Source organism: Mesorhizobium sp. P2_H9 (genome assembly GCF_056403215.1).
Map to the genome: position 1 here is coordinate 1 of NZ_JBFUFX010000021.1, position 54,463 is coordinate 54,463.

General features: G+C 63.3%; 60 protein-coding genes, 1 tRNA gene and 1 pseudogene (1 of these 62 cut by a window edge). 29 read left to right on the top strand and 33 right to left on the bottom strand.

Annotated elements, in window-relative coordinates; genetic code table 11:
• The first annotated feature begins 196 nt into the window (after positions 1 to 196).
• The 4 genes from AC1DXN_RS29055 (at position 197) to dnaQ (ending at position 3,016) form a co-directional block, all read left to right on the top strand.
• Positions 197 to 790, top strand: a complete 594-nt coding sequence (locus tag AC1DXN_RS29055) for a Maf-like protein (protein WP_477270157.1) — start codon at positions 197 to 199, stop codon at positions 788 to 790.
• The gene (locus AC1DXN_RS29060) at positions 783 to 1,625 is read left to right on the top strand and encodes a shikimate dehydrogenase (RefSeq protein ID WP_477421771.1); all 843 of its coding nucleotides are present in this window, start codon (positions 783 to 785) and stop codon (positions 1,623 to 1,625) included. Before AC1DXN_RS29055 ends, AC1DXN_RS29060 begins: the two co-directional genes overlap by 8 nt.
• Positions 1,622 to 2,227, top strand: coding sequence for a dephospho-CoA kinase (gene coaE / locus AC1DXN_RS29065; RefSeq protein WP_477270153.1), 606 nt, complete (start codon positions 1,622 to 1,624; stop codon positions 2,225 to 2,227). Before AC1DXN_RS29060 ends, coaE begins: the two co-directional genes overlap by 4 nt.
• A gap of 75 nt (positions 2,228 to 2,302) precedes the next feature.
• Positions 2,303 to 3,016, top strand: coding sequence for a DNA polymerase III subunit epsilon (dnaQ, locus tag AC1DXN_RS29070; protein WP_477270151.1), 714 nt, complete (start codon positions 2,303 to 2,305; stop codon positions 3,014 to 3,016).
• A 91-nt stretch (positions 3,017 to 3,107) separates the two neighbouring features.
• Here dnaQ and AC1DXN_RS29075 read toward each other — a convergent pair.
• The 3 genes and pseudogenes from AC1DXN_RS29075 to AC1DXN_RS29085 form a co-directional block, all read right to left on the bottom strand.
• Positions 3,108 to 3,394 (bottom strand): annotated as a pseudogene (locus AC1DXN_RS29075) (GIY-YIG nuclease family protein).
• A 242-nt stretch (positions 3,395 to 3,636) separates the two neighbouring features.
• Positions 3,637 to 4,137: a protein-export chaperone SecB gene (gene secB / locus AC1DXN_RS29080; protein WP_477240168.1), complete on the bottom strand. Its 501-nt coding sequence runs from the start codon at positions 4,135 to 4,137 to the stop codon at positions 3,637 to 3,639.
• Positions 4,138 to 4,261: 124 nt separating this feature from the next.
• On the bottom strand, positions 4,262 to 4,762 hold the full coding sequence (locus tag AC1DXN_RS29085; RefSeq protein ID WP_477270149.1) for an FxsA family protein: 501 nt from the start codon (positions 4,760 to 4,762) through the stop codon (positions 4,262 to 4,264).
• A gap of 199 nt (positions 4,763 to 4,961) precedes the next feature.
• On the opposite strand from AC1DXN_RS29085, the gene AC1DXN_RS29090 reads away from it, so the two are divergent.
• From AC1DXN_RS29090 to AC1DXN_RS29105, 4 genes are read left to right on the top strand one after another with little or no spacing between them, the layout of a single operon-like run.
• The gene (locus AC1DXN_RS29090) at positions 4,962 to 5,669 is read left to right on the top strand and encodes a Tim44/TimA family putative adaptor protein (RefSeq protein ID WP_477240172.1); all 708 of its coding nucleotides are present in this window, start codon (positions 4,962 to 4,964) and stop codon (positions 5,667 to 5,669) included.
• 24 nt (positions 5,670 to 5,693) lie between these two features.
• Complete coding sequence (mltA, locus tag AC1DXN_RS29095) at positions 5,694 to 6,788, top strand: murein transglycosylase A (protein ID WP_477270148.1); 1,095 nt, start codon at positions 5,694 to 5,696, stop codon at positions 6,786 to 6,788.
• Positions 6,785 to 7,309, top strand: a complete 525-nt coding sequence (locus tag AC1DXN_RS29100) for a Smr/MutS family protein (RefSeq protein ID WP_477270146.1) — start codon at positions 6,785 to 6,787, stop codon at positions 7,307 to 7,309. The genes mltA and AC1DXN_RS29100 overlap by 4 nt, the downstream gene beginning before the upstream one ends.
• 13 nt (positions 7,310 to 7,322) lie before the next feature.
• On the top strand, positions 7,323 to 7,691 hold the full coding sequence (locus AC1DXN_RS29105; RefSeq protein WP_477240178.1) for a helix-turn-helix domain-containing protein: 369 nt from the start codon (positions 7,323 to 7,325) through the stop codon (positions 7,689 to 7,691).
• Positions 7,692 to 7,763: 72 nt separating this feature from the next.
• Here the strand turns inward: AC1DXN_RS29105 and AC1DXN_RS29110 are convergent, their stop codons facing one another.
• The 4 genes from AC1DXN_RS29110 to AC1DXN_RS29125 all read right to left on the bottom strand — a co-directional run bounded on the left by AC1DXN_RS29110 (position 7,764) and on the right by AC1DXN_RS29125 (position 10,871).
• Positions 7,764 to 7,985, bottom strand: coding sequence for a hypothetical protein (locus tag AC1DXN_RS29110; RefSeq protein ID WP_477240180.1), 222 nt, complete (start codon positions 7,983 to 7,985; stop codon positions 7,764 to 7,766).
• 137 nt (positions 7,986 to 8,122) lie between these two features.
• On the bottom strand, positions 8,123 to 8,740 hold the full coding sequence (locus AC1DXN_RS29115) for a transglutaminase-like cysteine peptidase (protein ID WP_477270144.1): 618 nt from the start codon (positions 8,738 to 8,740) through the stop codon (positions 8,123 to 8,125).
• Between the two features lie 249 nt (positions 8,741 to 8,989).
• Positions 8,990 to 10,267, bottom strand: coding sequence for a polyhydroxyalkanoate depolymerase (locus AC1DXN_RS29120; RefSeq protein WP_477240184.1), 1,278 nt, complete (start codon positions 10,265 to 10,267; stop codon positions 8,990 to 8,992).
• A 244-nt stretch (positions 10,268 to 10,511) separates the two neighbouring features.
• Complete coding sequence (locus AC1DXN_RS29125) at positions 10,512 to 10,871, bottom strand: septal ring lytic transglycosylase RlpA family protein (RefSeq protein ID WP_477270142.1); 360 nt, start codon at positions 10,869 to 10,871, stop codon at positions 10,512 to 10,514.
• Between the two features lie 309 nt (positions 10,872 to 11,180).
• Between AC1DXN_RS29125 and AC1DXN_RS29130 the strand changes: the two genes are divergently transcribed.
• From AC1DXN_RS29130 to AC1DXN_RS29180, 11 genes are all read left to right on the top strand, one after another.
• Positions 11,181 to 11,366 (top strand): hypothetical protein, encoded by a 186-nt coding sequence (locus tag AC1DXN_RS29130; RefSeq protein WP_477240188.1) that lies wholly within the window; start codon positions 11,181 to 11,183, stop codon positions 11,364 to 11,366.
• A 152-nt stretch (positions 11,367 to 11,518) separates the two neighbouring features.
• Positions 11,519 to 11,662, top strand: coding sequence for a hypothetical protein (locus AC1DXN_RS29135; RefSeq protein WP_477270141.1), 144 nt, complete (start codon positions 11,519 to 11,521; stop codon positions 11,660 to 11,662).
• Positions 11,663 to 11,809: 147 nt separating this feature from the next.
• Entirely contained in the window at positions 11,810 to 12,271 is a 462-nt protein-coding gene (locus AC1DXN_RS29140) for an RrF2 family transcriptional regulator (protein WP_477270139.1), read from the top strand.
• 25 nt (positions 12,272 to 12,296) lie between these two features.
• Positions 12,297 to 13,652 carry an FAD/NAD(P)-binding protein gene (locus AC1DXN_RS29145; RefSeq protein ID WP_477240192.1) on the top strand — a complete coding sequence of 452 codons (1,356 nt, stop codon included), beginning with the start codon at positions 12,297 to 12,299 and terminating at the stop codon, positions 13,650 to 13,652.
• A gap of 448 nt (positions 13,653 to 14,100) precedes the next feature.
• Positions 14,101 to 15,525, top strand: a complete 1,425-nt coding sequence (locus AC1DXN_RS29150; protein ID WP_477270137.1) for a pyridoxal-phosphate dependent enzyme — start codon at positions 14,101 to 14,103, stop codon at positions 15,523 to 15,525.
• The gene (locus tag AC1DXN_RS29155; protein WP_477270135.1) at positions 15,522 to 16,703 is read left to right on the top strand and encodes a trans-sulfuration enzyme family protein; all 1,182 of its coding nucleotides are present in this window, start codon (positions 15,522 to 15,524) and stop codon (positions 16,701 to 16,703) included. The genes AC1DXN_RS29150 and AC1DXN_RS29155 overlap by 4 nt, the downstream gene beginning before the upstream one ends.
• 197 nt (positions 16,704 to 16,900) lie before the next feature.
• Complete coding sequence (locus AC1DXN_RS29160) at positions 16,901 to 17,743, top strand: hypothetical protein (RefSeq protein ID WP_477270133.1); 843 nt, start codon at positions 16,901 to 16,903, stop codon at positions 17,741 to 17,743.
• A gap of 1 nt (position 17,744) precedes the next feature.
• Positions 17,745 to 19,157: a hypothetical protein gene (locus AC1DXN_RS29165; RefSeq protein WP_477270131.1), complete on the top strand. Its 1,413-nt coding sequence runs from the start codon at positions 17,745 to 17,747 to the stop codon at positions 19,155 to 19,157.
• Between the two features lie 126 nt (positions 19,158 to 19,283).
• Positions 19,284 to 20,525 carry a D-amino acid dehydrogenase gene (locus tag AC1DXN_RS29170; protein ID WP_477270129.1) on the top strand — a complete coding sequence of 414 codons (1,242 nt, stop codon included), beginning with the start codon at positions 19,284 to 19,286 and terminating at the stop codon, positions 20,523 to 20,525.
• A gap of 65 nt (positions 20,526 to 20,590) precedes the next feature.
• Complete coding sequence (locus tag AC1DXN_RS29175; RefSeq protein WP_477270127.1) at positions 20,591 to 21,337, top strand: maleate cis-trans isomerase family protein; 747 nt, start codon at positions 20,591 to 20,593, stop codon at positions 21,335 to 21,337.
• Positions 21,338 to 21,444: 107 nt separating this feature from the next.
• Entirely contained in the window at positions 21,445 to 21,618 is a 174-nt protein-coding gene (locus AC1DXN_RS29180) for a hypothetical protein (RefSeq protein ID WP_477270125.1), read from the top strand.
• Between the two features lie 22 nt (positions 21,619 to 21,640).
• On the opposite strand, the gene AC1DXN_RS29185 is transcribed toward AC1DXN_RS29180, so the two are convergent.
• Positions 21,641 to 21,949, bottom strand: coding sequence for a UBP-type zinc finger domain-containing protein (locus AC1DXN_RS29185; protein ID WP_477270123.1), 309 nt, complete (start codon positions 21,947 to 21,949; stop codon positions 21,641 to 21,643).
• Complete coding sequence (locus AC1DXN_RS29190; RefSeq protein ID WP_477270121.1) at positions 21,949 to 23,637, bottom strand: FAD-dependent oxidoreductase; 1,689 nt, start codon at positions 23,635 to 23,637, stop codon at positions 21,949 to 21,951. The genes AC1DXN_RS29185 and AC1DXN_RS29190 overlap by 1 nt, the downstream gene beginning before the upstream one ends.
• A gap of 261 nt (positions 23,638 to 23,898) precedes the next feature.
• Here AC1DXN_RS29190 and AC1DXN_RS29195 point away from each other — a divergent pair, with 261 nt between their 5' ends.
• Positions 23,899 to 24,837 carry an ATP-grasp domain-containing protein gene (locus AC1DXN_RS29195; protein WP_477270119.1) on the top strand — a complete coding sequence of 313 codons (939 nt, stop codon included), beginning with the start codon at positions 23,899 to 23,901 and terminating at the stop codon, positions 24,835 to 24,837.
• A 73-nt stretch (positions 24,838 to 24,910) separates the two neighbouring features.
• On the opposite strand, the gene AC1DXN_RS29200 is transcribed toward AC1DXN_RS29195, so the two are convergent.
• The 11 genes from AC1DXN_RS29200 to AC1DXN_RS29250 all read right to left on the bottom strand — a co-directional run bounded on the left by AC1DXN_RS29200 (position 24,911) and on the right by AC1DXN_RS29250 (position 37,838).
• Positions 24,911 to 28,060: an amino acid permease gene (locus tag AC1DXN_RS29200; RefSeq protein WP_477270117.1), complete on the bottom strand. Its 3,150-nt coding sequence runs from the start codon at positions 28,058 to 28,060 to the stop codon at positions 24,911 to 24,913.
• Positions 28,061 to 28,403: 343 nt separating this feature from the next.
• Positions 28,404 to 29,006, bottom strand: a complete 603-nt coding sequence (locus AC1DXN_RS29205; protein ID WP_477270115.1) for a class I SAM-dependent methyltransferase — start codon at positions 29,004 to 29,006, stop codon at positions 28,404 to 28,406.
• 171 nt (positions 29,007 to 29,177) lie between these two features.
• A tRNA-Leu gene (locus tag AC1DXN_RS29210) sits at positions 29,178 to 29,262 on the bottom strand.
• A 74-nt stretch (positions 29,263 to 29,336) separates the two neighbouring features.
• Entirely contained in the window at positions 29,337 to 29,957 is a 621-nt protein-coding gene (locus AC1DXN_RS29215; RefSeq protein ID WP_477240216.1) for a 2,3-bisphosphoglycerate-dependent phosphoglycerate mutase, read from the bottom strand.
• A 27-nt stretch (positions 29,958 to 29,984) separates the two neighbouring features.
• Positions 29,985 to 30,806 (bottom strand): 4-hydroxy-tetrahydrodipicolinate reductase, encoded by an 822-nt coding sequence (gene dapB / locus AC1DXN_RS29220; RefSeq protein ID WP_477270113.1) that lies wholly within the window; start codon positions 30,804 to 30,806, stop codon positions 29,985 to 29,987.
• Positions 30,803 to 32,662 (bottom strand): ABC transporter ATP-binding protein, encoded by a 1,860-nt coding sequence (locus AC1DXN_RS29225; RefSeq protein WP_477270111.1) that lies wholly within the window; start codon positions 32,660 to 32,662, stop codon positions 30,803 to 30,805. Before AC1DXN_RS29225 ends, dapB begins: the two co-directional genes overlap by 4 nt.
• A 166-nt stretch (positions 32,663 to 32,828) precedes the next feature.
• Complete coding sequence (locus tag AC1DXN_RS29230; protein ID WP_477270109.1) at positions 32,829 to 33,854, bottom strand: glucokinase; 1,026 nt, start codon at positions 33,852 to 33,854, stop codon at positions 32,829 to 32,831.
• A gap of 103 nt (positions 33,855 to 33,957) precedes the next feature.
• Positions 33,958 to 35,040 carry a penicillin-insensitive murein endopeptidase gene (gene mepA / locus AC1DXN_RS29235; RefSeq protein ID WP_477270107.1) on the bottom strand — a complete coding sequence of 361 codons (1,083 nt, stop codon included), beginning with the start codon at positions 35,038 to 35,040 and terminating at the stop codon, positions 33,958 to 33,960.
• Positions 35,041 to 35,105: 65 nt separating this feature from the next.
• Entirely contained in the window at positions 35,106 to 36,008 is a 903-nt protein-coding gene (locus tag AC1DXN_RS29240; protein WP_477240226.1) for an SDR family oxidoreductase, read from the bottom strand.
• The gene (queG, locus tag AC1DXN_RS29245; protein ID WP_477270105.1) at positions 36,005 to 37,165 is read right to left on the bottom strand and encodes a tRNA epoxyqueuosine(34) reductase QueG; all 1,161 of its coding nucleotides are present in this window, start codon (positions 37,163 to 37,165) and stop codon (positions 36,005 to 36,007) included. The genes AC1DXN_RS29240 and queG overlap by 4 nt, the downstream gene beginning before the upstream one ends.
• Positions 37,146 to 37,838 (bottom strand): glutathione S-transferase family protein, encoded by a 693-nt coding sequence (locus AC1DXN_RS29250; RefSeq protein ID WP_477240230.1) that lies wholly within the window; start codon positions 37,836 to 37,838, stop codon positions 37,146 to 37,148. Before AC1DXN_RS29250 ends, queG begins: the two co-directional genes overlap by 20 nt.
• Positions 37,839 to 38,011: 173 nt before the next feature.
• Between AC1DXN_RS29250 and AC1DXN_RS29255 the strand changes: the two genes are divergently transcribed.
• Positions 38,012 to 38,818 carry an undecaprenyl-diphosphate phosphatase gene (locus AC1DXN_RS29255; protein WP_477270103.1) on the top strand — a complete coding sequence of 269 codons (807 nt, stop codon included), beginning with the start codon at positions 38,012 to 38,014 and terminating at the stop codon, positions 38,816 to 38,818.
• A gap of 260 nt (positions 38,819 to 39,078) precedes the next feature.
• On the opposite strand, the gene AC1DXN_RS29260 is transcribed toward AC1DXN_RS29255, so the two are convergent.
• Together AC1DXN_RS29260 and rsmI are read right to left on the bottom strand one after the other, a co-directional pair.
• Positions 39,079 to 39,456 carry a YraN family protein gene (locus tag AC1DXN_RS29260; protein ID WP_477270101.1) on the bottom strand — a complete coding sequence of 126 codons (378 nt, stop codon included), beginning with the start codon at positions 39,454 to 39,456 and terminating at the stop codon, positions 39,079 to 39,081.
• Entirely contained in the window at positions 39,449 to 40,363 is a 915-nt protein-coding gene (rsmI, locus tag AC1DXN_RS29265) for a 16S rRNA (cytidine(1402)-2'-O)-methyltransferase (RefSeq protein ID WP_477270099.1), read from the bottom strand. Before rsmI ends, AC1DXN_RS29260 begins: the two co-directional genes overlap by 8 nt.
• Positions 40,364 to 40,526: 163 nt before the next feature.
• Here rsmI and AC1DXN_RS29270 point away from each other — a divergent pair, with 163 nt between their 5' ends.
• Both AC1DXN_RS29270 and AC1DXN_RS29275 read left to right on the top strand, forming a co-directional pair.
• Positions 40,527 to 40,712, top strand: a complete 186-nt coding sequence (locus tag AC1DXN_RS29270; RefSeq protein ID WP_477240238.1) for a hypothetical protein — start codon at positions 40,527 to 40,529, stop codon at positions 40,710 to 40,712.
• Between the two features lie 7 nt (positions 40,713 to 40,719).
• Positions 40,720 to 40,905 carry a hypothetical protein gene (locus AC1DXN_RS29275; RefSeq protein ID WP_477240240.1) on the top strand — a complete coding sequence of 62 codons (186 nt, stop codon included), beginning with the start codon at positions 40,720 to 40,722 and terminating at the stop codon, positions 40,903 to 40,905.
• A gap of 35 nt (positions 40,906 to 40,940) precedes the next feature.
• Here AC1DXN_RS29275 and AC1DXN_RS29280 read toward each other — a convergent pair whose 3' ends face one another.
• Genes AC1DXN_RS29280 through rph form a run of 5 tightly spaced genes read right to left on the bottom strand, consistent with a single transcriptional unit; the run spans position 40,941 to position 44,233 of the window.
• Complete coding sequence (locus AC1DXN_RS29280) at positions 40,941 to 41,264, bottom strand: low molecular weight protein tyrosine phosphatase family protein (RefSeq protein WP_477240242.1); 324 nt, start codon at positions 41,262 to 41,264, stop codon at positions 40,941 to 40,943.
• Positions 41,265 to 41,269: 5 nt separating this feature from the next.
• On the bottom strand, positions 41,270 to 42,433 hold the full coding sequence (gene hemW, locus AC1DXN_RS29285; RefSeq protein WP_477270097.1) for a radical SAM family heme chaperone HemW: 1,164 nt from the start codon (positions 42,431 to 42,433) through the stop codon (positions 41,270 to 41,272).
• A gap of 11 nt (positions 42,434 to 42,444) precedes the next feature.
• Complete coding sequence (gene rdgB / locus AC1DXN_RS29290; RefSeq protein WP_477240246.1) at positions 42,445 to 43,092, bottom strand: RdgB/HAM1 family non-canonical purine NTP pyrophosphatase; 648 nt, start codon at positions 43,090 to 43,092, stop codon at positions 42,445 to 42,447.
• Positions 43,092 to 43,502: a VOC family protein gene (locus AC1DXN_RS29295; RefSeq protein WP_477240248.1), complete on the bottom strand. Its 411-nt coding sequence runs from the start codon at positions 43,500 to 43,502 to the stop codon at positions 43,092 to 43,094. The genes rdgB and AC1DXN_RS29295 overlap by 1 nt, the downstream gene beginning before the upstream one ends.
• 14 nt (positions 43,503 to 43,516) lie before the next feature.
• On the bottom strand, positions 43,517 to 44,233 hold the full coding sequence (rph, locus tag AC1DXN_RS29300) for a ribonuclease PH (RefSeq protein ID WP_477240250.1): 717 nt from the start codon (positions 44,231 to 44,233) through the stop codon (positions 43,517 to 43,519).
• Between the two features lie 254 nt (positions 44,234 to 44,487).
• Here rph and hrcA point away from each other — a divergent pair, with 254 nt between their 5' ends.
• The 6 genes from hrcA (at position 44,488) to AC1DXN_RS29330 (ending at position 49,862) form a co-directional block, all read left to right on the top strand.
• On the top strand, positions 44,488 to 45,573 hold the full coding sequence (gene hrcA / locus AC1DXN_RS29305; protein ID WP_477270095.1) for a heat-inducible transcriptional repressor HrcA: 1,086 nt from the start codon (positions 44,488 to 44,490) through the stop codon (positions 45,571 to 45,573).
• Positions 45,574 to 45,653: 80 nt separating this feature from the next.
• Positions 45,654 to 45,851 carry a hypothetical protein gene (locus AC1DXN_RS29310; RefSeq protein ID WP_477270093.1) on the top strand — a complete coding sequence of 66 codons (198 nt, stop codon included), beginning with the start codon at positions 45,654 to 45,656 and terminating at the stop codon, positions 45,849 to 45,851.
• 89 nt (positions 45,852 to 45,940) lie between these two features.
• A complete protein-coding gene (locus AC1DXN_RS29315; RefSeq protein ID WP_477270091.1) occupies positions 45,941 to 47,287 on the top strand; it encodes a PQQ-dependent sugar dehydrogenase in 1,347 nt (448 codons plus the stop codon).
• 69 nt (positions 47,288 to 47,356) lie between these two features.
• Complete coding sequence (locus AC1DXN_RS29320; protein WP_477270089.1) at positions 47,357 to 47,974, top strand: LysE family translocator; 618 nt, start codon at positions 47,357 to 47,359, stop codon at positions 47,972 to 47,974.
• 171 nt (positions 47,975 to 48,145) lie between these two features.
• Complete coding sequence (cysK, locus tag AC1DXN_RS29325; RefSeq protein WP_477270087.1) at positions 48,146 to 49,126, top strand: cysteine synthase A; 981 nt, start codon at positions 48,146 to 48,148, stop codon at positions 49,124 to 49,126.
• Positions 49,127 to 49,241: 115 nt separating this feature from the next.
• Positions 49,242 to 49,862 (top strand): glutathione S-transferase family protein, encoded by a 621-nt coding sequence (locus tag AC1DXN_RS29330; protein ID WP_477270085.1) that lies wholly within the window; start codon positions 49,242 to 49,244, stop codon positions 49,860 to 49,862.
• Positions 49,863 to 49,898: 36 nt separating this feature from the next.
• Here the strand turns inward: AC1DXN_RS29330 and AC1DXN_RS29335 are convergent, their stop codons facing one another.
• The 6 genes from AC1DXN_RS29335 to AC1DXN_RS29360 form a co-directional block, all read right to left on the bottom strand.
• Positions 49,899 to 51,146 (bottom strand): RNA polymerase sigma factor, encoded by a 1,248-nt coding sequence (locus AC1DXN_RS29335; RefSeq protein ID WP_477270083.1) that lies wholly within the window; start codon positions 51,144 to 51,146, stop codon positions 49,899 to 49,901.
• Positions 51,143 to 51,517 (bottom strand): YciI family protein, encoded by a 375-nt coding sequence (locus tag AC1DXN_RS29340; protein ID WP_477270081.1) that lies wholly within the window; start codon positions 51,515 to 51,517, stop codon positions 51,143 to 51,145. The genes AC1DXN_RS29335 and AC1DXN_RS29340 overlap by 4 nt, the downstream gene beginning before the upstream one ends.
• 138 nt (positions 51,518 to 51,655) lie before the next feature.
• A complete protein-coding gene (locus tag AC1DXN_RS29345; RefSeq protein ID WP_477270079.1) occupies positions 51,656 to 53,371 on the bottom strand; it encodes a DUF4166 domain-containing protein in 1,716 nt (571 codons plus the stop codon).
• Positions 53,372 to 53,395: 24 nt separating this feature from the next.
• The gene (locus AC1DXN_RS29350; protein WP_477270077.1) at positions 53,396 to 53,827 is read right to left on the bottom strand and encodes a thiol-disulfide oxidoreductase DCC family protein; all 432 of its coding nucleotides are present in this window, start codon (positions 53,825 to 53,827) and stop codon (positions 53,396 to 53,398) included.
• A gap of 179 nt (positions 53,828 to 54,006) precedes the next feature.
• Positions 54,007 to 54,153, bottom strand: coding sequence for a hypothetical protein (locus AC1DXN_RS29355; RefSeq protein WP_477240272.1), 147 nt, complete (start codon positions 54,151 to 54,153; stop codon positions 54,007 to 54,009).
• A gap of 189 nt (positions 54,154 to 54,342) precedes the next feature.
• Positions 54,343 to 54,463, bottom strand: the 3' portion of a protein-coding gene (locus AC1DXN_RS29360; RefSeq protein ID WP_477270076.1) for a hypothetical protein. Its footprint extends 56 nt past the window's final position; the window shows 121 of its 177 coding nt (coding positions 57–177); its start codon lies beyond the right edge, outside the window; the stop codon is at positions 54,343 to 54,345.

Sequence of the window (54,463 nt, forward strand, 5' to 3'; positions counted from 1 at the left end):
CTGCTATTCAACGGCGTAGATGCCGAACTCCGACATTCGCGGTTAGCCAAAAAGCCACCACGCCTTCGTCATCCTAGGGCGGAGCAGGGAGCGTAGCGACGCGGCGCAGACCCTAGGATCCATGCCGTTACAGTGGCCGACGAATGCAACGGTTTTCTACTTGGGCACTAGACAGGTAATCAGGCGCGATAAAACAATGACCGAAACAATCATCCTTGCGTCCGGCAGCCCCTTCCGCAAGGCGATGCTCATCAATGCCGGCGTCGCTATTGAGGCGGTTCCCGCGGATGTCGATGAACGCGTGCTCGAAGCGCCTTTGCAAGGCGTCTCGCCCGAAGACGTTGCCGCGATCCTGGCCGAAGCCAAGGCCACCGAGGTCAGCGAGCGCAAGCCCGGCGCCCTGGTGCTTGGCTGCGACCAGACGCTGTCGCTCGGCGACGAAGTGTTCCACAAGCCGGCCGACATGGAAGGCGCGCGCCGCCATCTGCTGGCTTTGTCGGGCAAGACCCATCAGCTCAACAGTGCCGCCGTTCTGGTTCGAAACGGTGCGGTTTTGTGGCGGCATGTCGGCATCGCCAGCCTGACCATGCGCAAGCTCGATCCGGCCTTCATCGGCCGCCATCTCGCCCGCGTCGGCGTCAAGGCCTTGTCCAGCGTCGGCGCCTATCAGATCGAAGGCGAGGGCATCCAGCTATTCGCTCAGATCGAGGGCGACTATTTTACCATTGTCGGCCTGCCGCTTTTGCCGGTGCTGGCCGAACTTCGAACACTTGGAGCAATCGATGGCTGAGGCAGCGAAAAAAGCCTTTGTCACCGGCCATCCGATCGCCCATTCGCGGTCGCCGAGAATTCACGGCCATTGGCTGGAACAATACGGCATCGACGGCAGCTACCAGGCCATCGACGTCGCGCCGCAGGATTTTGCCGTATTCCTCGCTGGGTTGCGCAAGAACGGCTACCGCGGCGGCAACGTCACCATTCCGCACAAGGAGGCCGCTTTCGCCCTGGTCGAGCGCCGCGACGCGGCCGCCGAACAGATCGGCGCCGTCAACACGCTGTGGTTCGAAGACGGCAATCTGTGGGGCGGCAATACCGACGCCCATGGCTTTGCCGCCAATCTGGACGACCATGCGCCGGGCTGGGCGACCAACGGCCCGGCCGTGGTGCTGGGCGCCGGCGGCGCGTCGCGCGCCGTCATCCATGCGCTGATCGAGCGGGGCGTCGGTGACATCCGCATCGTAAACCGCACACTCGCGCGGGCGCAGGAATTGCGCGATCGTTTCGGCGCCGGCGTTACCGCCCATGGTCTCGGCGCAACCAATGAACTGCTTGCCGGCGCCGGCCTGCTGGTCAACACCACCGCACTCGGCATGCATGGCAATGAAGGTCTGTCCGCCGACCCGGCGAGATTGCCCGATCATGCCATCGTCACCGACATCGTCTATGTGCCGCTGGAGACGCCGTTGCTGGCCGCCGCGCGCGCCAGGAGGCTGAAGACGGTCGACGGGCTCGGCATGCTGTTGCATCAGGCGGTGCCCGGCTTCGAGCGCTGGTTTGGCACGCGGCCGGAGGTCACCGCCGAACTGCGGCAGATGATCGTCAGCGATATCGGCGCCAAGGCATGATCGTGCTCGGCCTCACCGGATCGATCGGCATGGGCAAGTCGACCACGGCAAAAATGTTTGCCGAGGCCGGCGTGCCTGTCCATGATTCGGATGAGACCGTGCATCGCCTTTATTCGGGCAAGGCCGTTCCGCTGGTCGAAGCCGCCTTTCCCGGCGTGGCCAGATCCGGTGCGATCGATCGCACGGCGTTGGCCGGACGCGTGCTTGGCGACGCCGCCGCGCTGAGAAAGCTGGAGACAATCGTCCACCCGCTCGTCCGCGCCGAGGCCGATGAATTTCTGGCAAAAAACCGTGCCGCCGGCACACCGCTTGTGGTGCTCGACATTCCGCTGCTGTTCGAAACCGGCGGCCGCGACCGCGTCGACAAGGTCGTGGTCGTCACCGCGCCGGCCGACATCCAGCGCGCCCGCGTGCTGGCGCGGCCGGGCATGAGCGAAGAGAAATTTGCGGCGATCCTGGCCAAACAGGTTCCCGACGCCGAGAAGCGCAAGCTTGCCGATTTTGTCATCGATACCGGGGAGGGGTTTGAGGCTGCGCGGGCGGCGGTCAACACGATCATTGCCGAACTGGCCGGGGATAAGTCCGGCTTGGCTGGCTCCTGACGCCAAGCCGTCAGCATTGCCCATTGCCATTTTGTTCCGGTGTATGATTCTGCTCGCCAGGAGCAGACTGATTCGATGCGCGAGATCATCTTCGATACCGAAACCACCGGCCTCGATTCCCGCGAGGACCGCGTCATCGAACTTGGCGGCGTCGAACTGGTCAACCGCTTTCCGACCGGACGCACCTTCCACAAATTCATCAATCCGCAAGGCCGCGCGGTTCATGCCGAAGCGCAGGCGGTGCACGGCATCAGTGCGGAGGACCTGAAGGACAAGCCGACCTTTGCCGAGATTGCCGAGGAGTGGCTGGCCTTCACCGACGGCGCCAAGCTGGTCGCCCACAACGCCACTTTCGACATCGGCTTCCTCAATGTCGAATTCGGCCGGCTGGGTCACCCGGTCATCGACAATGGGCTGGTCGTCGACACGCTGGCCCTGGCGCGCCGCAAGCATCCGATGGGCCCCAATTCGCTGGACGCGCTGTGCCGGCGCTACGGCATCGACAACGCCCATCGCACCAAGCACGGCGCCTTGCTCGATTCGGAATTGCTGGCCGAGGTCTATATCGAGCTCATCGGCGGCAAGCAGGCGGCGCTCATCCTCGACAGCGTGGCATCGCCCTCCGCCGGCAGGTCGGATGTCGACTATATCGACATCTCGATCGGTGCCCGGCCGGTGCAGCTCGCCCCGCGCCTGACCGACGCCGAACGCGCCGCGCATGCCGGCATGGTCGGGACGCTCGGCGAAAAGGCGCTGTGGCTGAAGGTTGCCGCGTCTTCGTCATCCTAGGGCGGAGCAAGGAGCGAAGCGACGCGGCGCAGACCCTAGGATCCATGCCGCGACCGTGGTGCCGTGCCCGGCGGTCCAAGAAACCGAGCGCCTACCACCCGGTTCCACGAAAGAGCTCGAACCACTCGGGATTGGCCGTCTCGATCAGATCGATCTTCCATTGGCGCGGCCAGCGCTTCAGCGATTTTCGCGCTGGATGGTGTCGGTAATGTCGAAATACTCCTCGTACCAGACCAGCCGTTGCACACCGTATCGGCTGGTGAAACCTGCGCCCTGACGGGCCTTGTGCTCCGGCATGCGGCGGCCAAGATCGTTGGTGACGCCGATATAGATCGTGCCGCGCTTCTGGCTTGCGGTCATATAGACGTATCCGGTCATGGTTTCAGGGTAGCGAGCGTCAGCGCGTGTACAAGCGCGATTCTGATCCGCTGCATCCTACGATCAATTTCACGGCATGGATCCTAGGGTCTGCGCTGCGTCGCTTCGCTCCTTGCTTCGCCCTAGGATGACGAAGGGAGAGGAGGGCATCGGCAACCTAGAAGGATTCGCTGTCCCGCCAGCGCCACAAACAAAAAACCCGGCGCGAGGCCGGGCTTTTCAAATCACCGTGCAGGGCAGCCTCAGCTGACCTTGACCTTCGACGCCGCCTGGTCTTCGGCCAGCTTCTGCTGGAACATCTGCGCGAAATCGATCGGGTCGAGCATCAAGGGCGGGAAGCCGCCATTGCGGGTCGCTTCGGCAATGATCTGCCTGGCAAACGGGAACAAAAGCCGCGGGCATTCGATGAACAGGATCGGCAGCATGTGCTCCTGCGGGAAACCGGCGATGGCGAACACGCCACCATAGACCAGCTCGACATTGAACAGCACTTCCTGGTCGAAGGAAGCCTTGGCGTTCAGCGTCAAATTGACGTCGAACTGCTTGTCCGAAAGCGGGTTGGCGTTGACATTGACGTTGATGGCGATGCCGGGAGCCTTGTCGCGGCCGCGCAGCGAATTGGGCGCGCCGGGGCTCTCGAAGGACAGGTCCTTCACATACTGGGCGAGCACGTTGAGCGAGGGCTGCGTTGTCTCGCCGTTGCCGTTGGCGGCGCCGACCGGCGCGTCATCTTTGCTGGCCATGAGCCGTTGTCCTTTTGCCTGGGCGACGAAGCGGCCCGAATTGAAATCGGGCGTTCGCTACCATGGTCGGCATGACAAGACAAGGTTTGCCGCCTTGCTTCCCGCGAAGCGACCGCGGGACAACCTACTCGTCCTTGAGGCGGCGCCAGGGCGAATTGTGATCGGGTCCGCGGCCATAGTCGTCGGCGCGCGAATAGTCGCCGTCTTCGAGATCGATGGTCTTGCCGCGCTGCCGGGTGCGGAAACCGCCAGTACTGAAATCGGTCGCCAGCACGACGCGGCTCTTCAACAGCCGCCAGGCGAGGTCGCGGACCGGCGGCAGGAACAGCAAGATGCCGAAGATGTCGGTGATGAAACCGGGGATGATCAGCAGGATCGCTGCCAGTACGATCATCACGCCGTGCGCCAGTTGCCGGCTTGGATCGCGCCCGGCATTCATCTCAGTGCGCACGCGGGTCATGACGCCAAAGCCCTGGTGCCGGAGCAGCAGGGCGCCGGCCACGCTCGAGGCCAGCACCAGGCCGACCGTCGCCAGCGCGCCGACCTGGCGGCCGACAACGACGAACCCGGCGATTTCCAGCAACGGAAGCGCCAGCAGGAACAGGGGAAGGAACGAAATACGCAAGTCTTGACCGATCGGTTCCATGTTTTGCCGGTCGGCGAGCAATCGCCGCTGGCACTGAGCCCGTTAGATAGGTATGCCTGCCTTTGATTTGAATGATGGCGCCTTGCGTTCTATATGCTTTGAATGTTGAACGCTATGCGACCGCGGCCTGTTGATTGGCCGGGGTTCCGGCCAGGACAGGGATTGATTGGCGGAAGATATGGGATTTTTCGACTTCGGCACAATTTTCTTTCTGATCGCGGCAGTGGTGATCTTTTTCCAGCTGCGCAATGTGCTCGGTCGCCGCACGGGCAGCGAACGCCCGCCCTTCGATCCCTATACGGCGGGCCGCGCCGCCGACAAGGATGCCCCCCAGAAACCCGAGAATGTGGTCTCGCTGCCGCGCAAGCGGGCGCCGGGTGAACCGGTTGGCGACACCTATGCCGCCATCGATGCCTTCGCCAAGCCCGACACCGACCTCAACAAGGGCCTGCGCACGATCAAGGACAACGACCCGACCTTTGAGCCCAAAACCTTCGTCGATGGCGCCAAGATGGCTTACGAGATGATCGTCATGGCTTATGCCGATGGCGACCGCAAGACGCTGAAGAACCTGTTGTCGCGCGAGGTCTTTGACGGCTTTGTCGCCGCCATCGGCGACCGCGAGGCGAAATCGGAAAAGATCCAGTCCTCCTTCGTCGGCATCGACAAGGCCGACATCGTCTCCGCCGAGATGAAGGGCGGCGAGGCCCATGTCACCTTGCGCATCATCAGCGAACTGATTTCAGCGACCCGCGACAAGGCCGGCGCGGTCATCGACGGCGATCCCGAGACGGTCGCCGAGGTCAAGGATGTCTGGACCTTTGCCCGCGACACGCGCTCGCGCGATCCGAACTGGAAGCTCGTCGCCACCGAAGAAGAAGACTGAATTCCAGCGGCGGCGGGCCAGGTCGTGTCGCTATCGCGGTCTTTCCAGGTAAAATCCTTCGATGATCTCCCCGGCTGGGGCGATGACGACCATCTCCAGGCCTTTGCCGCCTTTCGCCGTTCGGCCGTCCATGTCCTGACCAAGCCCTATCGCAGCGGCGCACTCGGCGTCGATTTCGCCGCCTTTGCCGCCGCCTATGATGAGGCGCGGACCATTTCGCTGCCGAATCGAAACGCGGCGCGCGATTTTTTCGAACGCCATTTCATTCCGGCCCGTATCGACGCCGAAAACGGTGGCCTCGTCACCGGTTTCTATGAGCCTCAGGTCGAGGCCTCGCCGGTGCGCACGGATCGGTTCACCGTGCCGCTGCTGTCGCGTCCGGCCGACCTCATCGACATTGACGACGCCAACCGTCCCCCAGGAATGGATCCCTATCTCGCCTTCGCGCGCGCCGACGGGCCAGCGGAGTATTACGACCGTGGCGCCATCGAGCGCGGGGCGCTTGCCGGCAAGGGTCTGGAAATCGCCTGGCTGGCCGACAAGGTCGATGCCTTCTTCATCCATGTTCAAGGCGCCGCGCGGCTCAACATGACCGACGGCCGGCTGCGCCGCATCACCTATGCCGCCAAATCCGGCCAGCGCTTTACCGGCCCAGGCAAGATCCTGAGCGAAACCGGCGAGATCCCGCTGGAAAAAGTGACGATGCAGTCGATCCGCGCCTGGTTCAAGGCGCACCCGGATCGTATCGACGAGATCCTCTGGCAGAACCGTTCTTTTATCTTCTTCCGCGAAGCTGATGTCGACGACGCAGCGCTCGGACCGATTGCCGCCGCCAAGGTGCAGCTAACGCCGGGCCGCTCGGTCGCAGTCGACCGGCTGCTGCACACGTTTGGCACGCCGTTCTACATCGACGCGCCGACGCTGACGGCTTTCGGGGCAAAGCCGTTCCGGCGCCTGATGATCGCGCAGGACACCGGCTCGGCCATCACCGGGCCCGCGCGCGGCGATCTCTTCGCCGGATCGGGCGATGCGGCCGGCGAGATCGCCGGCGTCGTCCGCAACGCCGCCGATTTCTATGCGCTGCTACCGCGTCCGCTTGTTTCGGGGGCGAATCCATGACGCGGAAGACAGACAGGCTGAGCGAGGACGACCGGGTGCTGTGGAACCTGGTGGCGCGCACCGCCAAGCCGCTCAGGGGCAGGACCGCCGTCGACATTCCGGATTTCGGCGTCGACGCGAAGCCTGCCGCGCCGCCGGCTCAAGCCGCCGCCAGCCCCGCTTTGGCGCCAAAGCCAAAGCCGCAGCACATCTCGCATGCGCTCGACGAGCCGACACTGGACAAGTTGAAGAAGGGCCGGCTGCCGATCGAAGGCCGCGTCGACCTGCATGGCATGACCCAGGACGAGGCCTATTCGCTGCTGTTTTCGTTCCTGCACCGGGCACATGCTGGCGGCATCCGCTATGTCCTGGTCATTACCGGCAAGGGCTCGTCGTCGGGCGGTGATGGGGTGCTGCGCCGCGCCGTGCCGGCCTGGTTGTCGACGCCGGCGTTCCGGCCGCTGGTCTCCAGCCACGACCATGCCGCCCGCAACCATGGCGGCTCGGGCGCGCTCTACATCCGTTTGCGGCGGCTGCGCTGATGAGGGCGTGGCCGTGACCCCGTTCGGCGAAAAGCTGCGGTCGCTGCGACAGGAACGCGGTGTCAGCCAGAAGGACATGGCTTCGGCCATCGGCGTCAGCGCCGCCTATCTGTCGGCGCTCGAGCATGGCCGCCGCGGCGCGCCGACCTGGACGCTGATCCAGAAGATCATCGGCTATTTCAATGTCATCTGGGACGATGCGGAGGAGCTGGCGCGGCTGGCCGAGGGCTCGCATCCGCGCGTCAGGATCGACACGTCGGGTCTCACCCCTGCCGCCACGGAACTCGCCAATCTTCTGGCCGAAAACATCGAAAAACTCGACGAAGTCGAGCTGCGCCGCATCACCGCGTCGATCCGCGCGGCACTCGGCCGGCGACCGTAACCATTTGAGCGACATGCATCGATCGCAAAACAGTGCCCGCCGGCAGTCAGCCAGCGGGCAGCTGTAGCGAGATCACTGTTTGCCGGCCGTGCTGCCGTTATTTCCGGGGTGCCCATGGTCGTGGCCACCGTGTTCACGGCCCGGGCAGTTCGAGTCGACACTGCAACAGCGGCCGGCCCACTGGTCGTTGGTTTTGGTCTTGACGCAGGTGATGGTCTGATCGGCGAAAGCGGATCCGGCCAGGGCCGATACCGCAATGGCGGCGAGAAAGGCATTACGCAAAAGTGCAGTCATCTGAATTCTCCATGGTTGGTTTCCGTCTACAGCCATGTGTCGTTGGCCGAGATGAATTGGTTCACGGAGAATGCAGAAAATTTTCGGATGGCGATGAGGCGCGCCTGAGCGGTCGAAACGGTGGAAGCCGCAGGTCGCTACTGAACCGCGCCGACCAGAACCTGCTGGCCACCGCGGATCGAAACCCAGCGGCCGGTGTTGTCGATCGCCTGCCGCTTTAGGAAGCGGTAGCCGGTCTGGTCCCACGAGCGGACCTTGTCGGTCAGATTGTCGAGGATGTAGTCGCCCTTGTCGGTGCGCACGGTCAGCACCGCATGGCCCTCGCCGTCGGGCTTGCGCACGACGGTGATCAGAAGGTCGGCCAGGGACACGCCCAGGCGGTTCAGGTCGCGGCGCTTTTCCAGGACATAGTCCTCGCAGTCGCCGACGCCCTTGTCGGGATAGGCCCAGACCTCGTCCTTGCCGTAAATGTCGTAGTCGCTCATCGGCTTGACGGCGGCGTTGACCTGCGCGGTGACGCTGATCAGCTTGCGCATGAATGCGTCGGTCATGGCGGCGGGAGCGAGATTGGTCGGCCGGATCGAGCATTCGCCCGGATGGGCCTTGCAGAAATCATAGTGTCCGATCGGCTGCGAGGTCGGCCCGCCGGTTGCCATTGGCGCTGCCGCCGATGCCGGGCCAGCCCAGCATCCCGAAATCGCCAGCCCTGCGACTGCACACAAGCGCAGCGTCCGTGCCATCGGTGAGGAAATCATTGTCCCCGTTCGCCCTTGTTGTTAACGAAAGGTTAAGGGGGATTTACACTCCGTGTCAATTATGACGACAGCCAGAATCTTGGCATGGTTACCCGCACCAGCCCCAACAGCGTCTATTGTGCAACAGATCGGTTTCGACAGCGGCCCAGAGCATGATCCCGAAAAGTGGGAACTGGTTTTCGGAAAGGTCATGCTCAAAACAAAGATAGCGCTTCTGCGCCGTGACCTTGGCGTGCTGTGGCTCCTGCTTCAGCCCTTGGCGGAACGGACCAGCCTGGGCTTTGCCGCGACGCGGTTCTGGCGGCCGTAGCTGGTGATGAAGTCGACGATGCGCGGCACGATTTCGGAACGGAATCGCGAGCCGTTGAAGACGCCGTAGTGGCCGACCGCCGGCTGCATGTAATGGGCGTGCCGCTCAGCCGGGATGTTGGGGCAGAGGTCGTGCGCGGCCTGGGTCTGGCCGAGGCCGGAAATGTCGTCGTTCTCGCCCTCGACGGTGAACAGCGCGACATTGCGGATCGCCGACGTATCGACGGCGACGCCGCGATGCATCATTTCGCCCTTCGGCAAAGCGTGGCGGACGAACACGGTATCGACCGTCTGCAGATAGAACTCCGCCGTCAGGTCCATCACCGCCAGATACTCGTCGTAGAAATCGCGGTGCTTCTCGGCATTGTCGCCATCATGCTTCACCAGGTGCACGAAGAAGTCCTTGTGGGCAGTGATGTGGCGGTCGAGGTTCATGCTCATGAAGCCCGAAAGCTGCAGGAAGCCGGGATAGACCTCGCGGCCGAAGCCGGGCACCGGCCACGGCGCATTCATGATGACATTGTCGGCGAACCAGTCGATGCCCTTTTCCTTGGCCAGAAGATTGACCGCCGTCGGATTGCGGCGTGTATCGATCGGCCCGCCCATCAGCGTCATGGTCGAGGGAACGAAGGGGTCGCCGCGGGTTTCCATCAGCGCCACCGCCGCCAGCACCGGCACCGAAGGCTGGCATACCGCCATGACATGGGTGTCAGGCCCCAGCGCGTGCAGCATGTCGATGATGTAGTCGATATAGTCGTCGAGATCGAAGCTGCCGTCGGCAAGCGGCACCATGCGGGCATCGACCCAGTCGGTGATGTGCACATCGGCATGGGGCAGCATCGCTTCGACCGTGCCGCGCAGCAGCGTCGCATAGTGGCCGGACATCGGCGCCACGATCAAGAGCTTCGGATCCGGTTTGCGCCCGGCAGGAACGGCGCGCTCGAAGCGCTGGAGATTGCAGAACGGCCGCGACCACACCGTCTTTTCGGTGACCTCGACATTTTTCCAGTCGACCACGGTCTTGGTCAGCTCGAAACGCGGCTTGCTGTAGCGGCGCGTGGTGCGCTCGAACAATTCGGCGGTCGCCGCCACCGAGCGGCCCCAGGATGTATGCGAAAACGGATTGAGCGGATTGCGGTAAAAAATCCGCACCGCATCCGCGTAGGCGCGGGCGGGCTGCAAGGCAGCGTGGTTGAGTTCGTAGAGCTGGTAGAACATAAAGAACCCCGCTGCTGCATGCGATCCAAAGGCACGACGAGCAGCGCCGATCCTTGAATGTCTCGCGGCGAGGTTAACAACTAATTGCTGCGATGCAATACGTCACCTGGCGTGAAATATGCTCATTTCGTCTAAGGTCTTGAGAATCCGTCTCGAACAGCGGAGCCGGCTCACTGTGCATTGCGAAAGGCGCTTGGCGGGCAGGTCGTGTCCGGCTGGGCTGGACACGACAAAGGTCAAAAGGTCAAATGCGGGCCACGCAGACGGCGGTATAGCCCGAGCTGATGAAGCCGAGTTGGCCGGCAGCGCCCTTCGACAGGTCGAGCATGCGTCCCTTGATGAACGGCCCGCGATCGTTGATGCGCACGACGACGCTGCGGCCGTTGTTCTTGTTGGTCACCCTGAGCTTCGTGCCGAAAGGCAACGTGCGATGCGCCGCGGTCATCGCCGACGGGTTCATGCGCTCGCCGTTGGCGGTCCGGGAGTGCAGTGCGTACCAGGAGGCACGGCCGCATTGCGCGGCGGCGGGGGAGACGGAAGCGCCGACCATCAGGCCAGCCGCTATCGTCACCGCGACAAGCGCGGTCGGGTTGTTCTTCTTCATTTGTGGGATTGGCTCCGTTCTTTGACAGACCCCAGCCGTTATGTGTCGAATAAGGCAGGAAATGCGGCAAACGTCTGGCAGTTCCGTGGCGGCAGCACACGTTTGGAGTCACGAGGAAACAGTTTGTCAGGAATTTTTAACCATAGACCGGCGTATTTCCGGTGATTATCATGGCAATATCGGGGATGTTTTCGGCAAGGTTCAACGTTACTATGCAAGTAACAGCAGGCGCGACCGGATCTCTTCCTTTCGCATTTTCATCGCGGCCATGATGCAGTTGACGATCGACTTGGGAAGGGAATGCCGACGATGAGACTGATCAGGAATCTGCTGGCGTTGCTTGTCCTGGCCATCGGCGCGCTGTGGTCGCTGCAGGGCCTCGGCATTGTCCGGGGAAGCTTCATGACCGACCAGACGCAATGGCTCTATATCGGCATCGTCACCATGCTGGTCGGCCTGGTCGGGTTGGGTTGGGCGAACCGCTCGCGCATTTGACGCTCTCGCCGGCCGGCCGCGAACGAGAATTCCCAACACGCTCCCCCGCCCGGCAAATCCATGCCCCAAACCGCCCTCGATTCGAAAACGCTTTCCGCGTCTTCGGGGCTAAGTATAGTAGTCTTATCGACATTGACGAGTTGGAGGCGACGATGAGCGACCACCGCATCACCATGATCGTTCGCGGCGTGCATCGGCCTTCAAATGTGCCGCTCTTTGTCGGCCTGCTGCCGCCCAAGCGCATTTCTGTGCTCTCAAAGGCACAAAGACCGACAAAAACGGCCTCAGCGGCTTGAAAATCGAGCAAAATCAACGTTTCCCGGCTTGTATATCATGTCACTAGAATTTATGTGTCGTGGCAGCTTGGACGCGGCGGGGAGGCACGTCAGGCGTTTCGCAACCGATGGTCAAAAGCCATCGCAGCACAGAGAAACGTTCGGTTTATGCTCACAAAAAAGGGTAAGTACGGCCTCAAGGCGCTCGTCCATCTGGCGCAGTTGCCGGTCGGACAGCTCGCCTTCGTTGGCGATATCGCCAGCGGCAACAACATCCCGAAGAAATTTCTCGACGCCATCCTCGGCGAATTGCGCAATGCGGGTTTCGTCCAGAGCCGCAAGGGCAAGGAAGGCGGCTATCGTCTTGCCCGCCCGGCCGATGAAATCAAGGTCGGCCATGTCGTGCGCGTGCTCGACGGGCCGCTGGCGCCGATCCCTTGCGCCAGCCGCACCCAGTATCAGCGCTGCGAAGACTGCAATGAGGCGACATGCCAAGTCAGACATCTGATGCTCGAGGTCCGGCAGGCGATCGCCGAGGTGCTCGATCAGCGCAGCCTCGCCGAGATGCGCGACATCGCCCTCGACGACCTTACGGTCGCGAAGGACATCGCGGTGAAGGTTCAGGCCTGACCCTTCGACCACTGCTGGTGCGCGCATGACCGGGCGCGGCAATTCGATCATCCCCAATTCGATCATCATTGTCGGCGGCGGCGCTAGCGGCGTCGTGCTGGCCGCGCATCTCTTAAAATCGCCCAATCCCGATCTGCGCGTCACGCTGATCGAAAAGCGTCCGCATTTTGGCCAGGGCATGGCCTATTCCACGCTGCTCTCCGCCCATGTGCTGAATGTCGCCGCCACCGGCATGAGCGCCTATGCCGACGATCCCGGCAATTTCTGGCGCTGGCTGCTCGAAAATGGCCTGGCAACCCAGGAGCAGGCGCCGGTCTATGCGCCGCGCAGCGTCTATGCCCGCTACCTCAAGGAATTGCTGGACGAGCTCGAGACGCGGGAAGAGCAGACGGGACGCTTGCGCCTGATCCGCGAGGAGAGCCTGTCGATTGCGCCGAGCGCATCCGGGGTCGAGGTGGCACTGGCCAATGGCACCAGCGTCGTCGCCCATCTTGCCGTGCTGGCCACCGGTCATGACGAGGAGCCAGGCGCCGGGCAAGGCCACGCCATCCGCATGGGATCGGAAGCCGACACCGCGCTCGATCCGCAAGCCCGAGTGCTGGTGCTGGGTACCGGCCTGAGCATGGTCGATGCCTTCCTGGCGCTCGAACAGCGCGGCCATCGCGGCGAGATCGTCGCTTTGTCCAGGCGCGGCCTGCTGCCTTCGCCGCACCGCAAGGGCAAACCGATCAAGCTCGATGTCGCCGACATTCCGCTCGGCACCCAGCTTTCTTACTTTGTCGGCTGGTTCCGCGACCTGATCCGCGAGAACCAGAAGGCCGGTATCGACTGGCGCGATGTCGTCGACGGCCTCAGGCCGTTCAACCAGAAAATCTGGCAGAACTGGCCGTCCTCGGCCAAGCGCCGCTTTGTCGAGCACACCAAGGCCTGGTGGGACATCCATCGGCATCGCATGGCGCCGGAGGTCTATGCCCGCGTCACCGAGGCCGTGCAAAAGGGCCGCATCCGTCCCGTCGCCGGGCGTATCGTCGGCATCACGGCGGGCGACGGCTATACGGTGGAAGTCCAGTCCCGCCACACGCAGCGTCTCGAAACCTTCGAAGCCGCCCGCCTCTATGATTGCACCGGCATCGCCAGGGACATCTCGACCACCTCGAACAGCGTGGTGCGCTCGCTGGTCGACCGTGGACTGGCCCGGCCCGACCCGCTGCGGCTCGGCCTCGACGTGTCAGCCAATTGCGAAATCATCGCCAGCGACGGGTCGGTATCGGCCAAGATCCTCGCCGTCGGACCGCTGACGCGCGGGACTTTCTTCGAGATCGACGCCATCCCGGACATTCGCGTTCAGTGTGCGAGGCTGAGCAAGCAGCTGCTGGGGTAGACGCCTGAGCAAGCTACCCATGCCTTCGTCATCCTAGGGCGAAGCAAGGAGCGAAGCGACGCGGCGCAGACCCTAGGATCCATTCCGTGACGGGCGGCAAGGAACACGGCGGTTGAGAATGAGGATCGTCTTGGCACTTCAAAACTCTGCACCGTCGCGGCGTTCAAGAGTCCCGGCATGGATCCTAGGGTCTCCGCAACGTCGCTTCGCTCCTGCTCCGCCCTAGGATGACGAACGCGAGGAGGCTTCGGCAAACCTCGAACGATTGCGCAACCGTGATTGCCGTCAACCCTCCGCAGCGGCCGCATGCTCGAAACCCGGAATTTCATTCCGCATCTGGCCGGTTGATTGGCATGATCTATCTTCTTTCCGACTGCAAAGGGCAGGAGAAGAGGATAGGCTACCGCTTGCCCCCGGCGGTTGCTCGCCTTGACCATGGAGCTTCGACATGAGCGAGCACAGAACCGCTTCACCTGACGGCGCGCTGTCGCGCCTGCGTCCGCCCTATGCGTCGGTTCTCGACCTGATCGGCCAGACGCCGATCGTCGAACTGACCAAATTCGACACCGGCAAGTGCCGGCTGTTCATCAAGCTCGAAAGCCAGAACCCGGGCGGCTCGATCAAGGACCGCATTGCGTTGTCCATGATCGCCGCCGCCGAGCGCGAGGGCAAGCTCAAGCGCGGCGGCACCATTGTCGAGGCGACCGCCGGCAACACCGGCCTCGGCCTCGCCCAGGTCGGCATCCCCAAGGGCTATCGCATCATCCTCGTCGTCCCCGACAAGATGTCGCGCGAAAAGATCCAGCATCTGCGCGCGCTCGGCGCCGAAGTGCGCATGACCCGCTCCGATGTCGGCAAGGGCCATGCCGAATATTATCAGGACATGGCCGAAAAGATCGCCGCCGAAGTGCCCGGCGCCTTCTATGCCAATCAGTTCGCCAATCCGGCCAATCCTGCGGCGCATGAAACCACCACCGGTCCGGAGATTTTTTCCCAGCTCGAAGGCAATGTCGATGCCGTGGTCGTCGGCGTCGGCTCCGGCGGCACGCTCACCGGGCTTGGCCGCTACTTCGCAAAGGTCTCGCCGAAGACCGAGATGATCCTGGCCGATCCTGTGGGGTCGGTGCTGGCGCCGCTGATCAAGACCGGCAAGCTGGAAGAGGCCGGCAGCTGGACCGTCGAAGGCATCGGCGAGGATTTCGTGCCGCCCAATGCCGACCTGTCGCTGGTCAAGAAGGCCTATTCCATCCCCGACAAGCAGAGCATGCTGGCGGTGCGCGATCTCCTGTCGAAGGAAGGCATCCTCGCCGGCTCGTCCTCCGGCACGCTTTTGTCGACCGCCTTGCGCTATTGCCGCGAGCAGACGGTGCCGAAGCGCGTCGTCACCTTCGTCTGCGACAGCGGCAACAAATATCTGTCAAAAGTGTTCGACGATTTCTGGCTGGCCGAGCAGGGCCTTGCAGAGCAGGAGCAGCATGGCGATCTGCGCGACCTCGTCATGCGCTCGCATCGCACCGGCGACACCGTCTCTGTCGGCCCGGAGGAAAGCCTGCTCAACGCCTATGGCCGCATGCGCCGCTCGGATGTGTCGCAACTGCCGGTGCTCGACAATGGCAGACTGGTCGGCATCGTCGACGAAAGCGACATCCTGGCCAAGGTCGATGGTCCCCATGACGGCCGCTGGGAACGCTTCAACGGTCCGGTGCGCACGGCGATGACCTCCAACCTGCACACGCTGCAGGCCAGCCAGACGCTGGATGCGCTTTTGCCGGTGTTCGATCGCAACGAGGTCGCCATCATCTTCGATGGCGACGATTTCGTCGGCCTGATAACCCGCATCGACCTGATCAACCATTTGAGGCGCGCACGATGAACGCAAACACACCGCCATCCGGGAAAAACCGCCTGGCCTTCTCGACGCGCACCATCCATGGCGGCCAGAGCCACGACCCGCTGACCGGCGCGGTGATGGTGCCGATCTATGCGACGTCGACCTACGGCCAGCAGTCGCCCGGCGTGCACAAGGGCTTTGAATATGCCCGCAGCCAGAACCCGACCCGCTTTGCCTTCGAGCGCGCCGTGGCCGATCTCGAAAGCGGCTCGGCCGCCTTCGCCTTCGCCTCCGGCCTGGCGTCGATCGCCACAGTGCTGGAACTGCTGGATGCAGGCGCCCACATCGTCGCCACCGACGACATCTATGGCGGCTCGTTCCGGCTGATGGAACGGGTGCGCAAGCGCTCGGCCAATCTGCAGGTCTCCTTCGTCGATTTCACCGACCTTGCCGCCGTCGAGGCGGCGATCCGCCCGGAGACAAAAATGCTCTGGGTCGAGACGCCGACCAACCCGCTGCTGCGCATCGTCGACCTCGAAGGCGTCGCCGCCCTGGCAAAACGCAAGGGCGTTCTCACCGTCGCCGACAACACCTTCTGCAGCCCCTACATCCAGCGGCCGCTGGAGCTCGGCATCGACATCGTCGTCCACTCGACGACCAAATACCTCAATGGCCATTCCGACATGGTCGGCGGCGTCGCCGTGGTCGGTGACAACAAGGATCTCGCCGCCCAGCTGAAGTTCCTGCAGAACGCCATCGGCGCCATATCAGGCCCGTTCGACAGCTTTCTGGCGCTGCGCGGCATCAAGACCTTGGCGCTGCGGATGGAACGCCATTCGTCGAACGGCCTGAAGATCGCGCAGTGGCTGGAGGCCCGCAAAGACGTGCGCCGGGTCATCTATCCCGGCCTCGCCAGCCACCCGCAGCACGGCATCGCTGTCCAGCAGATGCATGCCTTCGGCGGCATGATCACTGTCGAGCTCGACCGCGACCTCGCCGCCACAAAGCGCTTCCTCGAACGCACGCAATTGTTCACGCTGGCCGAAAGCCTCGGCGGCGTCGAAAGCCTGATCGAGCACCCCGCCATCATGACGCATGGCTCGATCCCGGCCGAAAAACGCGCGGCCATCGGCATTTCGGATTCGCTGGTCCGGCTGTCCGCCGGCATCGAGGATGGCGATGATTTGATTGCGGATCTGGATCAGGCGTTGAAGACGTAGGGGAGTTCCTGGCCTTTCCTAAGGCGGAGAGAAATGAGGAGCATCGAAACTAACCAGCCAGGACACCATTGATGTGCCCCGGTTGAATATTGAAGTTCGCGTAAGGCAAGCACTGGTTAGCGCGAGGCATCGTTTTGTAGGGGGACACTGGTCTTTGGCTCCAAGTTCGTGAACATTGCCGCTTTGGGGAGGGCTAGATGACCGATTCTCAGCGCATAGACTCCGACATAATCGCCTTAGTTCAGCACATTGAGCTTAATGAAAGTGGCTGGATTGACGTGGCCGTCGCGAAGGCCGTGCGATTTCTTTTCTGGCTCATGGCGGCTCCAGCCACCGAGCATCAGGTATTCGCGCAGCGAACAACAGTTGGGTTGGCGGAACTAAGCCGAGAGCACATACACACTGCGGTCGAATCGCTCGTCAAGAGCGGCTCACTAATTGCCGTTGGAGATGGCTTCTTAAAGCTAGCTGAGCAAGAAATTCTTGCGATCGAGGGCCTGGTACAGAACGCCGGCGAGATAGAAAGCCAAGTTAGAAAGAAGATTCTCGCCGCCGCTCGGGCTGTCGCCCCAGAGTTGCCGGCAGATGGTGAGAGCGCGCTGTGGGATCGCTTTCATAGCGAATTTATAGCCCCGTTTATTACGGAATTTGGTGCAAGGGCTTATGAACTGATCACAGGCGCCAAAACGGACGTTCAACAGACCGCGTTCATCTCTGAGTTCCTATCCCGCTTCCCGGGAGAACAGAAAGCAGTTCTGGAGGGCATGATCCTTGCTCTTTTGGACAAAAATAGCTCAAGTTGCCGGACATACACGCTCCGCATGCTGAACAGCTATTTTTTCCACTCTGCCCTAACCCTTCCAGAGGAAGTCGTAGAAAAAGTATTTGTTAACAAAAAAGGGAAAGTGAAACAGCTCAAACTTGTGTTGGACACGAACTTTCTCTTCTCTCTCTTTACGCTGCATTCCAATCCCTCGAATGAGGCGGTGTCGTTGCTGTTACAGACAATATCAAAATTGCCACCCCCAGATCGCTATTAAAATGTACGTTTTGCCAAATACGATACAAGAGTTTCGACGATCTTTGGTGAACTATGAAGGGATAGCTAAGAGCTTCCGGGTCACCAAAAATATCATAGATGTCGGCGTTAGGTCGGACATATCTGGGGTCCTTCAGACGTACTTCAAGCGCGTAAGGGATAGCGGCTACCGCATCTCTGCAAAGGATTATTTTGACCCCTATCACAACGATACGGTCAGTCTTCTAGCCCAGCACAACGTCAACGTCTTAGAGGATGCAGAAAACCGATATTCATCGGACCAAGCAACAATAGACGACGCGCTTGAGCAACAAACGTTTTATAAAAGTAAATTTATGAACGAGCCAAAACGGCAGAAGTCTTATGAGCAAATTTGGCACGACATGGTGCTATGGCATTACATTTCCGACCGGCGACCATCAGTGGCTGATACAGTTTTTGAAGCGCAATGGGTCGGTGTCACTATTGACTACGGCCTCATGGCCTTCGACTCGCATAAGCGAAAGGGGCGGGGCATACCTAGTATGGTCCACCCGGCCGCTCTTGTTCAGGCACTTCAAATGCTCATACCTGCTGACGAGAATTTGGAGAGAACGATACTAGCACTGATGCAGATGCCGTTTTTATTCGAGGCGTTTAATTTGGATGATGAAAAAGTTACGCAGAGAATACTTAGCAGTATCTCGCGATTTGATAATATCGATGATCTTTCTCAGGATGCAATCCTAGAGGTTCTTGGCAATAAGGCGCTTCGGACTCAGATGGAACGACCTTTGGGGAGAGATGAGGAGCTAACTCTTGTAAAAGATGCCATTGTTAGTCACGCAGCGGAACTGGAGAGAAGAGCCGACGAAGCGGCCCGCGACCTTGAACTGCTTGGTCGAGCGACAAAGGAAGCGGAGGCGACCTACACGTCCCGGATAGCGGACATTGAGTCACGTCGAGCTGCGTTGGAACTTGAGAAGGCAAGCGCAGAGAAGGCAGGTGCAGTGTTGGCCGAAGAGAGAAATCGCGCGGCCGCAAAAGTCGACATCCTAAATGCTGAGAACAGGGCGCGTGATCTGGCCGAGATCCGTGCAGGGCAAATCACCACTTTGGCAGTGCAATTATTGACGTGTTTTGGGGCCGCCACTCTAGCAATTCAAATTACAATTCGGAACTGGGACGCGGTCTCTCGGTTGGGCTGGTGGGGTCCCTATGCCACATTGTTCACGGCGATTGCCTGCGCATTTATCGCCACGGGCTATTTGGCGGGGAAACACTCCTTGGTCTCAGAGACTTGGTATGCCATCGCATTGCGCAGAGCTGGCACCGCTTGCAAGGGTATTTTGGCCTTCCTCATTCTGTCTGTGATTGGTCCGCTGGTATACGACACTGTCAAGCCGAGCATAGTTCAGTCGCAATCCGACCAATAAACCGGCGGCACTTCATCGAACCATCGTCGCGTCCTGCCATCGGCCGGCCCGTGGTCCACAAGTCCAGCCTTTGCAATTTCAGATTCCATCCTAAACTGCCCTCACTTTGCTCTCGCCGGAGGCGTCATGCGAATTGTCGTGCTGGGTGGCGGTGTCGTTGGTGTCACCACCGCCTATCAGCTGCAGAAGGATGGCCACGAGGTCGCGCTCATCGAGCGCCAGGCACAGGTCGCCGCCGAAACCAGCTGGGGCAATGCCGGCATGATCGCGCCGGGCCATTCCTTCGTCTGGTCGTCACCGAGGGCGCCGATGATCCTGCTGAAATCGCTGCTGCTGAAGGACCAGGCGCTGCGCTTCAAATTCTCGGCCGACCCACGGCTTTACACATGGTCGTGGCTGTTTCTGATGGAGTGCACCGCCGCCAAGGCACGCCGCAACACGCTGCTCAAGCACCGCCTCGCCGCCTATTCGCAAACCGTCCTGCGCGACGTCATCGCCGACGAAGACATCGACTACGACCGCAACGACCGCGGCATCGTCTATTTCCACCGCAGCCAGCAGGCGCTCGACAAGGGCGTCGAGCACATGAAGCTGCTCGAATCCGACGGACAGGAGATCAAAGTGCTCGACCGCGACGACGTCGTCGCGCTCGATCCTTCGCTCGCGTCGGCCAGGGACAAGATCGCCGGCGGCATTTATTGCCCGACCGACGAGACCGGCGACCCCGCCAAATTCACCCGGGCGCTCGCCGCCAAGGTTGTTGCGCGCGGCGGCGCCATTCACACGGCAACGACGATCACCGGCATCGAGACATCGGGCGATGGCGTCACCCAGGTGCTCACCGACAAGGGCGCCTTTAGGGGTGACGCCTATGTGCTGGCGCTCGGCAGCCACAGCCCGAAGCTTGCCGGCAAGATCGGCATCAACCTGCCGATCTATCCGATCAAGGGCTATTCGCTGACCATTCCGGTCGGCAACCGCCCGGCCCCGCCGACCATCGCTTCCGTCGACGAGCACAATCTGGTCGCCATCTCGCGCTTCGGCGACCGCATCCGCGTCACCGCGACGGCCGAGTTCGCCGGCTACGACACCAGCCACAAGCCGGCCGATTTCGCCTTCATGAAAGGCGTGACGCAGGAGCTCTATCCCGAAGGCGCCGACTATGACCGCGCCGAGATGTGGGCGGGGCTGCGGCCCATGACGCCGAACAATTTGCCCGCCTTCGGCCGCCGCCGCATGCGCAACCTCTACCTCAACACCGGGCACGGCCATATCGGCTGGACCATGTCGCATGGCTCGGCCCGCATCACCGCCGACCTGATCGCCGGCAAGACGCCGGCCATTTCCATGGATGGTCTTTTGAACTGAAAGGAAACGCTATGTCTCCTAACGCTGCTGCTAGACGTCCCGCTTCCGGACCGATCGATCTTGGTGTGTTGCCATCGGACCTCGATGGCGGTCTGGCCTCACGCGCGGCGATCGGCCTTGCCGTGCTGGCCACCGACCAGACGCTGGAGCATGAATTCCGTGCGCTCATACGCATTCCCGGGGTCGCCTTTTACGAGGCCCGCGTCTTCAACGACCACGACATCACTCCAGACACTTTGCGCGCGATCGGACCGAGGATCGCGCCATGCGTCGACCTCATCCTGCCCAACATCCCGCTCGACGTCGTCGGCTTCGGCTGCACCTCGGCGACGATGACGCTCGGCGAGGAAACGGTGTTCGCCGAAATCAGGAAGGCGCGGCCCGGCATCGCCTGCACCACGCCGGTCACCGCCGCCCTTGCTGCGTTCAAGGCGCTCGGCGTCAAGGGCATCGGCCTGCTGACGCCCTATTCGCCCCGCATCAATGAAGGCCTCGTTGCCTATTTCACCGGCCGTGGCCTCGACATAGCCGCCGTCGCCACCTTCGACCGGCAGGATGACCGCGAAGCCGCCCGCATCTCGGTCGCCTCCATCGAAGCCGCCGCCGAGCGTATGGCGGCAACGCCGGGCGTCGATGCGATCTTCATCTCCTGCACCAGCCTGCGCGTCGCCGAAGCGGTGGCCGGGCTGGAAAAGCGCATCGGCATCCCGGTCACCTCCAGCAACCACGCCATGGCCTGGCACTGCCTGCGGCTGGCGGGGGTGAATGATGTCGTGGCCGCCGGAGGCAGGCTGTTCGCATTGCCCGTCTGACCGCCGGGTTGCGAGGGTTTCAAAATCGCCCGTTAACAAACTCGGAAGGGGTTGTTTAACCGTTCGCCTCTATGTCACGCCCTGGGGGGCCTGACAGAGTGAGTACGATGGACGACAGCCCCGAAAAGCGCAGCGAATGGCGCGCCATTTTTTATGTGCAAGCCCGCGTTGCCATCCTGTTTGTGCCGGTGGTTGCCAGCCTGCTGCTCATAGCGGCCCTTGCCGGCAATGAACGCAATCCCGACGCCATCGACCGGACCGTCACCGGCTCCGTGCGATAAACGGCCGGCTTCCAACGCTACCTCAATAAAATCGCGGGATCGGGCCGTTCTGCGGCGTGACCCGCTCGCCGAGGTCGAGAAAGACCTCGTCGATGTAGCACCAGCCCCAACCCTCCGGCGGATCGTAGCCTTCGATGACTGGATGGCTTGTGGCGTGAAAGTGTTTGGTCGCGTGGCGGTTGGGCGAGTCGTCGCAGCAACCGACATGGCCACAGGTGCGGCAGAGCCGCAGATGCACCCACCACGAGCCGCTCTTCAGGCATTCCTCGCAGCCGAGCGCGCTCGGCGTCACATCCTTGATGTCATGCGCATGTCTGCATTCATCCGCCATCAGTTTCTCCTGGCCAGTTCGGGCGCCACGGCCTGGCTGCCGTTTTGCGCGAGATATGCGTGCAGTGCCGCCACCACCTGGGCGCCTTCGCCGACGGCGGCAGCGACGCGTTTGACCGAGCCGGAGCGGACGTCGCCGATGGCAAACACGCCGCTGCGGCTGGTCTCCATCAGGCCCGACCCTATGTCCGATCCGGTGCGCACGAAACCCTTGGTGTCCAGCGCCACGTTGCAGTGCGCCAGCCAGTCCGTATTCGGGTCGGCGCCGATGAACAGGAAGAGATGGCGGATCGGCCGCGTCGTTTCCTCGCCGCTGGCGCGGTTGCGCCACCGAATGCTGCCGAGATTGCCCTGATCGCCTTCCAGCGCCTCGATCTCGGTCTCGGTCAGCACCCCGATGTTGGGCTGGGCCCTGATGCGCTCGACCAGGTAGCGCGACATCGTGGCGTCCAGACTGCCGCCACGCGCCAAAAGCGCCACCTTCCTGACATGGCTGGCCAGATAGACCGCCGCCTGCCCCGCCGAATTGCCGGCGCCGACCAGCGCCACTTCCTGGCCGCCGCACAGCCGCGCTTCGATCGGCGACGCCCAATAGTGAACGCTCGTTCCCTCGAACTGCGCCAGATTGGCGATATCGAGACGGCGATAGCGCGCCCCACTGGCGATCACCACCGTGCGCGCCCGCACGCTCTCGCCGTCGCCGACATCGAGCCTGTAGCGGGCACCGGACGGGTCGGCGGCACTGCTCAGCAGCTTGGCCTCGTCGGGTATCACCATCTCGACGCCGAATTTTTGCGCCTGGTTGTAGGCGCGCGCCATCAGCGCCATGCCCGAGATACCGGTGGGAAAGCCGAGATAGTTTTCGATACGCGAGGAGGCGCCCGTCTGTCCGCCGAACGCCCGGCAGTCGAGCACGATCGTCGACAGCCCCTCTGAAGCTGCATAGACCGCCGCCGCCAGCCCCGCCGGTCCGGCGCCGACAATGGCCACGTCGTAGAGTTTGCTGGCATCGATCGGCCGCAGCAGGCCGATGCAGCGGGCGAGTTCGTTCTCGCCGGGATTGTGCAGCAGCTTCCCGTTTGGACACAGCACGATCGGCAGATGATGGGGGTCGACCTGAAACCGCTCGATCAGCGTCGTCGCGCACGGATCCGTGTCGGAATCGAGTGCCCGGTGCGGCTGGCCGCTGCGCGCCAGAAAGCCTTGCAGGCGCAGCGTGTCGCCATTGCCGGCGGGTCCGATGATGATCGGCCCGCTGCTGCCGCTTTCCAGCAGCCCGACGCGGCGCAGGATCAGCGCCCGCATGATGCGCTCGCCGAGATTTGCCTCCTGCACCATCAGGTCGCGCAGCCGCTGCGGCGCAATGACGAACGCTTCGACCGGTTCGACCGCCTCGGCATTGACCAGCGACGGGCGGCCCGAAAGCTGCGCCAGCTCGCCGAGGAAATTGCCCGGGCCGTGCGTGACAATCGTCTCGCGCCGGCCGAACTCGCCGCCCTGGGTAATGTCCGCTCTGCCCGACAGGATGACGATCAGGCCCGGCGCCACATCGCCGGCTTTGACGATCGGCTCGCCTGCGGCATAGGCGCTGGCTTGCCCAAAACGGCGCATGCGCTCGATGTCAGCCTCCGCCAGGATGGGAAACATCTGGTCGCGACGGGTGACGGTCGGGTTGGTGGGTTGAGCCATGGCTTTGACCGTACCGAAGCGGCCGCCGGGTTTGAAGTGGTTTGTTCAGGGCCTAGCCGCGAGGCGAGGTAATCGCATTTGGATTCTTGCGAAGGTAGACCCCCACCCTAGAAGGCTTTTCCTTCAGGACCCTCGATGACGGATTGTCCTGCTATTTCAGGGCTGACAGAGATTGCGTTGGCGCAGCATAGCTATTCCTTGCTACCCGAAGCAGGCACGATCTGTCTTCTAGCTTACAAATTTTTCCGGACGAAACCCAGCATGGCCCAGTCCAACTTGGCTTTCTACTGCTATCCCAAGAAGGAAGCGATCGACGATTTCCGCAAGGTCGGCGCCTTGATCTCGGCGCGCGCGCCGGAGATCAAGGTCAGTGTTCTGTCGACCGCTTCCGTGCTGACGCCGTTGCCCACCGCGGCATTGGCGATGCGGCCAACCCTTTCGATCGAAATGGACAGGCTGAAATGGCTGCGGCCGCTGCGCGGAACGCGGCTCGTTCATCAGCATATGGGCAAGATCAGGGAGCTTGCCGTTCTCGAGGCAGCGGGATTGCCGGTTCCGAAATGGGTGGAGATCGTGCCCGGGACCAAACTCGATCCGGCGGTTTGGGGGCCGTATGTGGTGGTAAAGCCGTCGCACGGCGCGCGCGGCGCGTTCGCGCGCATCACCAAGACCGGCCGCGTCCGCTACACTGACCCAGTGGAGTATCCCGAGGAGCATGCGGGACGGCGCTCGCCGATGCTTGCCCAGCGCTATGTCCATACCGGGCGCTGGCCAAAGGCCTACCGCGTCCTCACCTATCTCGGCAGGCCGCTGATGTCCCTCCAGTACGAGGGCAGGAAGGATTTCACCCCGCTGGAGAGTCCCGACGGGTTCCGGCATGGCCAGGGGGAATCGATCATAGCCTCGGCCAAGGGTTGCACCGTCGCCCTTGCCGTGGACCAGGACGTGCTCGACCTTGCTGTCCAGACACATGCCGTCTTCCCGACCATTCCCTCGCTCGGCGTCGACATCCTGCGCGACGAAGCGACCGGCAATCTCCAACTGATCGAAATCAATCCATCCGGCAACAGCTGGATGCTGTGCGGAACGACCGGGCGCGAGATGCAACAGCAGTTCGGGCTCAATTTCTACGAGCAGTTCGGCGCGCTCGATGTCATAGCGGAGGCTTCGATCGAGGCCGCTCGCAAGCTGGCCGTTTGATCTGCCGCACAGATCAGGGGCGAGCCTGATCGATGACGCGGCCGACAGCGCAAGCCACGATCTCCGCCCAAGACTATCCTGTCACGCCAAACGCCTGGGCTGCAGCGGAGGATCCCGCGCAATCTCCCAAGGCAGATCCAGGGGATAAGCCATCCGTCACATCCTTGTAGAGCGCTATTGGATGCGGGTGCCCCACCAGATATCCCTGAATCTCCGGACATCCTTCCTTCATCAGGAAAACACGCTCGTCTTCGGTTTCAACGCCCTCTGCGATGACAGGCAGGGCCAGTGCAGAGCCCAGACTGAGTATCGTGCGCACGATGGCGGCCGACTGGACATTCGAACTGACACCCGAAACAAAACTGCGATCGATCTTGATCTTGTCGAATGGAAACGCCTGTAGCGAGGACAGTGAGGCATATCCGGTGCCAAAATCATCCATGGCGATCCTGACGCCCAACGCCTTCAGTCGCCGCAAAACCGACAATGCGGTTGCCCGATCGCGGATGAGAACCCCTTCCGTGATTTCCAGTTCAAGGCGTCCGGGCGTAAGGCCGGTCTCGTAGAGGATCGAATGAACGAGACCCACCAGGTCCCCGAAACGGAATTGCACCGGGGAAAGATTGACGGCGATCTGCAGGGGTGTGGCCCAGGAGGCGGCGTCTTTGCATGCCTGCCTTAGCGTCCATTCCCCTATTTCAACGATCGTGCCATCCTGTTCGGCAAGGGGTACGAACGCGGTCGGCGAGACGAGCCCGTGTTTTGGATGGTGCCAACGGGCAAGTGCCTCAAAACCAAAGATTTCGCCGTCTATCCGGGCTTGCGGCTGATAGTGGAGCACAAGTTCGCCACGCGCGACCGCCGATCGCAAATCTTGCTGCAGGGCGTAGCGCTCTCTTAGTCGCCGATCCATTTCCGGATCGAAGAATTGCAGCATTCGGCGACCATCCGCCTTGGCTCGGTAGAGGGCGGCGTCGGCATTTGCCATGAGCGATGCGACATTGTCTCCGTCCCTCGGATAGATCGCCGCGCCGATGCTCAGCCCGATTGAAATGTGCTGGCCCCGGATTTCGAATTCGCCTGCCGCCGCTTCGAACAGACGATCGGCGACTTCCCTTGCCCCTGCGGGTCGTTCATCCAGCGCCAGGACAAGAGTGAATTCGTCGCCGCCCATGCGGGCGATAAAGGCCTCCGGCGCCGCGGATTGAAGGCGCCGGGCGATGGTGCACAGGAGATCGTCGCCGGCCGCGTGCCCAAAAACGTCGTTGGTCTCTTTGAAATGATCAAGGTCAATGCTGAACACGGCAAAGCTGGCGTGCGTTGCTCTCGCCCGCTCAATCGTGGTGGCCAGGTGCGCTGCAAGCGCAGTTCGGTTCGCCAGACCGGTAAGCGGATCGTGGTGCGCGAGATGCGCGATTTCCTCGTGCCGTGCCATGAGTTCGGTGCGCGCCAGGTTCATATTCTCGCGCGCGTCGTCCAGGCCGTGGGCGGCTTCCCTCACCTTGTCCTGCAGCTGGTTGAAGCTTTCGGCCATCTCTCCGAGTTCGTCGCGAGAGTTTACAGTCACCGGCATGATGTTCACGGAGGCGTGCGCTGCAGCAAGGTCTCCACGCCCCAGGGCAGCCATGGCGAGAGAGAAGTCCTTCAGCGTTCCGGATGTCAAACGCTTCGCTGCGTTGCTCACCTCGGTTGCCGAATGGGTGATCATTCCCGGCAAAACCAGACCGACGCTGATGGTCAGCAACGCGACAACGACAAAAATGTCCTCCAGCGCAGCGATCAGGGGAGCGTCGATGTTGGGAACGCTGCCGATCGCCAGGAAATAGCCGGCACCGTCAAGCACGAGCACAAAAAGCATGGCCCCGGTAAGCTTCAGGTGAAGCGTATGCGGCAGCAAGGATAGACCCAGTGCGTGGCGATCCTCCATGGCGCGCCAGGCGTAAAGCGCAGCACCCGAATAGGCCAACGCCAGACCGAACAGGACGGTCGGAAGGCCAAACTGCTGGAAGCCCAGTATAGCGGTCAACAACCATACTGCCGCCGCGCCCACGCCAAGGACGATCGTTCCTCTGGGAGCCCGGAAGGGTCGCGCGGCATCGGGATGGTCACGGCGCAAGAGCCAGACTGCGATGTTGGGCATGCAGATGCTGATCAGGTAGGTAAAATTGGCTGCGGCAATCATCCAGAGCGGATAGCCGCACAGCATGAAACCGATTGCCGCGGCAGCGGTGAGCAGCGTTGCCGCCCATGGGCAATCCGTTGTCGAGATGCGGCTGGCCAGGAATCTCGGCAGCAGGCCGTCTTCGCTCAGCTGCGCGAGGGTCCGCGCGGCGCCTGCCAATGGCTGCAACGTTCCATGGAACATGTTGAACATGATGAACCAGATGGCGGCCGCCTTGCCGAAACTGCCCAACAGGGGCGCAAACGTAGGCCCGAGAGCCATGGCGAGGTCCGTGCCGAGCGGCTCAGGTCCAAGCACACCCAGCCAGACCACCGGCAGGACAAGGAAATAGATGCCGGCCATTGCCGCGCTGGCCCACATCGCCCGGGGAATGTTGCGGTTGGGATCGACGGTCTCGCCAACATGGCAGGCTGCAGCCTCGAATGCCGGCGCTGCAAATCCGATCAGGTACAGCCCAGCCATTACCGACGTGATATCGCCGAACAGGCCGGCAAACGGGCTGGTCAGCGCAAAATCCGTCGCCTTGCGCCAGTCGACTTCGCCACTGATGACCGGGACAAGGGACGAGAGAAACGCCAGTATTGCGGAGGCCGTGGCGACCGGTATCGCCAGTCGGACCACCCACTTGATTCCGCACAAATTGACTGCCGCGAAGAATGCGACGAGCCCGCAGGCGACCGCCTCCACGGGAAGGCCCGGCAAGTACCATTGCTGGATTGCAGACGCTGAAAGAACCGCGGTCAGTCCGCAGGTCGGAACCCAGCCCCACCAATAGCAAGTGCCCGTCAAGGCCGAGAGGACGGGACTGTAAGGCCTGAAAGCTTCCGCGCACGCCGCAGAGATACCGCCGACGCGGTTTGGCCACATGAGAACCAGTTCGGTCCACGCCGGCGCGGCAGCCCAGCCAAGCAGCAGGCCAATGAAGAGCAACGGCACCGCAGCGCTTCCCTGGCCGGGAATGTTCCCCTGGCCGACGAAAAGGGCGGTGATCAGAAACAGGCTTTGATTGCTGCCCCCCATGGCGAGCGCTGTCGTGCCCACCCATCCCAGGGTTCTCGGGTGCGGTCGAGAAGGCGTGACGTCGCGCATTCTGAGACATCCATTCCGATGCGGAGCGCTGTCTGACTTGCGAATGTAAACTGTGCAGATCTGTTTAAGGCAGCGCTCTCGAAGTCAAAGACGAACCTAGGTGAGACATCTTAAGACTTCGTACCAAGGCCGATTCGACCAATCATCACTGTCGACGATCTGGTGCACGATTCGACCAAATGCGTGTCGGCCCGATGCTCTGACCTCATTCGCATCGGCAAGTCTCGGCCATTTAATCTACTGGCGTCGACGCAGAGCAAAGCGAATAGTCGAGAATACAAGCACCGATGGCTGATTAGCGATATTGTGTTGCGCTATCTGAACCCGGCGGATGAACGCGGCTGTAGATAGCCAAAATACGGTCGCCGGTCTTTGACTTTGTGCCCCGCCATTCCCGGGCAAGCTCGAAGCCTTCCCGTCGCATGATGCCGGAGAAGGCATCGAGCGCAAGGGGCACGGTTCGGGCGATCAACGTCTCCTTGCATCTTCTGGCAAGATCGACCGCGACCCGCTCGGCGACGGCCGCGCCATGCCTTTGGTAAATGTGCTGCCACACCGCCATGAAGATGACGATGTCGTATTCGCTCGCGAGGGTCTTCTCGACCCGGCGCGGTTTGGTGAGGTCAAGCACATCGAATCTGTGCGGCAGAGACCGATAGCCGAGGAACACGTGTTTTGCGGTTTCGATGAAGTCGGGGAAATAGTCGACTCCGTGGATCGAAGCCGGCCCATGCTTTGCCACCTCATAGGCAACGATCCCGACGTTGCAGCCGGCGTCGAGTATGCGCTTGCCGCTGAAATCGATACCGCTCTCGAACAGCCCTTCGAGGGCGGTAGGTCCAATCGCCGCGAAACACGGTCTGCACGTACGAACGCCAGGGCGCGCGAAGCTTTCCAAACAGTTTCAACAGAAATCCTCATGCGCTTGTAGGCAAGAGGGCCAGCGGGTTCAATTCGCGGCCTTCGTCTGGTCGCTGACGTCACAGAACCAGAGGCAACAAAAAAGCCCGGCAAAACCGGGCTTTTTGTCAGGCGTCTGGACCATATCGGCCGGTCCGAAACGGGAATTTGGTGCCCAGAAGAGGACTCGAACCTCCACTCCTTGCGGAACACGGACCTGAACCGTGCGCGTCTACCAATTCCGCCATCTGGGCTGGTGCGGGCTCATGTAAGCGGGCAAGCGATGAGTGTCAACGCGCTTTTTTGAGGCCACGGTCGGCAAGCCGGCTCAGCCCTCCAGCACTTCCTTGGAGGCCACGGTCGAATCGGCGTTGAGCTTGTAGACCACCGGCACGCCGGTGCCGAGTTCCAGCTTGACGATCTCCTCGCCGGATTTGCCGTCCAGCGCCATGATCAGCGCCCGCAGCGAATTGCCGTGCGCCGCCACCAGCACGGTGCCGCCGCGCAGCACATGCGACTGCATGTCGTGCAGATAATAGGGCCAGACGCGGGCGCCGGTGTCCTTCAGGCTCTCGCCGCCGGGCGGCGGCACGTCGTAGGAGCGGCGCCAGACATGCACCTGCTCCTCACCCCATTTCTTGCGCGCGTCGTCCTTGTTGAGGCCGGAGAGGTCGCCATAGTCGCGCTCGTTCAGCGCCTGGTCGCGAATGGTCTTCAGATCGCTCTGGCCGACCGCGTCGAGGATGTGCTGGCAGGTCTTTTGCGCCCGGATCAGCGCCGAGGTGAAGGCGATGTCGAATTTCAGGCCACGCGCCTTCAGCTTCTGGCCGGCGGCCTTGGCTTCGGCATGGCCCAGTTCGGTCAGGTCGACGTCACGCCAGCCGGTGAACAGGTTCTTCAGGTTCCATTCGCTCTGGCCATGGCGCACGAGCACGAGAGTTCCCGACATGTTTGCTCCTTCAAGTTTATGGAAATCTCAGGCGAGCCCGAGCACGTCCCGCATCGAATACAGTCCCGGCTTCTTGCCGCGTGCCCACAGTGCCGCCTTGACCGCGCCGCGGGCAAAGATCGCCCGGTCCTCGGCATGGTGGGCAAGCGTGATGCGCTCGCCGGTGCCGGCCAGAATGACGGAATGGTCGCCGACCACCGAACCGCCGCGCAGCGCGGCGAAACCGATCGAGCCGGTCTTGCGCACGCCGGTATGGCCGTCGCGCACCCGCACGTCGTTGCCGGCAAGGGGAATGCCGCGCCCCGCGGCGGCGGCATCTCCGAGCAGCAGTGCTGTCCCCGACGGCGCGTCGACCTTGTGGCGGTGATGCATTTCCAGGATCTCGATGTCGAAATCGTCGGCGTCGAGCGCCTTCGCGGCCTGCTCCACCAGCACGGCCAGCAGATTGACGCCGAGGCTCATATTGCCGGATTTGACGATCGTCGCGTGGCGCGCCGCCGCTGCGATTTTTTCATTGTCGTCGGCCGAGCAGCCGGTGGTGCCGATGATATGGGCAATACGCGCCTGCGCGGCATAGCCGGCGAACTCGACGGTCGCCGCCGGTGCAGTGAAATCGAGCACGCCATCGGCCCTGGCGAACACCGGCAACGGATCGTCCGATATCGCCACATTGATGATGCCGATGCCGGCGAGTTCGCCCGCATCCCGTCCGAGATAGGGCGACCCAGTGCGCTCGACCGCGCCGACGACGCGCGCGCCGGGGATCGTATGGATGGCGCGGATCAGCGTCTGGCCCATGCGGCCGGCCGCACCCACCACCACCAGGCCCATATCGCCGGATCCGCTCATACTGTTCTCCCGACCGCCTTCTTGGCGCGGCTGCGCTGGACCGGAGTTTGGATGGGCTTGGCGTCGTCGACAAGCCCCAGGCCCTTCTTCCCTTGAATGCGGTGGAAGCGGGCATAGACGCTATGCGGATCGGCCATCAGCGAGGCATGTGTGCCCTCCTCGACCAGCCGGCCTTCTTCCAGCACGATGATATGGTCGGCATTGACCACCGTCGACAGCCGGTGCGCGATGACGATCGTCGTGCGTCCCTCCATCACATGGGTCAGGGCCTCCTGGACGCGCGCCTCGGCCTCGTTGTCGAGCGCCGAGGTCGCCTCGTCGAGCAGTAGGATCGGCGCATTGCGCACGATGGCGCGCGCGATCGAGACGCGCTGGCGCTGGCCGCCGGAAAGGGTAGAGCCGCCCTCGCCGACCGGCGTGTCGTAACCTTGCGGTTGCTGGCGGATGAACTCGTCGGCGGCGGCCTGCCTGGCAGCCTGCTCGATCTCGGCGTCCGTGGCCGAGAGGCGGCCGTAGCGGATGTTGTCGCGGATTGTGCCTTCGAACAGATAAGGCGCCTGCGCCACATAGGCGATCGACTGACGCAGCGAATGCTTGGTTACCTTCGCGATGTCCTGGCCATCGACCTCGATGTTGCCCTGGTCGACGTCATAGAAGCGCTGCAGCAGCGCCACGATCGTCGACTTGCCGGCGCCCGAAGCGCCGACGATGGCCGTGACCTTGCCGGCCGCGGCGGTAAAGCTCAGATCCCTCAGCACCGGCATGTCGGCGCTGTAGCCGAACGTCACATTGTCGAAGCGCACCTCGCCGGCAGTGATCCTGGCCTCAACAGCGTCGGGGGCATCGCCCTGTTTCGGCTCCAGGTCGAGCAACTCGTAGATCATGCGCGCGTTGACCAGGGCACGTTCCATGCCGACCTGCGTGCGCGCCAGGCGTCTTGCCGGATCGTAGGCCATGATCAGCGCGGTGATGAAGGAGAAGACCGCCCCCGGCGGCTGCCCAAGATACAGCGCCCGGTAGCCGGAATAGGCGACCACGGCGGTAATGGCGAGGCCGCCGAGAATCTCGGAAATCGGCGACAGCCGCTCCGCGACACGGGCGATCTTGTTGTTACGCTGCTCGGCCGTATCGGCCATGATGCCGATGCGGTGCGCCAGCTCGTCCTCCAAGGTGAAGGCCTTGACGATGGCGATGCCTTGCGTGGCCTCCTGCACCGACCCGTTCAGCCGCGAGTTGATCAGGACGGATTCCCGGTTGATACGCCGCAGGCGGCGGGTGATGTAGACGACGGCCCAGATCAGCGGCGGTCCGATCAGCAGCGAGCTGAGCGACAACACCGGATCCTGGTAGATCATGACGCCGACGAGGGCGATCAGCGACACCGCGTCGCGGCTGATGGAGGTCAGTGTCAGCGACAGCAGATCGCGAACGCCGCCGACATTCTCGTTGACCTGCGCCGCCAGCCGACCGGAACGCGTATCGTTGAAAAAGTCGACGCCAAGCTTCATCAGATGGTCGAAGGTGCGTTTCTGGTAGCGCGCCACCAGGTTGTTGCCGATGCTGGCCAGTGCCACCGCCTGGCCGTAGCCGGCGAAGCCGCGCAACAGCGAGGCTCCCATGAAACCGGCGCAGACCCAGAAGATTATGTCGCTGCGCCGCTCGACGAATATCCCATCGATCATCGGGGCCATGACCCACGCTAGAAACGCAGTGGTGGCGGAAACAATCAGCAGGCAGCCGATGGCAACGACATAGGTCCAGCGATATTCATTGCCGTTTTCAGCCAGGATACGGCGCAGCACCGCGCTGACCTCGGAAGGCTGGACTTTCAGTTTGAGTGGACCTTGGGCTGTCAAATCGCGAGCGCTTCGTGGTTTCCTAGGGATTCCAGGCTGGAATTCGGCCCCCTCTTACCGCCCCGGCCGGGGCTTGCCTATGGCGAAACTTCGTCGCGGCCAAGGGCGCGGATCAAGAAAGCGACAACCGTGTCTCGCAAAAGCCCTATGTTCGGGGCGAAATGGATCATGCCCGCCAGCGCCGGCCCGCGGTCTGCACACCGAACAGCGACGGGTTTCTGGCATAGGCGGCAAGGCCCAGAAGCGCTGCCAGCGGGTGGGTGATCACGTAGACTGGCATCAAGCGCATCAGCTCGCTATGCGGTGCCTTGTCCTCGAAGGCGGCGCGGAAATTGCCGGCTTTCAGGGCCGGCACGATCTTTTGCGCGATGCCGCCGGTGAGGAAGACGCCACCGCGGCTCATGAACACCAGCGCCAGGTCGCCAGCGGTGCGCCCGAGGCAGGTGACGAACATCGACAGCGCTTCCTCGGCGATCCGGTCGGTTTTCGCCAGTGCGGCAGCTGTGATCTCGGCGGGCGCGGTGAAGGGCGCCGGCTTGCCGTCGGCCTTGGCCACCGCCCGGTAGACGTTGACCAGGCCGCGTCCGCACAGGATCTGCTCGCCGGAAATGCGGCCCTCGAGCTTCTCTATATGTGGGAACACCTGGAAATCGCGGGCCGAGCGCGGTCCGATGTCCATATGGCCGCCCTCGCCCGGCACCGGTATCCAGTGGTTGAGGGCATGGATCAAACCGGCGACGCCGAGCCCGGTTCCGGGACCGAGCACCACGCGCCCGGCATTGGATTCCGGCGTGCCGCCGCCGATCTTTTCCATATGCTCTTCGCCGAGCGCGACGACGGCCAGCGCCTGCGCCTCGAAATCGTTGAGCACGACGATGTCGCTCAGGCCGAGATTGGCAAACATCTGCTTCGGCTTGACGATCCACGGGCAGTTGGTGAGCTGGATCTCGTCGCCGTCGACCGGGCCGGCCACGGCCAGCACCGCCGAATTCGGCCGCACCGACGAGCGGTCGAGCACCGCCGCCTGGATCGCCTCGTCGATGGTGTTGAAATTGGCCGTCTGCACGATTTGCGGCTCGCTCGGCTCCGAGTTCGCGTCGAGCACGATCGAAAAGCGCGCATTGGTGCCACCGATATCGCCGATCAGGATCGGAAACCGCAGCACAGTATCGTCGTCACTCACGCTAGGCATGCCCTTGTCCGTCCCCGTTCCGGCGGCGTTGCACCGTTCTTCGTTGACTAGCGCATGAGTTTGGAAAGGGAAAGAATGGATTTCGCCAGGGACCGCTGACAGGTCAGTTTCCCGGCCGCGGGCGCGGCAGCGGAATGTGGATCTCGGGGGTCGCAGCGAAGGCATTGGCCGAAGCCGGCAGAACTGTTCCTGGGCTTTCGGCTGGCGGAGCCGGCTCTGCATCTGCAAGAGCAGGCGCGGCAGCGATCGGCATGCCGTCGCCATGATAGGTGGCGGCTTCCGCCGAGGCCGGCGCCGGCGCGTCGAGCACCGCCTGGCACTGCTTGGGCAGGTTCGCCATCGTCATAATGTCGCGCGCCTTGGGCGCATCCGGGTTCTTGTTGGGCCGCCACGGCTCCTCGGTGAACCACCAGGCCAGCGACTTGTCGCAGCCGTCGCCGGGCGTGGTGGCTTCCTGCGCCTTGCAGTTGGGCGAGCCCGGCTGGCAGCCGATGCGCATGTGAAAATGATAGTCGTGGCCCCAGAACGGCCTGATCTTTTGCAGCCAGCTGCGGTCACCGGTGACGGTGTCGCAAAGCTTCTTCTTGATGCCGGGATTGACCAGGATGCGCTCGACCTCCGGGTAGCTCGCCGCGCGCTTCAGCAGCCGCATATGCGCCGGGGTCCACAGCGCGTCCTTCACCAGATGCGTCTTTTCGTCGACCAGCAAGGTGGCGCTCATGCTTTCGCGTTGCGCAGTCGACAGCGGATGGCTCGACATTGGCGTCAGCCAGATGTCGGCGTCGAGACCGATCTGGTGCGAGGCATGGCCGGTCATCATCGGGCCGCCGCGTGGCTGCGAAATGTCGCCAATCAACAGGCCTGGCCAGCCGTCGGCCGCTGCGTCGCGCGACAGCTTTTCGACCAGCGCGATCATTGTGGGATGGCCCCAGCGGCGGTTACGCGAAGGCCGCATCACCTCCCAGTTCGGACCGTCCATGGGAATGGCGACGCCGCCGGCAAAGCAGCCCTTGGAATAGAAGCCGATCGACTGCGCCGCCACCGCCGCCGGCAATTTCTTGGCGCCGAACAGGTCTTTTGCCCGCTCTTCGGCCGCCGCCGGCTGCGCGGCGAGCCCGGCCATTGTGAGCAGGCCGAGTGCCGCCGCTAGCATTGACGTTTTGCCGAGCCGCATCGCTGTCTTCATGAAACCGGACCCCACCGCAATCCCAATGCTCGAATCATAGCACGACACACACGACGCTTCGATCGTCAGCGCTTCATCGGGCTGCGCGCTTCGCCGTCGCGCCAGTCGCCGCTTGCCCACATATGATCGAAGGCGGTGCGGTAGTCCGGAAAGCGAAAGCGATAGCCCGCCGCCTTGATCGCCGTATTGGCGACCCGCTTGTTCTCGCCATAGAAGGACCGCGCCATGGGCGAAAGTTGGGCGGTCTCGAACGGAATTTCCGGCGGTGGTGCGACACCCATCAACGAAGCGGCATAGGTGACGACATCCTGCGGCGGCGCCGGCTCGTCATCGGTGACGTTGAAGATGCCACCTCTATTGCTCTCCGCCAGATGCCAGAGCGCGCCGGCAATGTCGTCGCAATGGATGCGGTTGAACACCTGGCCGGGCTTGACCAGCCGCCGCGCGGTGCCGTTGTCCAGATTGACCAGCGCATTGCGGCCTGGTCCGTAAATGCCGGACAGCCGCAAGATCGCCACCGGCCGGCCGATATCCTGGCCGAGTTTCAACCAATCCTGTTCTGCCGCGACCCGCATCACCGACCGTTTCGACACCGGCCGGCATGCGGCGCTTTCGTCCACCCAGCCACCGCCATGATCGCCATAGACGCCGACGGTGGACAAATAACCGATCCATGCGAGGGCCGGCATATCAGCCGCGATCCTTGCGCGCGCGGCAGTCAGCACCGGGTCACCGGCCTCTTCCGGCGCCACCGAGATGATCAGATGCGTCGTTGTCTTCAGCGCGTCGCTGATCTCCGGTGTCAGCGCTCCATCGAAAAGCAGAGGCTCGATGCCGGTCTGCCGCAGCGCCGCGAATTTTTCAGTCGAGCGCGTCGTGCCGAAAATCTTGTTGTCATTGGCGTTGCCTCGGGCAAAAGCCTTGCCTGAATAGCCGGCGCCGAAAATGAGGATCTGCTTTTCGCTCATACATGCGTCTCGATTGGAGGGGGCAACGCCAGAAGCCATTCGTTTCGCACGGCTTCTTCGCTTTCTGTTTTCATCGCAGCGGCGGCACGGTCGGCAAATTCGCTCTCAGGCACAAGTCGCGCCAGCGCCCATACCGCAACACCCCGCACCAGCGGCGAGGCATCGCCAAGCAGCGCTCTCACGGAGTCGACGAGCGAAAAATCGCCGGAATTGCCGGCGGCGATCAGCACATTGCGGACAAAGCGGTCGCGGCCGATGCGTTTTATCGGTGAACCCGAGAAGAAAGACCGGAACGCCGCGTCGTCGAGGCTAAGCAGCTCGCCGAGCGGCGGTTCGCGCAAATCCGCGCGTGCGGCAAGCTTGGCCTCGGAAGCCGTTTTGGCAAACTTGTTCCACGGGCAGGCGGCAAGGCAGTCGTCGCAGCCATAGATGCGGTTGCCGATCTTTTCGCGGAATTCGTGCGGGATCGGCCCCTTGTTCTCGATGGTGAGATAGGAAATGCAGCGCCGCGCATCGAGCCGGTAGGGTGCCGGAAAGGCGTCGGTCGGGCAGGCGTCGAGGCAGGCGCGGCAGGAGCCGCAATGGTCGATCTCCGCCCGGTCGGGCTCGAGTTCGGCCGTGGTAAAAATGGTGCCGAGGAACAGCCAGGAGCCATGCTCGCGGCTGACCAGATTGGTGTGCTTGCCTTGCCAGCCGAGCCCGGCGGCTTCGGCCAGCGGCTTTTCCATCACCGGCGCGGTGTCGACGAACACTTTCACGTCGCCGCCGGCACGCGCCACGATCTTGCCGGCGATTTCCTTCAGCCGGCCTTTCATCACCTCGTGATAGTCGCGGTTCTGCGCATAGACGGAGATGGCGCCGCGGTGGCGCCGGGCTTGCAGCGCGCGCGGGTCGTGGTCCGGACCATAATTCATGGCCAGCACCACAATGGACCGAACCTCAGGCCAAAGTACCGTCGGTTCGCCCCGGCGCTCAAGCGTCTCGGCGATCCAGCCCATCGAGCCATGAAAACCGTCGGCGACGAATTCGGCGAGCCGCGCGGGCGCCAGCGGAATCGCGCCGGGCGTGGTGACGGCAACCGCATCGAAACCGGCGCGCCGCGCTTCACGGTCGATCAGCGCGCGCAGGGTTTCGCTCTTAGAAGTCGAGGTCCGCATAATGCGACACCGGTGACAGGCCGCGCACCCGGTCGGACAGAAGCGGCCGGAACGACGGTCGCGATTTGACCCGCGTGTACCATTCGCGCGCCGCGGTGTGTTCGCGCCAGTCGATCTCGCCGAGATAATCCAGCACCGACAGCGTTGCAGCCGCCGCGAGGTCGGCATAGGTCACCCTTGAGCCGGCCAGCCAGTGGCGGGTGCCGGCCAGCCAGTTGGTGTATTTCATGTGCTGGCGGATGTTGGCGCGCGCAGCACGGATCGCCGCCGAATCGGGCGAGCCGCCGCCCGCCGTCTCCGGCATGACCGGCTTCAGCACGCGTTCGCGTACCAGATGCCTTGTCACTTCGCCTTCGGCCTTGGTGAGATACCAGTCGGTCAGACGGCGGATTTCGGCGCGCTCCATCGGGTCTTCAGCAAACAGCCGCTTGTCGCGCTTCAACACGCCGCGCGTCTCGTCGAGATATTCGGCAATCACCATGGCGCCGACGATCGGCACGTCGCCTTCGGCCAACAGGATCGGCAAGGTTCCGGCCGGGTTCAGCGCCAAAAACTCCTTGCGCCGCGTCCACGGCTTTTCCTCGATCAGCGCCAGCTCCTCGCCATACTCGCCGAAGGCGAGGCGAACGAAGCGGCAGGTGGCGAACATCGGGTGGTGGAAAAGCGTCAGCATGGTCCCGCGATAATAAGGCGCACTGGCGAATCGCCGGCGGCGCCGGTAAGTCTTGGCCGCCCGGATTCCGGGCCGTCAGGGTGTTGCGACCTATAGGGGGACTTCCGCGCCGTGACAAGCAAGCCCTTTCGCAAGCCGTTTTCTCAAGCGCTCACGTCAATGCCGAGGTTGCCATGGAAAGCCAGACCATCGTCGAAGCCCTGTTGCTCGGCCTGCTGGAGGGGCTGACCGAGTTCATTCCGGTCTCCTCGACCGGTCATATCCTGCTAGCCGGCCATTTTCTCGGCTTCCACTCGACCGGCAAGGCTTTTGAGATCCTGATCCAGCTCGGCGCCATCCTGGCCATCCTCAGCGTCTATTTCCGCCGCCTGTGGCAGATGCTGATCGACCTGCCGCATGACCGGCTGACGCGGCATTTCGTCATCGGCATCCTCATCGCCTTCCTGCCGGCGGCACTCATCGGCGCGCTGGCGCATGATTTCATCAAGACGGTGCTGTTCGAATCGCCGAGGCTGATCTGCATCATGCTGATCATCGGCGGCGTCATCCTGCTGGCGGTCGATCGCATGAACCTCAAGCCGGTCTACCGCGACGTCGAGCGCTTTCCGACGCGGCTCTATCTGCAGATCGGCCTGTTCCAGTGCCTGTCGCTGATCCCCGGGACGTCGCGTTCCGGCTCGACCATCGTCGGCGCGCTGCTTCTCGGCGTCGACAAGCGTGCGGCGGCGGAGTTCTCCTTCTTCCTCGCCATCCCGACCATGGTCGGCGCCTTCGCCTTCGACCTGTTCAAGAACCGCAATGTGCTCAGCACCGCTGACCTGCCGATCATCGCCATCGGTTTCGTCGCCGCCTTCATCACCGCACTGATCGTCGTCCGCTTCCTGCTCGACTACGTCTCGCGCAACGGCTACTCGCTGTTCGGCTGGTGGCGGCTGGTGGTTGGCATAGTCGGGCTGGCGGCGCTGTTCGTCTGGGGGTGAGGAGTGGTCCGCAGCCTCCGCGACTTCGTCATCCACGGGCGGAGCAAGGAGCGTAGCGACGCGGCGCAGACCCGAGGATCCATGCCGTGAAGTCGACCGAAGAACGTGGTCGGGATAGCTCTCGTCAGGCACCCTGCTTGATCCTCCAGATTTTCCACCGCAGAAGCGCACATAGGTCGCGGCATGGATCCCAGGGTCTCCGCGACGTCGCTCCGCTCCTGCTTCGCCCTAGGATGACGAAGGAAGGGTGCCGACCTCAGCTAATCCCTCCCATAAAACACATTCTCGACATGCACCGGCCAGCGCCAGGGCAGCACCGCCACCATGTCGAAACGCATCGACAGTTTTCCATAATCCCGCTGCCGCATCAGCCAGAGATCGGCCGCACCCTCGATGCGGCGCTCCGATTCGTGGGCAATGGCTTCCATGGCCTCGATCAGCGAGCGCCGCGCCTTGACCTCGACGAACAGCACCAGATTGCCGCGCCGCGCGATCAGGTCGATTTCGCCGAGCTTGGTGCGATAGCGGCGGGCCAATATCCGATAGCCTTTCAGCATCAAAGCCGCTGCCGCCAGCCATTCGCCGCGATGGCCGCGCCGATAGGCCTTTTGACGGCTGGCGCTTGGGCGCTCAGCCACCGCCGCTTTCTCCGCCGCCGTCCTTCAGCTCGAGCAGCCGCCGGTAGAGCGCCTGTTTCTGACCGCCGGTCATCTTCGCCGCTTCCGCCGCTGCCTTTGAGGCCGGCATCTCGGCGGCGAGCGACAGCAGCAGCCGGTCGATATCGGCGGGTTGGTCGGCCTTGGCCTCAGCGGGCCCGACGCAGATGACGATCTCGCCCTTCGGCGTGTCGGCCGCCGCATAGTGGTCGGCCAGCATTTGCAATGTGCCGGTGCGCATTTCCTCAAAGGTCTTGGTCAGCTCGCGGCCGATCGCGGCTTTCCGCTCGCCGCCCAGCACGTCCACCATGGCGACCAGCGTCTCGGCCAGCCGGCGCGGCGATTCGAAGAAGATCAGCGTCGCCGGCACTGCCTTGAACGTCTCCAGCTTGGTCAGCCGCTGTCCGGTTTTGACGGGCAAAAAACCGGCAAACAGGAAGGCGTCGGACGGCAGGCCGGACGCCGTCAGTGCGGCAAGCGGTGCCGACGGGCCGGGGATCGGCACGACGCGAATGCCGTGGTCGATGGCTTCGCCGACCAGCCGGTAGCCGGGATCGGAGATCAGCGGCGTGCCGGCGTCGGAGATCAACGCCACGCTCTGCCCGGCCTGCAGGGCCGCGATCAGTTTTGGCCCGGCCTCGCCGGCATTGTGCTCGTGATAGGCTGACGTGCGGCGGCGAATGCCATAGCGGTCGAGCAGCACGCGCGAAACCCGGGTGTCCTCGCAGGCGACGACGTCGGCGGCGGCCAGCGTTTCCAGCGCGCGCAGCGTGATGTCGGAGAGATTGCCGATCGGCGTCGCCACCAGATAGAGCGCCGGCTGCAGCGGCCGGACCGATATCTCGGTCTGCCCGATCACATAGCTGCGTTTTGCCGTATCACCGGTCACCAGTGCCCCTGATATTTCGAATGCGTTTACCCTGTTTGGCACGGAGCAGGCGCGGTTGCAAAACGTGACCGCGATGTAATGTGGCCGCCATGCCTTTGCCACAGTGGGGAACGAAACCAAGCCCGGCGAATTTACCCCCTGAGTCTCTGAGGAGGAGGACAGGATGGACAGCCTGAAGATCCAGGACGTTTTCGAGCCCTACTATGCCGGCCGCAAGCGCTTTGCCGCGCCGAAGGACAGCGTGCCGAGCGAAAAAGGCAACAGACAGTCGCAAAAGCCTGTCCCGCGCGCGCCGGCAGCGGAGATCAGGCTTTCCGACAACGAACCCGACAGCACGACGGAGCACTGACCGGACGATGCCCAATCGCTTCGATATTTTCATCACCCGTCTTGAAACGAAAACCACCAGGGAAGGCGTCCCGCCGCATCCTATTGCCGACCAGCATATCCGCCGCGACAAGGGCACTGCCAAGCAGGTCCGGCCTGGGGAGGCGCTTGCCGAAAAAGACCGCACCAAACGCCGCCACAAACACGACGCCTAGGCGCCATATGCACGGAATGGCGGTTCTAGAACGCCTTAGCCCAGATACCTGGACACCCGTGCCTTCAGCAGATCAATCAGCTCCAGATCCATGAATTCGTAGTCGTCGGGGATGTCGAGGCAGATCACCCGGGCCTTGCTCAGGCTGTCCCTAAATCTCTTCTGCAGTTTGGTGCGGTGCGCCTTCTCCATGACGAAGATGATGTCGGCCCACGCCACCAGCTCATGCGTCAGCGGCGTGTCGGCATCGTGGTTTGTTCCCGCCGATGCGACCTCGATATCCTGGCGCTTGGAAAACACCTGCTCGGCAGTCGGGCTGCGCAAGCGGTTCTGGCTGCAGACGAAGAGCACGTTTTTCAAAGGGGTTATCTCGCCAGATCCGCCACCACGGCGTCGAGCACGATCATGCCGGCGGCCGTGGCGCGCAGCCGGGCGTTGCCGATCGGCGCCACCAGCCCTTCGTCCTGCAGTACCGTCAGCCGCGCCGTCGACAGGCTGCGTCCGGAAAACGCTTCGTAGCGCGACAGGTCGATGCCTTCGGCGAGCCGCAAGCCCATCAACAGGAACTCGTCGGCCTCCTCCGAACGGGTCAGGATTTCGCCACCGGTGACGCCATGAGCCTTGGCCTCGACCAGATTGGCCCAGGTCTCCGGCATTCTCTCGGCGATCGTGACTGTGCGGCGGCCGTTTTCGATGAAGCGGCCATGCGCGCCGGGGCCGACGCCGACATATTCGCCATAGCGCCAATAGGTGAGGTTGTGCCGGCTTTCCGCGCCTGGCCGGGCGTGGTTGGAGATCTCATAGGCCGGCAGCCCGTGCGCCGCGGTGATTTCCTGCGTCAGCGCATAGAGGTCGGCGGCGTGGTCATTGTCGGGAATGGCAAACTTCTTTGCCGCATGCAGCGCGTGGAACGGCGTGCCTTCCTCGATCGTCAGCTGATAGAGCGACAGATGGTCGGCGGCGTGGCCGATCGCCTGTTCGAGCTCCAATGCCCAAGCCTCTGGCGTCTGGCCGGGCCGCGCATAGATCAGGTCGAACGACAGCCGCGGAAAGATTTCGCGCGCCAGCCCGATCGCATGCAGCGCCTCATCGACATTGTGCAAGCGGCCGAGAAAACGCAAATCCTTGTCGTTCAGCGCCTGCACGCCGAGCGACACCCGGTTGACGCCGGCCGCGCGATAGCCGCGAAAGCGCTCCGCCTCGACCGAGGACGGATTGGCTTCCAGCGTCACCTCGATGCCATCGGGCACCGTCCAGTTTTTGGCCACCGCGTCCAGCACCGCCGCCACCGTTTCCGGTTTCATCAGTGACGGCGTGCCGCCGCCGAGAAAAATGCTGGTGACGTCGCGCGGTCCGGTGCGTTCGCGCATGGTCTTGAGCTCGGTCTCGAAGGCGCGGGCAAAACGCTCCTGGTCGACGGGCTGGTGGCGGACATGGCTGTTGAAGTCGCAATAGGGGCACTTGGCCGCACAGAACGGCCAATGGATGTAGACGCCGAAGCCGGGGCTGCGGTCGAGGGGCATGGTCATGCCGGACCCAATCATTCCGAACCAAGTCGCGCTTGGGCGAATTTCTGGAAGGCGCGGGCGCGGTGCGACAATGCGGTCGGCTGGCCGGGCTTCCAGCCGTGTTTTTCCTCGGCACTCATCTCGCCAAAAGTCTTGTCGAAACCATTGGGCAAAAACACCGGGTCGTAGCCGAAGCCGAGCTCGCCGCGCGGCGGCCACACCAGCGTTCCCTCGGCCTCGCCGCGATAGTACTCGGCATCGCCGTCGGGAAAGGCCAGGCAAATGACGGCGACGAAGCGGCCCTTGCGCTGTTCCGGCAGAGCCGCGCCGACTTCCTGCAGCGCCACTTCGGTGCGCTGCATGGCCATGCCGAAGTCGCGCGAACCATCCGGCGTCTCGGCCCAATTGGCGGTGTAGACGCCGGGCGCGCCGTCGAGCGCATCGACGCACAGGCCGGAATCGTCCGACAGCGCCGGCAGGCCGGTCGCCTTGGCCGCGGCCAGCGCCTTGATGTAGGCGTTTTCCTCAAACGTGGTGCCGGTCTCGTCCGGCTCCGGCAGGCCATAGTCCTTGGCCGATTTCGCTTCGAAGCCGAACGGCCCCATCAGATCGGCGAATTCGCGCAATTTGCCGGCATTATGGCTGGCAACGACGATCTTCTTGCCATCGAGAGAATGCATCAAAGGCCCCAGATTCTTGGCTCGGCGAATTCGATCGAGTTGCCCGAGGGGTCGCGAATATAGATCGAGCGGCCGCCTTGCGGCCATTCGAACTCACTTTCGATGGCGATCTTTTTCGCCTCGAGATGCGCCTTCCAGCGGGCGATCTCGGCAGCGCTTGCCGCAAAGCAGAGGTGGCCGTCGCCAACCGTGCCGTGCGGCGGCACCTTCAGCCGCGCATCGGGCGCCGGCGGGACTTTCGTCGCCTCGGCATTGAAGACCAGCAGCACGCCGGAACCGCAGCGGAAGAAAATGTGCCTGCCGTCGACCTTGCCGAGCAGATCGAGGCCGAGGATGTCGGTGTAGAACGCTTCGGCCGCCGCCAGATCGGTGACGTAGAGGGCTGATTCCAGGATGGCGGCGGGGGTCATCGTGAAGCCGAAGGTTACGCCACAGCCATCTGCTGCAGGCTGACCAGCCGCTGGATGCCTTTCTTGGCCAAGCCCATCAGCGCCGCGAACTGATCCTCGGAAAAAGGCTCGCCCTCGGCCGTGCCCTGGATCTCGACGATGCCGCCCTTGCCGGTCATGACGAAATTGGCGTCGGTACCGGCCGAGGAATCCTCGACATAATCGAGGTCGATGACCGGCTGGCCGTCATGGATGCCGCAGGAGATCGCCGCGACATGATCCTTCAGCACCTTGGCGACGCTGGCCATCTGCCGGGCTTCCATCCAGCGCAGGCAGTCGTAGAGCGCCACCCAGCCGCCGGTGATCGAAGCGGTGCGGGTGCCGCCGTCGGCCTGGATGACATCGCAGTCGACGGTGATCTGCTGTTCGCCCAGCGCCTGCAGGTCGACCACGGCGCGCAAAGAGCGGCCGATCAGACGCTGGATTTCCAGCGTGCGGCCGCCTTGCTTGCCGGCGGACGCCTCGCGGCGCATGCGCTCGCCGGTCGAGCGTGGCAGCATGCCGTATTCGGCCGTCACCCAGCCCTTGCCGGAGTTGCGCATCCAGCCCGGCACCTTCTCCTCAAGGCTCGCCGTACACAGCACATGCGTGTCGCCGAACTTCACCAGGCACGAGCCTTCGGCGTGCTTGGAGACGCCGCGCTCGAAGGAGATGGCGCGCATTTCGTCGAATTGGCGTTTGGAAGGGCGCATTCAGGCTGTTTTCCTATGTTTTTCGGAATCGTGGCCGGCTTGTAACCGCATGGGGCCCATGGCGCAAAGGAAAATGGCCGACACAGGCGCCGGGCGACCTGACACAGGCGCCGGGCGACCTGACACAGGCGCCGGGCGACCTGACACAGGCGCCGGGTGATCTGGCACAGACACCGAGTGATCTGAGACACAGACACCGGGTTGCGCGGGCGCCGGTGAAGTCTATATCCTTTAGCCGGAGGTTTTTGGCTCGAATGACCAAGGCAGTTGCCGAACCCAGTTTGCTGTCGCCCGCGCTGCAGTCGCTTGATATGCGCTCGCGCGATATTTTTCGGCGCATCGTCGATTCCTATCTGAAGGACGGCGAACCTGTGGGCTCGCGCAGCCTGTCGCGCATCCTGCCATCGTCGCTGTCGCCGGCCACCATCCGCAATGTGATGAGCGACCTCGAGCATCTCGGCCTGATCTACGCTCCGCACATTTCCGCCGGTCGCTTGCCGACCCAGGCCGGGCTGCGGTTTTTCGTCGATGCTTTCATGGAACTGGGCGATCTCTCCGACGAGGAGCGCCGCACCATCGAGGCGCAGGTGCGCGCCTCCGGCTCGGGCGCGACGCTGGAACACATGCTGACCGAAGCCAGCCAGATGCTGTCCGGCATGTCGCGCGGCGCCGGCCTGGTGCTGACCGCCAAGAACGAAGTGGCGCTCAAGCATATCGAATTCATCCAGCTCGAGCCGACCAAGGCGCTGGCCGTGCTGGTGTCGCAGAACGGCGACGTCGAAAACCGTGTCATCGACCTGCCCGCCGGCGTCACCGTCTCGCAGTTGCATGAAGCCTCCAACTTCCTCAACGCCCACATCCGCGGCCGCACGCTGGCCGAGGCGCGGGTCGAGATCGCCCGCGTCAAGGAAGAGACCAAGGCGGCGCTCGACACGCTGTCGCAGGATCTGGTCGAGAAAGGCCTAGCGGTCTGGGCCGGCGCCGACAGCGGCCTGCCGGCGCGGCTCATCGTCCGCGGCCGCGCCAACCTGCTCGAAAATGTCACCGCCCACGCCGAGATCGAGCTGCTGCGGCATCTGTTCGAGGACATGGAGACGCAGGACGGGCTGATCCAGCTGCTCGACCTCGCCGAAGAAGGCTCCGGCGTGCGCATCTTCATCGGCTCGGAAAACAAGCTGTTTTCGCTGTCGGGTTCGTCGCTGGTCGTCGCGCCCTATCGCGACAAGGACGCCCGCGTCATCGGCGCGCTCGGCGTCATCGGCCCAACCCGGCTGAACTACGCCCGCATCGTGCCAATGGTCGACTATACGGCGCAGCTGATATCGCGCATGCTCCGTTGAGGTGTATTGATATTCAGGTGAGGTCGGCCTGACCTGAATATCAAGTTGCCTCATGGCAAGGCTGCGCAAGGAGAAAAACAATGGCTTTCGAAGAGATCAAGGCGCAGATCAGCCTGCTGCTCGAAGAGATGGTCAACCAGCCGGAGGATCAGCATGAGGTGCAGGAACAGCTGCGCGAGAAGCTGAGGGAAATGCGGGCCATGGGCCTGCCGCTGCCGGCCGATCTCGTCGAGCTGGAAAAGCGCCTCGACGACGATTTCTACGCCGCCGGAAACTGAGTCTCGATCCCTTCAACACCCCGTGTGATGCGGAACGACCGACGAGCCCACCCGTTTCGCCGTGTCGAGGTGAAGCCATGGAGTTCAGCATGATGCGATTTGCCGGTCCGACGGCTATTTCCGCCGCCTTGTTTTTCGCCATGGCGGCATTTGCCCAAGCGGATCAGCCGCTGCTGAAAGGCGAAGCCGCCTTTGGCGACTGGAGGGACGACAGGCCGGGCGTGCGGCGCCTGATCCTGCCTGAGGATCTGCAGGCGCCCTTCCTTACCGAATCCGCATCCAATGGCGCCGGCCTGGCGGACCGGCCGGAAGGCGCCAGGCCGCAGATGCCGCCGGGTTTTTCGGCCGAGATGATCGCCTCAGGCATCGCCAGCCCGCGCGTCGTGCGCGTCGCGCCCAATGGCGACCTCTTCGTCGCCGACAGCAGGGCCAACCAGATCCGCGTCTATCGTCTCACGCAGGGCAGCGCCAAACCCGCCGAGGAGGCGATCTTCGCCAACGGCCTCACCCAGCCCTATGGCATCGCCTTCTATCCCAAGGGAGACAGTCCGCAATGGGTCTATGTCGCCAACAGCAACAGCGTCGTTCGCTTTGCCTATCGCGACGGCGACCTCAAGGCTTCCGGCCAGCCGGAAACCGTCGTAGCCAACATTCCCTCGAGCCACCACTGGACCCGCGACATCGCCTTCTCGCCTGATGGCAAGACGCTCTATCTCTCGGTCGGCTCCGGTTCGAACGTCGCCGAGGGCATGGGCAAGCGGCCCAAGGGCGGCCTCGACGCCTGGGCCAAGTCAATGCCGCTGGGTGCGGCCTGGGGCGCCGAGGATGGTCGCGCCGATGTGCTGGCCTTCGATCCCGACGGCAAGAATGGCCGCATCGTCGCCACCGGCCTGCGCAATTGTTCGGGCATGACCGTGCAGCCGGCCACCGGCGCGCTCTGGTGTGTGGTCAATGAGCGCGACGCGCTCGGCGACAATGTGCCGTTCGAATACGCAACCACCGTCAAGGATGGTGCCTTCTACGGTTGGCCCTGGTACTATATCGGCAACAATGAGGATCCGCGCCACAAGGGCGAACGCACCGACCTCGCCGGCAAGGCCACCATCCCCGATGTGCTGATCCAGGCCCATTCGGCGCCGCTCAACATCGCCTTCTATACTGGCGGGAATTTTCCGCCCGACTATCAGGGCGATGCCTTCGTCGCCCTGCACGGCTCGTGGAATCGCGGCATCCGCACCGGCTACAAGGTGGTCAGGTTGCGGTTCAAGGACGGCAAGCCGACCGGCGAGTATGAGGATTTCATCACCGGCTTCGTCATCTCCGACGACGAGGTCTGGGGCCGCCCGGTCGGCGTGGCGGTGGCAAAGGATGGCGCGCTGATCGTCACCGAAGACGGCAGCGGCACCATCTGGCGCATCACCCATGGCGGCTCCTGACCCACTGGTGCAATCGAATCCGGCCTTGAGGGAATTCACCCTCACCCGGCTTTGCGCTAAAGCTGTCGCATGACCCTTACCGGATTCCTCGCCTACAGCGCCGCTCTCGGCATCGCCGCCGCCATTCCCGGCCCCGGCGTCACAGCACTTGTGGCGCGGGCGCTCGGCTCCGGCTTTCGTTCGTCGCTGGCGATGTCGTTTGGGCTGATGCTCGGCGACGTCACCTATCTCACCGCCGTGGTGCTCGGCCTCGCCTTCGTCGCCCAGACTTTTGGCATGGTCTTCCTGGCCATCAAATGGCTCGGCGTTGCCTATCTGGCCTTCCTCGGCTGGCGCTTCTGGACCAGCGGCATCACACCCGAAACGGTCGAGGCGAAAAAGGGCAAGGGCGGACTGCTGTCCAGCTTCATCGCCGGCCTCACCGTCACGCTTGGCAATCCGAAGACGATGATCTTCTACCTCGCCATCACGCCGACCATCGTCGACCTGAAGACCATCACGCTCGTCGACTACGGCATCCTGGTCGCGCTCACCGTCGTCGTGCTGCTGGTGGTGCTGGTGCCTTATCTGGCGCTGGCGGCAAAGGCGCGCTGGTTCCTTAAGTCGCCGCGCGCGCTGAAAGCCCTGAACCGCACCGCCGCCGGCTTCATGGTCGGCGCGGCGGCAGCGATTGCCGCTCGCCAATAGGCGCGTTTCGGCCAAGCCATTCCAGAATCGGCTCGTTTCAGGAAACCGTTTTCCGATGCCGGGGTGCTTTAAGCACAGGCTCCACTCGGATATTTCCGGTCGACAGCTTATCTTGCCGGCCATACCCTGACGCCTAGAGTCCACTTGCCTGAAATCCTGGGAGCGAAACCAATGAACAAGCCCGTCACCTCAGCGCGCGTGCCCGGTCGCGGCCGCATCTACAATTCGATCACAGAGACGATCGGCGACACACCGCTGGTGCGGCTCGACAAGTTCGCCAGGGAAAAGGGCGTCGTCGCCAATCTTCTGGCCAAGCTCGAATTCTTCAACCCCATCGCCTCGGTCAAGGACCGCATCGGCGTGGCGATGATCGAAGCGCTCGAGGCGTCCGGCAGGATTACGCCCGGCAAGACCACGCTGGTCGAGCCGACCTCCGGCAACACCGGCATCGCGCTCGCCTTTGCCGCTGCCGCCAAGGGCTACAAGCTGATATTGACCATGCCTGAGACCATGTCGGTAGAGCGCCGCAAGATGCTGGCGCTGCTCGGCGCCGAACTGGTGCTGACCGAGGGTCCGAAAGGCATGAAGGGCGCCATCGCCAAGGCCGACGAACTGGCCGCGACGCTGCCCGACGCCGTCATCCCGCAGCAGTTCGAAAATCCCGCCAATCCGGAGATACACCGCACCACGACGGCCGAGGAAATCTGGAACGACACCCATGGCGAGGTCGACATTTTCGTCGCCGGCATCGGCACCGGTGGCACCATCACCGGCGTTGGCCAGGTGCTTAAGAAGCGCAAACCGTCGGTCCATGTCGTCGCTGTCGAGCCTGAGGCGTCGCCAGTGCTGTCCGGCGGCCAGCCCGGCCCGCACAAGATCCAGGGCATCGGCGCCGGCTTCGCGCCAAAAATCCTCGACACGACGATCTATGACGAGATCGTCAGGGTCTCGAACGAGGATTCGGTCGCCAATGCCCGCCTCGTCGCCCGCCTCGAGGGCGTGCCGGTCGGCATCTCGTCGGGCGCCGCCCTGCAGGCAGCCATCGTCGTCGGCTCGCGACCGGAGAACAAGGGCAAGAACCTGGTGGTGATCATCCCATCCTTCGCCGAACGCTATCTGTCGACGATTCTGTTTGAAGGGCTTGGCTCGTAGGTTTCGCTGGACCGCCGAAAAAACCCTCCGTGGCCGCTGCCGCTCGCTTGAGCGGGACGCGGCTTGCGTGTCCAATGGCCGCCGGCCTGCTTTGCGCAGGCCGGCGGAGGACTTCATGTACAAACTCTATACGCGCCCCAACAGCGGCGGCTTCGTCGTCGAGGCAGCCCTTGCGCTGGCCGGAGTGCCGTTCGACCAGATCGACGTCCCGAAGCCGCCGGACCCGACCTTTCTCGACATCAGTCCGTTGAACCAGGTTCCGGTGCTGACCTTGCCGGACGGCAACTCGATCACCGAGTCGGCGGCCATGTGCATCCTGCTTGCCGAGCGTCACCCGGAGGCGGATCTGGCGCCAGCAATCGGTTCACCTGCTCGCGCCGATTTCCTGCGCTGGATGACCTTCATGTCGTCGGTCATTTACCCGGCCGCCCTAAGGTTCTTCTACGCGCATCGCTACACGGCCGACCCCGGCGGCGTGGAAGCCGTCAAGGAGGCGGCGGTTGCCGAGATGGATCGCGACTTTGCCATTGTCGACGCCGCCCTCGAAAACCGCGAGTGGCTGGTCGGCGACCGGCTCTCGCTGGCCGACATCTATCTCGTCATGCTGGTCGCCTGGCATCCCGAGGTCGAGAAAGTTCGAACCGCCTGGCCGAACATCGAACGCCTGTGGGCCGGGTTGCGCCAGCATCCGGTGATGCGGAAGCTGAACGCCTCGCATGACATGTGGCCGGCCTGAACGAATTGCTGGCAGCGAAGCGACGTTTCCCGGCGCTCAATTCTTCAGCGCGGCGCGCTTTGCCTGCAGGAACCGGCGCACGGCCGGGTCGCGTTCGAGGCCGATCGCCCGGTCATAGGCCTCGCTGGCCTGCGGTATGTTGCCGAGCCTGGCCAGCAGACCGGCGCGGGCCGCCCAATAGGGCTGGTAGTCGTCAAGCCGCTTGTCGTCACCCAGCACGTAAAGCGCCGCCAGCCCTGCCGCAGCACCTTCGGCCTCGGCAATCGCCACCGCGCGGTTGATCGACACCACGGGCGAACCGGCAATTACCGACAAGGCATCATAAAGCTCCCGGATCGCCACCCAGTCGGTCCGGCCGGTCAGCCGCCGAGTCGTGTGGGCGGATTGCACGGCCGCCTCGAGCTGATAGCGGCCGATGACGCCTTTGCCGGCGGCGTGTCTGAGCAAGGCCTCCGCCTCGTCGATCAGGGCATCATCCCACAGCGCAAGATCCTGCTCGGCCAGTGGCACGTAGTCCCCGGCGGCGTTGCGCCGCGCCGCACGCCGCGCTTCGGCAAACAGCATCAGCGCCAGCAGCCCCAGTGCCTCCGGTTCGTCAGGCATCAGCGAGGCGACCAGCCGGCCGAGCCAGATGCCTTCGGTGGCAAGGTTGCGCCCTCGCGTTTCTGTGCCGGCGGGGTCCGACCAGCCTTCGGCAAAGGCGGCGTAGATCGCCTCCAGCACCGTGTCCAGCCGCTCGCCAAGCTCTTCCCGCTCCGGCACGCGGAACGGAATGCCGGTCTCGCGGATACGCGACTTGGCGCGCACCAGGCGCTGGCTCATCGTCGCCGGCGACACCAGGAAAGCGGAAGCGATCGTTGCGGCGTCGAAGCCCAGAACCGTCTGCAGGATCAGCGGCGCCCGCACGCCAGCCTCGATCGCCGGATGTGCGCAGGCAAACATCAGCCGAAGCCGCTCGTCAGGCAGGTCTTCGTCGGTCATGCGCGCCTCCATTTCCTCGGCGATCAGCTTGAGGTGATCGCGCCCGGCCTCGCTGGTCAGCTGGCGCCTGACCGCATCGACGCTGCGCCGCCGCGCCACCGCCAGCAGCCAGGCCTCAGGCTTTTCGGGCACCCCGGTTTGCGGCCAGCGTTCCAGGGCTGCGGCAAAGGCATCGGCCAGCGCGTCTTCGGCGCCGGCCACGTCGCGCGTGCGCGCGGCGAGATAGGCAACCAGCTTGCCGTAGCTCTGCCGGGCAGCAGCTTCCGCCGCCGCCCGTGCAGTGTCTGGTCTACCGGCTGTCACGCAGTGTATGCTGGCATGTATTCTGCCATCGGCCAGATCGGCCGCACTTCCATGGTGCCGGTGCTGGCACCGGGACAGCGCGCCGCCCAAGAGATCGCCGCGTCCATGTCAGCCACCTCGATCAGATAGTAGCCGCCGAGCTGCTCCTTGGTGTCGGCATAGGGACCGTCGATCACGTTGGTCTTGCCGCTGGCCACCCGCACGGTGGTAGCGATCTTCGTCGGTTTCAACCGTTCCCCGGCCAGGAACACGCCGGCCTTCTTCATCGCTTCGGTATAGGCGCTATAGGCGGCGCTCATCTGGATGGCCGCATCCTTGGGCGCGGCTGCCATTGCGGCTTCGTTGGAATAGATAAGAAGCAGGTACTGCATGGTCATCTCCCGTGGTTACAGGGCCGCATCGGTGCGGGCCGAACGTATGTCGCGCGGCCACGCCCGATTTCGACAGGCGCTCCAAAAATCTTCGTCCCTGGCGGCGCGTTGCGCAAGCACACAAGCTTGCCGATGGCGCTAATTGCCCAGCACTACGGTCTCCTGGGGCTGTCTGGAGCCTTGCGAGACGGACGGCTCCAGCCAACCACGGTAGCGCACGATCATGCCGGTGAGCGGATGCGAAATCTCGACATGGAAGCGGAAGTGGCCGTCTTCCACGGCCTCGTAGGATGTCGAGCGCGGGCACAGAAACATCGGCAGCGGCAGGCCGAAAAGGCTCCAGCGGCGCAGGACGAGTGACAGCTGCCCTTCCTCGGCCACTAGCGCCATGGCGAAACTCAGCGGCCCGAAACGTTCGCACAGCAGCCGCTGCGACCGGCCACGGCCTTCGAACTGGCGGCTTGAAAAGCGGTGCTCGCCAAAGGTCCGCGTCCAGGTCTCCTCGCCCTTGTCGGCTTCGAAATCGACACGCACGGGGGTGTCGGCGCTCGCCTCGGGAAAGCCGACCATCCAGGCCGATAGCCGGCTAAGGATGCTGCGCCCGCGCTCGACGCTGGCGCGTCCTTGCGCCGCAATAGCGTGGTCGTGCATGGCGCGGATCTCTCTTGGCAGGCTTTGCCAGGCGTCGCCGAGCAAGGCGGCATAGAGCGGCTTTTCCTTGTCGGCAGTATCGTCCCTGAAGCCGGTGTAAATCGTCTTGCTGGCAAAGAGCGCTTCGTAGTCTTCAAGTTCCAAATCGTACACGGCCGCCCGCGCGCCTGGCGCCGGCCTGTCTCCGTCCAGCGTCTTTCGGACCAGCGCCTCGACCGCCATCGCCGGGATCAGCGGCCCGTCATCGCCTTCCGCCAAAAGATGCCATAAGCGTTTGACTGCGGCACCCGACCGGTCCGTCCCTTCCACTGCGACAAACATGCCGCCGCGATGCTCACCCCAGCGCAGCCGGTTCGTCGCAAGATGCATCAGCGGGGCGAGCGGCGACAGCGAGCGGACCAGTCCAATGCGCACCAGCCACGCCAGCGCGATCAACGCGCGATGCAGCAGCTCTGGAACCGGCCCGGCGCCCATCCAGATGGTTTTCGCCTCAGGCCACAGTTCTGCCAGCGCCCGCAGGTCCGGCACGTCGACCAGCGAGAACAGCGTGTTGTGCAGCGGTACACGGCCGGGAGGCGCGATCGTGGTGCGAAGCTGTTCGGTCAGCGGATGGCCTTGGCGCTTCTGGCCGTCGCGCACGAGCTGGACCGGCTGGCCGGCATAGCCCGCAATGGCGCGGATGACGTTTTCGCCGACGCCGGCATAGGGCGACGGCGCAATGCCGCCGCGAATGCTGTCGATGCGCGTCATCTCTGACGACAGGCGGCGCACCACCGCTGCCGTCAGCACCGGAAAACTGGAAACGCCGGACAGCACGAACAGGCCAGCCACTTTCGCCGCCACGTCGAAGCCGGAAACGCCGGCGACGAAATCCGAACCGTCGGCGAGATCGAGGTAGTTTACGCCGTTACCGATGCAGGCCTCGATCAGCCGGTAGCGCCCCTCGCCATAGGCCTGGAACGGACCGCTGGCGTCGACGACGATGTCGGGCCGCAGCGACGCCAGTTGCGCATCGAGGTCGCCATTGCGATCGAACTGGGTGGGAGCGAGGTGAGCAACGGCATGGCGCCGGTTCCTGCAAAAGGCCTCGGCCTTGGCAAGCGAGCGCCCGGCGACATACAGCGTCAGCCGTGGTTCGTTTTCCAGCAATTCGACGATGCGGCCGCCAAAGATGCCATAGCCACCGACGACAAGAATATTCATCGCGGCTCACCCAGGGCTCGCATCCTAGCCAATCAACCGTCCCCTCAGCTCGCCCGACGGGATCTCGCAACTGTCCTTCTCGCCGAACAGCGCATAGCGGTTCCTGGCGATGCGGTTGTAAAGCCAGTTGCGAAGCGGGCGCGGCAGCAGGAGCAAGACCCTTGCTGCCCGCCACGGCCAGCCCAGCTCAGTCATCACGGCGACGAGACTCTCGAGGCGCATGAAGGCCGCACCGTCGATGAGGACGAGGTTGGTCTCGTAGCTGTCGGTACGCAGCCCGTATTTTCGGAACAGCGCCTCGCCGAAGGGCGACTGCGCTGTGGCGAAGCGGAAGCGGTTCTTGCGGTCGAGCTTCACCACCATGCGCACGAAGCCGGAGCACAAAACGCAGACGCCGTCGAAAACGATCAACGGCTGGCTGGCATCGAAGACTTCTGAGGGATGGTCGATGGTCACGTGCAACCCGGCAGCTTATGTCCTAGGACACTAAGCCTGCCGGCGGCGGCGTTAAAGCCTCGGCGTTGTCGCACGTCGTCTGTCGGCCAGCACAGGGTGCTCGGCACGATAGGTGGTTGCGCGGTGGTTTGCGCCCGGTCTGCAGATCCGGCTGTTATGACGGGTCTCGAACGTCATGATCAGTGCGCGCTGACGCCGAGCGAGTTGCCGCGACGTGCGCAGGCCGGGCCGGGGCCGCGCATGTAATAGCGCTCGGGCCGATAGCTCGGCGCGACGAATTCGCGGATGGCGGCGGCATAGCCGGCAATGTGATGCCAGAAGTTCATTTTCTTTGGTCCCTGTCCCGATTTCGGATGTCCCTTCCGAATTACGGGCATCATAGCGTCGATGCGTGAATAGTCGGTGAACACGATGTTAATCTCTGGTCGAAAAGGCCCTGGTTCGTGGCCGGAATGCGGCTGATTCGGGGTCTTTCGGTGCAGTTCGTCGGCATTTCGCCCAATGTGACTTTTGCATCACATATGTTTCGCCTGAATGTCGCTTGCGCGCGGTTCTGTTTCAACAATCGCCGAAGCCACGAAATTTCCTTGCGCAACGCCCGCCGGCGCCATGGTCCTGACAGGCCTGCCGCCGGAA

Excerpts from the sequence above, each read along its gene's own strand:
- AC1DXN_RS29055 (WP_477270157.1), top strand. The coding sequence starts at position 197 with ATGACCGAAACAATCATCCTTGCGTCCGGCAGCCCCTTCCGCAAGGCG.
- AC1DXN_RS29060 (WP_477421771.1), top strand. The coding sequence starts at position 783 with ATGGCTGAGGCAGCGAAAAAAGCCTTTGTCACCGGCCATCCGATCGCC.
- coaE (WP_477270153.1), top strand. The coding sequence starts at position 1,622 with ATGATCGTGCTCGGCCTCACCGGATCGATCGGCATGGGCAAGTCGACC.
- dnaQ (WP_477270151.1), top strand. The coding sequence starts at position 2,303 with ATGCGCGAGATCATCTTCGATACCGAAACCACCGGCCTCGATTCCCGC.
- secB (WP_477240168.1), bottom strand. The coding sequence starts at position 4,137 with ATGGCCAGCAAAGATGACGCGCCGGTCGGCGCCGCCAACGGCAACGGC.
- AC1DXN_RS29090 (WP_477240172.1), top strand. The coding sequence starts at position 4,962 with ATGGGATTTTTCGACTTCGGCACAATTTTCTTTCTGATCGCGGCAGTG.
- AC1DXN_RS29100 (WP_477270146.1), top strand. The coding sequence starts at position 6,785 with ATGACGCGGAAGACAGACAGGCTGAGCGAGGACGACCGGGTGCTGTGG.
- AC1DXN_RS29110 (WP_477240180.1), bottom strand. The coding sequence starts at position 7,985 with ATGACTGCACTTTTGCGTAATGCCTTTCTCGCCGCCATTGCGGTATCG.
- AC1DXN_RS29115 (WP_477270144.1), bottom strand. The coding sequence starts at position 8,740 with ATGATTTCCTCACCGATGGCACGGACGCTGCGCTTGTGTGCAGTCGCA.
- AC1DXN_RS29120 (WP_477240184.1), bottom strand. The coding sequence starts at position 10,267 with ATGTTCTACCAGCTCTACGAACTCAACCACGCTGCCTTGCAGCCCGCC.
- AC1DXN_RS29125 (WP_477270142.1), bottom strand. The coding sequence starts at position 10,871 with ATGAAGAAGAACAACCCGACCGCGCTTGTCGCGGTGACGATAGCGGCT.
- AC1DXN_RS29130 (WP_477240188.1), top strand. The coding sequence starts at position 11,181 with ATGAGACTGATCAGGAATCTGCTGGCGTTGCTTGTCCTGGCCATCGGC.
- AC1DXN_RS29135 (WP_477270141.1), top strand. The coding sequence starts at position 11,519 with ATGAGCGACCACCGCATCACCATGATCGTTCGCGGCGTGCATCGGCCT.
- AC1DXN_RS29140 (WP_477270139.1), top strand. The coding sequence starts at position 11,810 with ATGCTCACAAAAAAGGGTAAGTACGGCCTCAAGGCGCTCGTCCATCTG.
- AC1DXN_RS29145 (WP_477240192.1), top strand. The coding sequence starts at position 12,297 with ATGACCGGGCGCGGCAATTCGATCATCCCCAATTCGATCATCATTGTC.
- AC1DXN_RS29150 (WP_477270137.1), top strand. The coding sequence starts at position 14,101 with ATGAGCGAGCACAGAACCGCTTCACCTGACGGCGCGCTGTCGCGCCTG.
- AC1DXN_RS29155 (WP_477270135.1), top strand. The coding sequence starts at position 15,522 with ATGAACGCAAACACACCGCCATCCGGGAAAAACCGCCTGGCCTTCTCG.
- AC1DXN_RS29160 (WP_477270133.1), top strand. The coding sequence starts at position 16,901 with ATGACCGATTCTCAGCGCATAGACTCCGACATAATCGCCTTAGTTCAG.
- AC1DXN_RS29165 (WP_477270131.1), top strand. The coding sequence starts at position 17,745 with ATGTACGTTTTGCCAAATACGATACAAGAGTTTCGACGATCTTTGGTG.
- AC1DXN_RS29170 (WP_477270129.1), top strand. The coding sequence starts at position 19,284 with ATGCGAATTGTCGTGCTGGGTGGCGGTGTCGTTGGTGTCACCACCGCC.
- AC1DXN_RS29180 (WP_477270125.1), top strand. The coding sequence starts at position 21,445 with ATGGACGACAGCCCCGAAAAGCGCAGCGAATGGCGCGCCATTTTTTAT.
- AC1DXN_RS29185 (WP_477270123.1), bottom strand. The coding sequence starts at position 21,949 with ATGGCGGATGAATGCAGACATGCGCATGACATCAAGGATGTGACGCCG.
- AC1DXN_RS29190 (WP_477270121.1), bottom strand. The coding sequence starts at position 23,637 with ATGGCTCAACCCACCAACCCGACCGTCACCCGTCGCGACCAGATGTTT.
- AC1DXN_RS29195 (WP_477270119.1), top strand. The coding sequence starts at position 23,899 with ATGGCCCAGTCCAACTTGGCTTTCTACTGCTATCCCAAGAAGGAAGCG.
- AC1DXN_RS29215 (WP_477240216.1), bottom strand. The coding sequence starts at position 29,957 with ATGTCGGGAACTCTCGTGCTCGTGCGCCATGGCCAGAGCGAATGGAAC.
- dapB (WP_477270113.1), bottom strand. The coding sequence starts at position 30,806 with ATGAGCGGATCCGGCGATATGGGCCTGGTGGTGGTGGGTGCGGCCGGC.
- AC1DXN_RS29230 (WP_477270109.1), bottom strand. The coding sequence starts at position 33,854 with ATGCCTAGCGTGAGTGACGACGATACTGTGCTGCGGTTTCCGATCCTG.
- mepA (WP_477270107.1), bottom strand. The coding sequence starts at position 35,040 with ATGAAGACAGCGATGCGGCTCGGCAAAACGTCAATGCTAGCGGCGGCA.
- AC1DXN_RS29240 (WP_477240226.1), bottom strand. The coding sequence starts at position 36,008 with ATGAGCGAAAAGCAGATCCTCATTTTCGGCGCCGGCTATTCAGGCAAG.
- queG (WP_477270105.1), bottom strand. The coding sequence starts at position 37,165 with ATGCGGACCTCGACTTCTAAGAGCGAAACCCTGCGCGCGCTGATCGAC.
- AC1DXN_RS29250 (WP_477240230.1), bottom strand. The coding sequence starts at position 37,838 with ATGCTGACGCTTTTCCACCACCCGATGTTCGCCACCTGCCGCTTCGTT.
- AC1DXN_RS29255 (WP_477270103.1), top strand. The coding sequence starts at position 38,012 with ATGGAAAGCCAGACCATCGTCGAAGCCCTGTTGCTCGGCCTGCTGGAG.
- AC1DXN_RS29270 (WP_477240238.1), top strand. The coding sequence starts at position 40,527 with ATGGACAGCCTGAAGATCCAGGACGTTTTCGAGCCCTACTATGCCGGC.
- AC1DXN_RS29275 (WP_477240240.1), top strand. The coding sequence starts at position 40,720 with ATGCCCAATCGCTTCGATATTTTCATCACCCGTCTTGAAACGAAAACC.
- hemW (WP_477270097.1), bottom strand. The coding sequence starts at position 42,433 with ATGACCATGCCCCTCGACCGCAGCCCCGGCTTCGGCGTCTACATCCAT.
- rdgB (WP_477240246.1), bottom strand. The coding sequence starts at position 43,092 with ATGCATTCTCTCGATGGCAAGAAGATCGTCGTTGCCAGCCATAATGCC.
- AC1DXN_RS29295 (WP_477240248.1), bottom strand. The coding sequence starts at position 43,502 with ATGACCCCCGCCGCCATCCTGGAATCAGCCCTCTACGTCACCGATCTG.
- rph (WP_477240250.1), bottom strand. The coding sequence starts at position 44,233 with ATGCGCCCTTCCAAACGCCAATTCGACGAAATGCGCGCCATCTCCTTC.
- hrcA (WP_477270095.1), top strand. The coding sequence starts at position 44,488 with ATGACCAAGGCAGTTGCCGAACCCAGTTTGCTGTCGCCCGCGCTGCAG.
- AC1DXN_RS29310 (WP_477270093.1), top strand. The coding sequence starts at position 45,654 with ATGGCTTTCGAAGAGATCAAGGCGCAGATCAGCCTGCTGCTCGAAGAG.
- AC1DXN_RS29315 (WP_477270091.1), top strand. The coding sequence starts at position 45,941 with ATGATGCGATTTGCCGGTCCGACGGCTATTTCCGCCGCCTTGTTTTTC.
- AC1DXN_RS29320 (WP_477270089.1), top strand. The coding sequence starts at position 47,357 with ATGACCCTTACCGGATTCCTCGCCTACAGCGCCGCTCTCGGCATCGCC.
- cysK (WP_477270087.1), top strand. The coding sequence starts at position 48,146 with ATGAACAAGCCCGTCACCTCAGCGCGCGTGCCCGGTCGCGGCCGCATC.
- AC1DXN_RS29330 (WP_477270085.1), top strand. The coding sequence starts at position 49,242 with ATGTACAAACTCTATACGCGCCCCAACAGCGGCGGCTTCGTCGTCGAG.
- AC1DXN_RS29340 (WP_477270081.1), bottom strand. The coding sequence starts at position 51,517 with ATGCAGTACCTGCTTCTTATCTATTCCAACGAAGCCGCAATGGCAGCC.
- AC1DXN_RS29345 (WP_477270079.1), bottom strand. The coding sequence starts at position 53,371 with ATGAATATTCTTGTCGTCGGTGGCTATGGCATCTTTGGCGGCCGCATC.
- AC1DXN_RS29355 (WP_477240272.1), bottom strand. The coding sequence starts at position 54,153 with ATGAACTTCTGGCATCACATTGCCGGCTATGCCGCCGCCATCCGCGAA.